At 70.7% G+C, this 57,671-nt stretch carries 46 protein-coding genes and 1 riboswitch (2 of these 47 cut by a window edge); of the genes, 16 read left to right on the top strand and 30 right to left on the bottom strand.

The window, feature by feature from the left end; genetic code table 11:
- Positions 1–285, bottom strand: partial view of an SDR family NAD(P)-dependent oxidoreductase gene (locus AQJ54_RS19555; protein ID WP_248845390.1) — the start only. It extends 537 nt beyond the left edge of the window; only the first 285 of its 822 coding nucleotides appear in the window; its start codon is at positions 283–285; its stop codon lies beyond the left edge, outside the window.
- On the bottom strand, positions 282–1,577 hold the full coding sequence (locus AQJ54_RS19550; RefSeq protein ID WP_062239010.1) for an aromatic ring-hydroxylating oxygenase subunit alpha: 1,296 nt from the start codon (positions 1,575–1,577) through the stop codon (positions 282–284). The genes AQJ54_RS19555 and AQJ54_RS19550 overlap by 4 nt, the downstream gene beginning before the upstream one ends.
- Before the next feature lie 155 nt (positions 1,578–1,732).
- On the opposite strand from AQJ54_RS19550, the gene AQJ54_RS19545 reads away from it, so the two are divergent.
- From AQJ54_RS19545 to AQJ54_RS19525, 5 genes are all read left to right on the top strand, one after another.
- Positions 1,733–2,188 (top strand): VOC family protein, encoded by a 456-nt coding sequence (locus AQJ54_RS19545; RefSeq protein ID WP_248845389.1) that lies wholly within the window; start codon positions 1,733–1,735, stop codon positions 2,186–2,188.
- 96 nt (positions 2,189–2,284) lie between these two features.
- Entirely contained in the window at positions 2,285–3,289 is a 1,005-nt protein-coding gene (locus AQJ54_RS19540; RefSeq protein ID WP_062239006.1) for a thiamine pyrophosphate-dependent dehydrogenase E1 component subunit alpha, read from the top strand.
- A gap of 5 nt (positions 3,290–3,294) precedes the next feature.
- A complete protein-coding gene (locus AQJ54_RS19535; RefSeq protein WP_062239003.1) occupies positions 3,295–4,320 on the top strand; it encodes an alpha-ketoacid dehydrogenase subunit beta in 1,026 nt (341 codons plus the stop codon).
- A 5-nt stretch (positions 4,321–4,325) separates the two neighbouring features.
- Complete coding sequence (locus AQJ54_RS19530; RefSeq protein WP_062240396.1) at positions 4,326–5,630, top strand: dihydrolipoamide acetyltransferase family protein; 1,305 nt, start codon at positions 4,326–4,328, stop codon at positions 5,628–5,630.
- A gap of 35 nt (positions 5,631–5,665) precedes the next feature.
- The gene (locus AQJ54_RS19525; protein ID WP_063806447.1) at positions 5,666–6,235 is read left to right on the top strand and encodes a hypothetical protein; all 570 of its coding nucleotides are present in this window, start codon (positions 5,666–5,668) and stop codon (positions 6,233–6,235) included.
- Position 6,236: 1 nt separating this feature from the next.
- On the opposite strand, the gene AQJ54_RS19520 is transcribed toward AQJ54_RS19525, so the two are convergent.
- Complete coding sequence (locus AQJ54_RS19520) at positions 6,237–6,839, bottom strand: TetR/AcrR family transcriptional regulator (protein ID WP_062238999.1); 603 nt, start codon at positions 6,837–6,839, stop codon at positions 6,237–6,239.
- A 143-nt stretch (positions 6,840–6,982) separates the two neighbouring features.
- Here AQJ54_RS19520 and AQJ54_RS19515 point away from each other — a divergent pair, with 143 nt between their 5' ends.
- Entirely contained in the window at positions 6,983–7,627 is a 645-nt protein-coding gene (locus AQJ54_RS19515) for a TetR/AcrR family transcriptional regulator (RefSeq protein ID WP_062019523.1), read from the top strand.
- Positions 7,628–7,658: 31 nt separating this feature from the next.
- Here AQJ54_RS19515 and AQJ54_RS19510 read toward each other — a convergent pair whose 3' ends face one another.
- Together AQJ54_RS19510 and AQJ54_RS19505 are read right to left on the bottom strand one after the other, a co-directional pair.
- A complete protein-coding gene (locus AQJ54_RS19510; protein WP_062238997.1) occupies positions 7,659–8,363 on the bottom strand; it encodes an SDR family NAD(P)-dependent oxidoreductase in 705 nt (234 codons plus the stop codon).
- A 12-nt stretch (positions 8,364–8,375) separates the two neighbouring features.
- The gene (locus AQJ54_RS19505; protein WP_062238996.1) at positions 8,376–9,530 is read right to left on the bottom strand and encodes a thiolase family protein; all 1,155 of its coding nucleotides are present in this window, start codon (positions 9,528–9,530) and stop codon (positions 8,376–8,378) included.
- 161 nt (positions 9,531–9,691) lie between these two features.
- Here AQJ54_RS19505 and AQJ54_RS19500 point away from each other — a divergent pair, with 161 nt between their 5' ends.
- Entirely contained in the window at positions 9,692–10,900 is a 1,209-nt protein-coding gene (locus tag AQJ54_RS19500) for an RNA-guided endonuclease InsQ/TnpB family protein (protein ID WP_062238994.1), read from the top strand.
- Positions 10,901–10,913: 13 nt separating this feature from the next.
- Here the strand turns inward: AQJ54_RS19500 and AQJ54_RS19495 are convergent, their stop codons facing one another.
- The 5 genes from AQJ54_RS19495 to AQJ54_RS19475 form a co-directional block, all read right to left on the bottom strand.
- On the bottom strand, positions 10,914–11,357 hold the full coding sequence (locus AQJ54_RS19495; RefSeq protein WP_062238992.1) for a Zn-ribbon domain-containing OB-fold protein: 444 nt from the start codon (positions 11,355–11,357) through the stop codon (positions 10,914–10,916).
- 18 nt (positions 11,358–11,375) lie between these two features.
- A complete protein-coding gene (locus AQJ54_RS19490) occupies positions 11,376–12,497 on the bottom strand; it encodes an acyl-CoA dehydrogenase family protein (RefSeq protein WP_062238990.1) in 1,122 nt (373 codons plus the stop codon).
- The gene (locus AQJ54_RS19485) at positions 12,494–15,163 is read right to left on the bottom strand and encodes a putative PEP-binding protein (RefSeq protein WP_282959634.1); all 2,670 of its coding nucleotides are present in this window, start codon (positions 15,161–15,163) and stop codon (positions 12,494–12,496) included. Before AQJ54_RS19485 ends, AQJ54_RS19490 begins: the two co-directional genes overlap by 4 nt.
- The gene (locus AQJ54_RS19480) at positions 15,160–15,792 is read right to left on the bottom strand and encodes a hypothetical protein (RefSeq protein WP_248845388.1); all 633 of its coding nucleotides are present in this window, start codon (positions 15,790–15,792) and stop codon (positions 15,160–15,162) included. The genes AQJ54_RS19485 and AQJ54_RS19480 overlap by 4 nt, the downstream gene beginning before the upstream one ends.
- A gap of 94 nt (positions 15,793–15,886) precedes the next feature.
- Positions 15,887–16,723 (bottom strand): enoyl-CoA hydratase/isomerase family protein, encoded by an 837-nt coding sequence (locus AQJ54_RS19475; protein ID WP_062238986.1) that lies wholly within the window; start codon positions 16,721–16,723, stop codon positions 15,887–15,889.
- A gap of 164 nt (positions 16,724–16,887) precedes the next feature.
- Between AQJ54_RS19475 and AQJ54_RS19470 the strand changes: the two genes are divergently transcribed.
- The gene (locus AQJ54_RS19470) at positions 16,888–18,108 is read left to right on the top strand and encodes an acyl-CoA dehydrogenase family protein (RefSeq protein WP_062238984.1); all 1,221 of its coding nucleotides are present in this window, start codon (positions 16,888–16,890) and stop codon (positions 18,106–18,108) included.
- Positions 18,109–18,590: 482 nt separating this feature from the next.
- A complete protein-coding gene (locus AQJ54_RS19465) occupies positions 18,591–19,628 on the top strand; it encodes a LacI family DNA-binding transcriptional regulator (RefSeq protein ID WP_079069933.1) in 1,038 nt (345 codons plus the stop codon).
- 51 nt (positions 19,629–19,679) lie between these two features.
- On the opposite strand, the gene AQJ54_RS19460 is transcribed toward AQJ54_RS19465, so the two are convergent.
- Both AQJ54_RS19460 and AQJ54_RS19455 read right to left on the bottom strand, forming a co-directional pair.
- The gene (locus AQJ54_RS19460; protein ID WP_062238981.1) at positions 19,680–20,627 is read right to left on the bottom strand and encodes a hypothetical protein; all 948 of its coding nucleotides are present in this window, start codon (positions 20,625–20,627) and stop codon (positions 19,680–19,682) included.
- Between the two features lie 70 nt (positions 20,628–20,697).
- Positions 20,698–21,120 carry a hypothetical protein gene (locus AQJ54_RS19455; protein ID WP_246090849.1) on the bottom strand — a complete coding sequence of 141 codons (423 nt, stop codon included), beginning with the start codon at positions 21,118–21,120 and terminating at the stop codon, positions 20,698–20,700.
- A gap of 223 nt (positions 21,121–21,343) precedes the next feature.
- Between AQJ54_RS19455 and AQJ54_RS19450 the strand changes: the two genes are divergently transcribed.
- Positions 21,344–22,330: a winged helix-turn-helix domain-containing protein gene (locus AQJ54_RS19450; RefSeq protein ID WP_062238980.1), complete on the top strand. Its 987-nt coding sequence runs from the start codon at positions 21,344–21,346 to the stop codon at positions 22,328–22,330.
- A 15-nt stretch (positions 22,331–22,345) separates the two neighbouring features.
- On the opposite strand, the gene AQJ54_RS19445 is transcribed toward AQJ54_RS19450, so the two are convergent.
- On the bottom strand, positions 22,346–23,299 hold the full coding sequence (locus tag AQJ54_RS19445; RefSeq protein ID WP_062240388.1) for an LLM class flavin-dependent oxidoreductase: 954 nt from the start codon (positions 23,297–23,299) through the stop codon (positions 22,346–22,348).
- An 86-nt stretch (positions 23,300–23,385) separates the two neighbouring features.
- Here AQJ54_RS19445 and AQJ54_RS19440 point away from each other — a divergent pair, with 86 nt between their 5' ends.
- A complete protein-coding gene (locus tag AQJ54_RS19440) occupies positions 23,386–24,156 on the top strand; it encodes a helix-turn-helix domain-containing protein (protein ID WP_062238978.1) in 771 nt (256 codons plus the stop codon).
- A gap of 135 nt (positions 24,157–24,291) precedes the next feature.
- On the opposite strand, the gene AQJ54_RS19435 is transcribed toward AQJ54_RS19440, so the two are convergent.
- Positions 24,292–26,514 (bottom strand): alpha-L-fucosidase, encoded by a 2,223-nt coding sequence (locus AQJ54_RS19435; protein WP_062238976.1) that lies wholly within the window; start codon positions 26,512–26,514, stop codon positions 24,292–24,294.
- Positions 26,515–27,316: 802 nt separating this feature from the next.
- Here AQJ54_RS19435 and AQJ54_RS19430 point away from each other — a divergent pair.
- Positions 27,317–30,481: an RICIN domain-containing protein gene (locus tag AQJ54_RS19430; RefSeq protein ID WP_062238974.1), complete on the top strand. Its 3,165-nt coding sequence runs from the start codon at positions 27,317–27,319 to the stop codon at positions 30,479–30,481.
- Positions 30,482–30,558: 77 nt separating this feature from the next.
- Positions 30,559–32,613, top strand: coding sequence for a family 43 glycosylhydrolase (locus AQJ54_RS19425; protein ID WP_062238971.1), 2,055 nt, complete (start codon positions 30,559–30,561; stop codon positions 32,611–32,613).
- 53 nt (positions 32,614–32,666) lie between these two features.
- On the opposite strand, the gene AQJ54_RS19420 is transcribed toward AQJ54_RS19425, so the two are convergent.
- The 3 genes from AQJ54_RS19420 to AQJ54_RS19410 all read right to left on the bottom strand — a co-directional run bounded on the left by AQJ54_RS19420 (position 32,667) and on the right by AQJ54_RS19410 (position 38,281).
- Entirely contained in the window at positions 32,667–34,676 is a 2,010-nt protein-coding gene (locus AQJ54_RS19420; protein WP_062238969.1) for an alpha/beta hydrolase family protein, read from the bottom strand.
- A 385-nt stretch (positions 34,677–35,061) separates the two neighbouring features.
- On the bottom strand, positions 35,062–37,497 hold the full coding sequence (locus tag AQJ54_RS19415) for a non-reducing end alpha-L-arabinofuranosidase family hydrolase (RefSeq protein ID WP_062238968.1): 2,436 nt from the start codon (positions 37,495–37,497) through the stop codon (positions 35,062–35,064).
- A gap of 244 nt (positions 37,498–37,741) precedes the next feature.
- Positions 37,742–38,281, bottom strand: a complete 540-nt coding sequence (locus AQJ54_RS19410) for a winged helix-turn-helix transcriptional regulator (protein ID WP_079069930.1) — start codon at positions 38,279–38,281, stop codon at positions 37,742–37,744.
- A gap of 140 nt (positions 38,282–38,421) precedes the next feature.
- Here AQJ54_RS19410 and AQJ54_RS19405 point away from each other — a divergent pair, with 140 nt between their 5' ends.
- Complete coding sequence (locus tag AQJ54_RS19405; protein ID WP_248845386.1) at positions 38,422–39,846, top strand: MFS transporter; 1,425 nt, start codon at positions 38,422–38,424, stop codon at positions 39,844–39,846.
- 349 nt (positions 39,847–40,195) lie between these two features.
- On the opposite strand, the gene AQJ54_RS19400 is transcribed toward AQJ54_RS19405, so the two are convergent.
- Positions 40,196–41,482, bottom strand: a complete 1,287-nt coding sequence (locus tag AQJ54_RS19400; protein ID WP_062238964.1) for an MFS transporter — start codon at positions 41,480–41,482, stop codon at positions 40,196–40,198.
- A 76-nt stretch (positions 41,483–41,558) separates the two neighbouring features.
- On the opposite strand from AQJ54_RS19400, the gene AQJ54_RS19395 reads away from it, so the two are divergent.
- A complete protein-coding gene (locus AQJ54_RS19395) occupies positions 41,559–42,125 on the top strand; it encodes a TetR-like C-terminal domain-containing protein (RefSeq protein ID WP_062019480.1) in 567 nt (188 codons plus the stop codon).
- Between the two features lie 665 nt (positions 42,126–42,790).
- The gene (locus tag AQJ54_RS19390; RefSeq protein ID WP_062238962.1) at positions 42,791–44,146 is read left to right on the top strand and encodes a beta-1,3-glucanase family protein; all 1,356 of its coding nucleotides are present in this window, start codon (positions 42,791–42,793) and stop codon (positions 44,144–44,146) included.
- A gap of 160 nt (positions 44,147–44,306) precedes the next feature.
- Here the strand turns inward: AQJ54_RS19390 and AQJ54_RS19385 are convergent, their stop codons facing one another.
- From AQJ54_RS19385 to AQJ54_RS19335, 12 genes are all read right to left on the bottom strand, one after another.
- Positions 44,307–45,341, bottom strand: coding sequence for an LLM class flavin-dependent oxidoreductase (locus tag AQJ54_RS19385; protein WP_062238960.1), 1,035 nt, complete (start codon positions 45,339–45,341; stop codon positions 44,307–44,309).
- A gap of 9 nt (positions 45,342–45,350) precedes the next feature.
- Positions 45,351–47,021, bottom strand: a complete 1,671-nt coding sequence (locus tag AQJ54_RS19380; RefSeq protein ID WP_062240385.1) for a dipeptide ABC transporter ATP-binding protein — start codon at positions 47,019–47,021, stop codon at positions 45,351–45,353.
- An 8-nt stretch (positions 47,022–47,029) separates the two neighbouring features.
- Complete coding sequence (locus AQJ54_RS19375; protein ID WP_248845385.1) at positions 47,030–47,980, bottom strand: ABC transporter permease; 951 nt, start codon at positions 47,978–47,980, stop codon at positions 47,030–47,032.
- A complete protein-coding gene (locus AQJ54_RS19370; RefSeq protein WP_062238956.1) occupies positions 47,977–48,936 on the bottom strand; it encodes an ABC transporter permease in 960 nt (319 codons plus the stop codon). Before AQJ54_RS19370 ends, AQJ54_RS19375 begins: the two co-directional genes overlap by 4 nt.
- A 3-nt stretch (positions 48,937–48,939) precedes the next feature.
- Complete coding sequence (locus tag AQJ54_RS19365) at positions 48,940–50,559, bottom strand: ABC transporter substrate-binding protein (RefSeq protein ID WP_062238954.1); 1,620 nt, start codon at positions 50,557–50,559, stop codon at positions 48,940–48,942.
- Between the two features lie 284 nt (positions 50,560–50,843).
- Positions 50,844–50,918, bottom strand: coding sequence for a putative leader peptide (locus tag AQJ54_RS47600; protein WP_342781970.1), 75 nt, complete (start codon positions 50,916–50,918; stop codon positions 50,844–50,846).
- A gap of 79 nt (positions 50,919–50,997) precedes the next feature.
- Positions 50,998–51,110, bottom strand: a riboswitch (SAM riboswitch).
- A gap of 67 nt (positions 51,111–51,177) precedes the next feature.
- Complete coding sequence (locus tag AQJ54_RS19360; protein WP_062019466.1) at positions 51,178–51,567, bottom strand: VOC family protein; 390 nt, start codon at positions 51,565–51,567, stop codon at positions 51,178–51,180.
- A gap of 91 nt (positions 51,568–51,658) precedes the next feature.
- Positions 51,659–52,483 carry a DUF1684 domain-containing protein gene (locus AQJ54_RS19355; protein ID WP_062238952.1) on the bottom strand — a complete coding sequence of 275 codons (825 nt, stop codon included), beginning with the start codon at positions 52,481–52,483 and terminating at the stop codon, positions 51,659–51,661.
- Between the two features lie 57 nt (positions 52,484–52,540).
- A complete protein-coding gene (locus tag AQJ54_RS19350; protein ID WP_062238950.1) occupies positions 52,541–53,464 on the bottom strand; it encodes a TIGR03564 family F420-dependent LLM class oxidoreductase in 924 nt (307 codons plus the stop codon).
- 74 nt (positions 53,465–53,538) lie between these two features.
- On the bottom strand, positions 53,539–54,939 hold the full coding sequence (locus tag AQJ54_RS19345; protein WP_062238947.1) for an NtaA/DmoA family FMN-dependent monooxygenase: 1,401 nt from the start codon (positions 54,937–54,939) through the stop codon (positions 53,539–53,541).
- Positions 54,936–56,090, bottom strand: a complete 1,155-nt coding sequence (locus AQJ54_RS19340) for an LLM class flavin-dependent oxidoreductase (protein WP_062238945.1) — start codon at positions 56,088–56,090, stop codon at positions 54,936–54,938. The genes AQJ54_RS19345 and AQJ54_RS19340 overlap by 4 nt, the downstream gene beginning before the upstream one ends.
- Positions 56,091–56,489: 399 nt before the next feature.
- On the bottom strand, positions 56,490–57,671 hold the 3' portion of the coding sequence (locus AQJ54_RS19335; RefSeq protein WP_062238944.1) for an acyl-CoA dehydrogenase family protein. Its footprint extends 45 nt past the window's final position; the window shows 1,182 of its 1,227 coding nt (coding positions 46–1,227); the start codon falls outside the window, past its right edge; it ends in the stop codon at positions 56,490–56,492.

Below are 57,671 nucleotides of genomic sequence, written 5' to 3'. Positions count from 1 at the left end.
CCGGCCGAAGCGCTCGGCGGCGAAGTCGGCGAGGGCCTCGATGTCCTCCTGGCGGCCCGCGTCGCAGGGGTGGAAGACGGCCCGGTCCCCGGCGTCCATCTCCTCCAGGGCCTGCTTGCCCTTGATCTCGCTGCGGCCGCTGACGACGACCGTGGCGCCGTCGGCCAGGAAGGCCTCGGCGATGGCGCGGCCGATGCTGCGCGTGCTGCCCGTGATCACCGCGACACGTCCGTCGAGGCTGCCCGTAGCCACCATGGTGTTCTCCGAGTGTGGTTGGTAGGTCACCTGGCGGCTCTGTGGGCTGTGTCCAGGTGCTGGTGAATGGTGCGGTGGAAGTGCTGGAGTCCGGGTTCGTTGCGTCCGAAGACGAAGTCGGTCCCGGCGAGGGCCTCGAGGCCCTGCTGGACTCCGTAGGTGGTCGCGTAGTCCTCGTCGCGGACCACCTCGTGGAACCACTCGCCGAACCGGTCGGCGGCCTGGCGTTCCTCGTCGGTGACGGCCGGGTCGCGCAGCAGGATGATCTGCTGGGTCACCGACTCGGTCGCCGTGCGGGGCAGGACCAGGGAGACCGCGATCTTCTGACGCCAGCCGCCGGCGATCGCGAGGCCCGGGAAGAGCCAGTAGATGGGCCCGACGCACTCCCCGGGATCGCGCTGCTCCGGCGGCAGTTCGACCGCCCGCGCGATGGGGCGCAGGGCCGGTGCGATGCGCTGGTGGGGGCCCCAGGTGTCGTGGGCCATCATGTTCGACAGGTTCGTCTCGAACACCGTCTTGGGGTGCAGCGAGGCGAAGTGGTAGGTCTCCAGGTACCCGTCGAGGGTGACCTTCCAGTTGGGGCTGGTCAGCTCGCTGGTGGAGTAGTGGTGGCACTCCGCGAGGCGCATGCCCGCAAGGAGGGGCTGGAGGTCCCCGAGCCAGGCGTCGAGGTCGGGTTCGGCCGCCGGGTCGAGGGAGACGAAGACGATTCCGGCGCGCTCCCCGGCCGGGAGCCGGACGAGACTGCGGCCCTCGCGGGGAACCTCGCCGAAGGTCTTCTCGGCGTACACCCCGCGCAACTGCCCGGCCAGGTCGTACGACCAGGAGTGGTAGGGGCAGGTGAGCCGCTTCTGCACCCCGCAGCCGGGTTCGAGGAGCTTGGCCCCGCGGTGCCGGCACGCGTTGATCATCGCGTGTATCGCGCCCTGCCGGTCACGGGTGATCAGCACGGGGATGCCGAGCACGTCGATCGCCTTGTAGGTGTTCGGGCCGGGAAGCTCGCTGGACATGGCGAGCGGCAGCGGGACGCTGCGGTGGACCGCGTCCGTCTCGCGCCGCCAGCGGTCGGCGTCGAGGTAGTTGGAGACCGGTTCCGTCCACTGCTCCTGGGCCTCGTGCGTGGTGTTGTCGCGGTAGTGCGCCATCACCCGCTCGACGAGTTCGGCCGCCTCCCGGCGCATCGTCACGGCGGCCGGGTCGGTGGACCGGTCCTGGCTGATCCACGACGCGTATTCGGGGGTCGGGGGAGCCGGCGGGGCCGAGGCCGGGGAGCCGCGCCCTTCGGCTGTCTCCCGGATCTCCGGCGAACTGGTCTGGACCACGATGTCCTCACAATCCTCCCAGCCGCGAGCCGGTGACCGGCCTCGTGACGCAACAGCTGGGCTGTGTCCGAAACTGCAACAGGACTTAGTGTGGTCTGTCAATAGAAAGTGTCGAAGTTGCCGCTCGGTGTCCCGTGGGGGTGGGTGGGATGGTCATGACCCTGCCGTTCGAGGTGGGTGTGGTGGTGCGCGACCTCGCGTCGATGGAGCGCTTCTACTGCGAGGTGATCGGCTGTCGCCCCGAGCGCCGCTCGCGTGTGCCGGAGTCCGTGGGCGGCCCCGCGGGGCTCGGCGGCGAGCTGGAGGTGGTCTGGCTCGGGGTGCCTTCCGGAGGGCGCGTCAAGTTGATCCGTCCCCGGTCGGCGCCGGTGGAGGTGCCTGCGGCGGCCTGGTCGGCGGGGCGTCCGGGACTGTCGTATCTCACCTTCCATGTCGACGACACGGACCCGGTGGTGGCACGGCTGACGGCCGCTGGCGCCCGGCCCCTCTCGGACCCCGTCGTGGTACCCGCGCACGGCCGCCGGATCAGCTTCTGGGCCGATCCGGAGGGCAACGTCGTGGAGTTGGTGGACCGGCGGGGAGGCCGACCGCGGCAGGGGCATAGTAATTAGAGACCCTCTTCAGTAAGGTGCCCCCAGCCGGTTACTGTAGACCGGCACAAGTAAGTCCGATCGCTTGGCAACCTCCCTCGGACGAAGGGGCGGACGATGGCTCAACGAGCGTCGACGGCATCGAAGAAATCCGCGCAGGTCAGTGCACAGGTCGTCAAAGACCTGCACGAACGCATGGTGCGTATCCGGCTGTTCGAGACCGTGGCGGGAAAGCTCATGGAGGCGGGCAAGCTGCCCGGCTTCCTGCACCTGTACGTCGGCCAGGAAGCCGTCGCCGCCGGCGTCATGGCGGCCCTGCGCGACGACGACCAGATCACCTCCACCCACCGCGGCCACGGACACGCCGTGGCCAAGGGCGTCGGCTTCCGCGAGATGTACGCCGAGCTGTACGGCAGGGTCACCGGCGCCTGCCTCGGCCGCGGCGGCAGCATGCACATCAACGACCTCAGCCGCGGCATGCTCGGCGCCAACGGCATCGTCGGAGCCGGTGTCCCGATCGCCGTGGGCGCCGCCTTCGCCGCCCGCTACAAGGGCCGGGACAGCGTCGCCGTCACCTTCTTCGGCGACGGCGCCACCAACATCGGCGCCTTCCACGAGGGCGCCAACATGGCCGCGATCCTCGGCCTGCCGGTCGTCTTCATCTGCGAGAACAACGGCTACGCGGAGTTCACCCCGCAGTCCGGGCACATGCTGCTCACCGACGTCGCCGACCGGGCCACCGCCTACGGCATGCCCAGCGTGATCGTCGACGGCATGGACGCGGTCGCCGTCCATCGTGCCGCAGCCGAGGCCGTCGCCCGGGCCCGGGCCGGCGCGGGCCCCATGATGATCGAGGCCAAGACCTACCGCTTCTTCGACCACCAGGGCGTCAAGGGCCTGCGCCACCCCTACCGCTCGGACGAGGAGGTCGCCGAGTGGAAGTCCCGCGACCCCATCGACCTCATCGAGACCCGGGCCCTCGCCGACGGCACCGCGACCCGCGCCGACCTCGACGACGTATGGCAGCGCACCCGCGAGGAGATCGCCGAGGCCATCGCGTACGCCGAGGCGAGCCCGCTGCCCGACCCGGCCGACCTGCTGCTGAACGTCTACTCGGGATGAGCGCCATGACCACGATCACCGAAGCACCGGCCGTCGCCCCGAACGCCGGGGCCCGCAAGCTCACCTACGTCAAGGCCTTCAACGAAGGACTCGCACAGGCCATGCGCGAGGACGAGAACGTCTTCGTCGCCGGCGAGGACGTGGCCGGATACGGCGGCGTCTTCCGCATGTTCGACAACCTGCTCGACGAGTTCGGGCCCCGCCGCATGATCGACACCCCGATCTCCGAGGCCGCCCTGGTCGGCCTCGGCGTGGGAGCCGCCGCCCAGGGACTGCGCCCGGTCGTCGACCTGATGTTCATGGACTTCATCGGCGTCTGCCTCGACCAGATCGTCAACCAGGCCGCGAAGATGAAGTACATGTTCGGCGGCGCCCTGTCGGTGCCGCTCACCATCACCACCGCCTCCGGAGCGGGCCTCGGCGCCGCCGCCCAGCACAGCCAGAGCCTGGAGGCGTGGCTCGCCCACGTGCCCGGCCTCAAGGTGGTCATGCCGTGCGACGCCTACACCGCCAAGGGCCTGACCGTCTCGGCCATCCGGGACGACAACCCGGTCGTCGTCATGCTCAACAAGGTCCTGCTCGGCAGCACCGGCGAGGTGCCCGAGGAGATCTACGGCATCCCGCTGGGCCAGGCGCACACCGCACGCCATGGCTCCGACGTCACCGTCATCGCACTGGGCCGCATGGTCGGCGAGGCGCTCGCGGCGGCCGACGAACTCGCCGCCGAGGGCGTGGAGATCGAGGTCATCGACCCACGCACCGTGCAACCGCTGGACACCGAGACCATGTTCGCGTCCGTGCGCCGCACCAACCGGGTGCTCGTGGTGCACGAGGCCGTCACCTTCGGCGGGCTCGGCGCGGAGATCGCCGCCCAGATCCAGGACGTCGTCTTCGACTACCTGGACGCGCCGGTCCTGCGGATCGGCGCCCCCTTCTCACCCGTGCCCTTCTCGCCGGTCCTGGAGAAGGCGTACGTGCCCGATCGCGCCCGGATCGCCCAGGGCTGCCGGCGCCTGCTCGAAAGGTCGTGACCGACGTGGCGGTCGAGGTTCTGCTGCCGAAGATCGGCCTGACCATGCAGGAAGGCACGATCGACGAATGGCTGGTGCCCACGGGCGCCGTTGTCACGGAAGGCGAGGCGCTGCTGCGGCTGGCCACCGACAAGGTCGACGTGGACGTCGAGGCGGAGGCCGGGGGGCTGTTCCATCCGGTGGTCCCGGCGGGCACGACCGTCCCCGCCGGGGCCCTGATCGGATGGCTGCTGGCGGAGGGTGAGCGGCCACCGGAAGGCGCGGGCGAGCCTGCGGGTGCCGTCACCAGCACGACCACCGTTGCCCCGCCGGTCGACCGTGTCGGGGACCGCCTGCTGTCCTCCCCGAACGCCCGGCGGGTCGCCGCGGCAGCCGACGTCGACCTCACCGTCATGCGCGGCACCGGGCCCGGCGGCCGGATCGTCTCCGAGGACGTGGAGGACCACATCGCGGCACTCGCCGCCCCGGCCGGCCGCGCCTCCTCGCCACTGGTCCGCAAGCTCGCCAAGGAACGGGGCATCGACCTCTCCGAGGTGAACGGCACGGGGCCGGGCGGCCGTATCCGCAGGGCGGACCTCGACGCAGCCCTGCCGGTACCCGAGACCACCGCTCCCGCGCGCTCCACCGAGGTCATCCCCCTAACCGGGATGCGCGGCACCATCGCCCGCCGGATGCACGCCAGCCTCCAGGAGATGGCCCAGCTGACCCACGGCTACGAGGTGCGGATGGACGCCGTGGTGTCCCTGCGGGACCGGCTCAAGGAGGAGTGGGCCGGCAGCGACCTGCCGGTGCCCAGCATCAACGACTTCCTCCTGAAGGCAGCCGCTCTGGCCCTGCGCGAGCACCCGCTGCTCAACGCCACGGTCCGCGAGGACGGCATCCACCTGCTCGACGACATCCACCTGGGCTTCGCGGTGGCCGTACCGGGCGGCCTCATGGTTCCCGTGATCGAGGACGCGGCGGAGCTGTCGCTGACCGGGATCGCTGAGCGGACGAGGGCCCTGGCCGAGGCCGCGCGCGAGGGGCGGATCTCCCCGGCGCAACTGGAGGGGGCTACATTCACCGTCACCTCGCTCGGCGGGTACGGCGTCGACTTCTTCACGCCCGTGATCAACCCCGGCAATGTGGCGATCCTCGGGGTGGGCAGACTCAGGGACGGCGTCGAGTGGACCGACGACAGACCGCTGCGAACACGTGTCCTCACCCTGAGCCTCACCTTCGACCACCGTGCCGTCGACGGCGCCCCGGCCGCCGAATACCTGCGCACGCTGAGCGAGTTGCTGAGCAGGCCGCTTCGTCTGCTGGTGTGAGCCTGTGCATCCGGTGCACGTCCTACGCTTCCGGGATGAGCAACTCCGCTGCCGCTGCTGTCCTCACCACCGCCGACCTACCGGAAGCGATACGTGCCGTACGAACCTTGCTGGACATTGCGGACACCGACCCCGCAGAGGTCGACTTCGAAGCCGTGATCAGATCCCAGGAGGTCCTGGAACGTGTACGCCACGCACTGCCCGACCTCGTATGGTGGGCGTCGGCCGGCGAGGAAGAGGGTTCGTCAAAAGCCGGCGACGACCCAGCCGGGTGTCTGCCTATCCAGGTGTTCGACTGGTCCCGCCCGCTGGACCGCGCCGAACCCTTCATCGCGGCTCTGGGCCCGGATCCCGCCGCTGTTCGGTGGGATCTGTATGCATGGCCCGCGGTTCCCGAAGCGGGACTGGAAGCGATCTCGCAGAAGTACGCGTATCTCACGTTGACGGTGAATTCCCGGGACCTCTACCAGGAGGAGCGGTCGCAGGACCACACGATCTACGTGCACGTCCCCAACCCGCCCGGCGACCGGATCGATCGGATCCATTGGCTTGCCGATCAGGTAGGTGGCCGATTCACCGGGAGGGTGGAGGTGGCGCCTCTCTAGCTCAGCGACCGGACGTGATCCGCTCCGCGAGTTCGCCGACCTCGCGGACGAAGGAGCGGTGGCCCAGTGAGCGGTACACGTCGTCGCCCCGGACCTGCGAGATCGCCGCGGTCTCCAGCAGCGCCAGCAGGCCGAGGCCGATCACCGCCGCCTCGGCGTCGGAGACGGACCCCCGCGCCTTGCGGATCAATCGCACCAGCTCGTCCAGGACCTCCGTACGGCTCTCCTGGCGCAGTGCCTCCGCGTCCTGGCTCATGCCGGCCGACGACACGAAGAACACGGTGGCTGCGGAGCGGTGCTCGCCCATCCAGGCCAGCAGGGCGGTCACCGACGCGCCGATGTCCGAGCCGGGATCATGGGCCTCGGTGATCTCCCGCAACTGCTCGCGCAGCGCCGCGGCGAACGCCCGCATGGTCTCCGCCAGGACCTGGTCCTTGGAGGAGAAGTGGTAGTACACCGCCGCCGACGTCATCTCGGCCCGAGCGGCGATGTCGGCCACCGTCACCTCGTCCGGCGGCTGGGTGGCGAACAGCTCCGTGGCCGCCTCGATCACCCACTGCTTGCGCGAGGGTCGGTGAGCGGCGCGGGTTCCGGATGTCGTCATGATGTCAAGTATGCCGGGCGGCGGGTGTCCCGGAGGCCTACGCGCAGCAGGAATTCCGCAGACCGGGGATCGGAGTTACTGGATACACTGGTCAGTACGGACGGACCCGGGACGCGGGTTCACGGCGGCGGGCAGGGAGCATGATGGCGGCCACGACGAAGAACGGCAAGCAGCCCGCCCACCGACCCTCGCGGCGGCAGCACATCATCACCGCGGCCGTGCGGGTGTTCGGCCGCAACGGCTTCGCCGAGACCAGCGTCCAGGACATCGCCGACGAGGCCCAGGTGGTCCCGACCGCCGTCTACTACCACTTCGACGGCAAGGAGGAGCTGCTCGAACTCGCCATGCGCCGGGTCTTCGACCAGCTGAACGCCGTCGTGGAGGCGGCCCGGCCGGAGTCCGAGCCGGGTGACGCGGAAGGCCTGGTGCGGGTCATCGACGCCGTGTGGGAGTGGGTGGAGAAGAACCCGGACGAGGCCCGCCTCTACCAGGTCCAGGTCGCCTCGGCCAACGGCAGCGTGAAGGTGCTGCGGGACGAGTTCGAGCAGCGGCACATCCAGCGCGGCTACGACTATCTGCCCGAGGGCACCACCCGCAGCCCCCGCGCAGCCAAGGCCCGGCACGCGGCACAGGCCCTCGCCGTCCGCACCCTGATCAGCACGACCATGCTCGTCACCGCGCTCCGTGCGGAGGGCGGACCACTGTCCCAGCTCCCCTCCCGGTCCGTGCTGGAGGCGGTGCGGGCCCTGGCATTGCGCATCGTCGCCGCTGAGCAGAAGGCGGAGTGACCGGCGCACTGGGCCACTGACCCGAGGCCGTTCACCAGGGCAGCGGCCTGCGGTCGGCGAACAGGCCGCCCGTCGTCCCGTCGCCTTCGGGAAGCGTCGCCAGCCAGACCGGTGTGTCCGCGCCCTCCGCCGGGCCGCGCGGGGCTGACGGGCCACCCATTCCGCTGCGGGTCCAGCCGGGGTCGGCGGCGTTGACCAGGACCCCCGTACCCGCCAGTTCGGCCGCGAGCATACGGGTCAGGGCGTTGAGCGCCGTTTTGGAGACGCGGTAGGCAGGGTGCCGGCCGGAGTCCATCAGCGACAGGGAGCCGTACGAACTGGTGAGGTTCACGACCCGTCCGTAACCGGCCTCCACCATCCCCGGAACGACGGCCTCCGCCACCCGCCAGGCGCCGGCGAGGTTCGTGTCCAGCGTCTCGCGCAGAACGTCCTCGTCGAAGTACGGCGGCCGCAGTGGCCCGTCCAGGGAAACCCCCGCGTTGTTCACCAGGACGTCGATCCCGCCGGTCAGCTCGCGCGCCGACCCGACCGCTTCGCGGACACTCGCCGCCGAGGTCACATCCAGAGCCAGGGGCAGTGCCGCCGGGCCGAGGGCACGGCACGCTTCCTCGGCTGCGGCCGCTCCACGCGCCCCGACCAGGACCCGCAGCCCCCGGTCCGCGAGCTGTCGGGCGATCTCCAGGCCGATGCCGCGGGCCCCTCCGGTCACCAGCGCCGTTCTGTCACCGTGGCGCACGGCTGCCTCCTCTCACACCGTCAGGACCGAGCACGCGCTGATCCCGGGCGCCCCGTACACATGGGTGAAGCCCACCCGTGGCGACCCCGGCACCTGCGGACCGGGCGCACGGCCCTGCAACTGCCGTACGACCTCATGGAACTGGCGGAGCCCGGAGGCGCCCACGGGCTCACCGCCGGCCAGACAGCCGCCGTCGGTGTTGACCGGTATGCGGCCCGTGGGATCGGTGGCCCCGCCGACCAGCAGCTCCTCCTGCTCGCCATGGCCGCACAGCCCCGTCTCGGCCAGGTGGATCAGCTCCGAACCGCTGTCGGTGTCCTGGAGCTGGGCCACCTGCACGTCCGCGGGCCGTACCCCCGCCGTACGGAAGGCCGCCTCCGCGGCGTCGACGCTGGGGCTGCGGTGCGGTCCCGGTGGCAGCCAGGGCGAGAACACCTCGAACGAACCGAAGCGCCGGGTCCGGAAGGCCAGCGAGGCCAGCTTGACCGGCCGTTCGCACAGATCGAAGGCGCGGTCGCCGCGTGCCAGGACCAGCGCGGCGGCACCCTGGCCGGGGGAGCAGAACATGTACTGGGTGAGCGGGGGGCTGACCTCGGCCGAGTCGAGGATCTCGCGTTCCGTGAGCGGTTTGCGCCGCCAGGCCAGGGGATGGTGCGAGCCGTTGCGGAAGGCCCGTTCGGCGACCAGCGCCAGCGCCCGCTCCGAGATCCCGTGCTCGTACAGGTACCGCTGGGTCTTCAGCGCGAAGAACTGGGTGGTGAGCATCATGCCGGTCTCGGCGTACCAGTCGCCCAGGCCGTAGCGGGCGGGGGAGACGTGGAACGCGCCGCGCTCGTGCTTGTCGAAGCCCACCGCCAACCCCAGCGGGGCCTCGCCCGCGCGCAGCGCGTCGGCGACCGCGAGCACGGTGGAGGCGCCGGTCGCGCAGCCGTTCTGCACGTTGACGAACGGCACTCCGGTCAGGCCCAGTCGGCCCACCAGTGTGTCGGGCTTGCCGGACACGTCGGAGCCGCCGGCCGCGAGGCCGATGTCGTGCCAGGCGACACCTGCGTCGGCGAGCGCCTCACGCACGGCACGCTCGGCCATCTCCATCGCGCTGACACTCTCGTCGCGGCCGAAGGGGGTCATCCCGCATCCGACCACGTACACCTCGTCGCGTGGGCTCATCGGGGCCTTCCTTCGTGGGTACCCCGGCCTTCAGGCCGGGGAGGAAATGAAGCCCCCGCGGAGCGGGGCAGGAGGAGTCGGTTCGCCGCGAGGGCGGACCAGCGTCCACCGCCCACCGACCGACGCCCCCCGCTCACACGGGAATTGATAAGGTGTGAGGTATGGCGGAGCGGGTCAAGCGGGCGTTCAGGTACCGCTTTTACCCCACGGACGAGCAGGCGGCTGAGCTGTCGCGCACGTTCGGCTGCGTTCGCCTGGTGTACAACAAGGCGTTGGAGGAGCGGACCCGGGCCTGGTATAGCGAGCAGCGCCGCATCTCCTACGTGCAGTCCTCCGCTGCGCTGACGGGGTGGAAGAAGACCGAGGAACTCGCCTTCCTGACCGAGGTGTCCTCGGTTCCGCTGCAGCAGGCGCTGCGCCACCTTCAGGCGGCGTTCGCCCACTTCTTCGCCAAGCGCGCCCAGTATCCGCGCTACAAGTCGCGGAAGAAGTCCCGGGCGTCGGCCGAGTACACCCGTAGCGCCTTCACCTGGCGCGAGGGGAAGCTGACTCTGGCCAAGATGGCGGAGCCTTTGGACATCCGCTGGTCGCGTCTGCTGCCTGAGGGTGCGGAGCCGACCACGGTGACGGTGTCCCGTGACGCGGCGGGACGCTGGTTCGTGTCCCTGCTGTGCGAGGACGGCATCGCCCCGGCCCCCGCCACGAATATGGCGGTCGGCCTGGACGCCGGGATCACCTCCCTGGTGACCCTGTCCACCGGGGAGAAGATCGCCAACCCCCGGCACGAACGCCGCGACCGTGCCCGTCTCGCCAGGGCGCAGCGGGAGCTGTCCCGCAAGGCGAAGGGCTCCGCGAACCGGGCCAAAGCCCGTCGTCGTGTCGCCAAGGTGCATGCGCGGATCGCCGACCGGCGCCGCGACTTCCTGCATAAACTGTCGACTCGACTCGTCCGTGAGAACCAAACGGTCGTGATCGAGGACCTCACCGTCCGCAATCTGCTGAAGAACGGGCGCCTGGCGCGCGCCATCTCGGATGCGGCCTGGACGGACCTGCGGTCCATGCTGGAGTACAAGTGTGCCTGGTATGGGCGCGAACTCGTGGTTATCGACCGCTTTTTCCCCAGCTCGAAGCTGTGCGGAAGCTGCGGCACGGTCGCCGTGAAGCTGCCGCTGCACGTTCGTGAGTGGACGTGTGCCTGTGGCGTGGTGCATGACCGCGACGTGAACGCGGCGCGCAACATTCTGGCCGCCGGGCTGGCGGCAGCAGCCTGTGGAGACGGTGTAAGACCTCAACGGGAGTCCTCCCGGACGGGGCGGTCGTCGGTGAAGCAGGAACCCCAGCGGGCGACCGCTGGAATCCCCCGCCTTTAGGCGGGGGAGGTAGTCAACGCTCCTCGTCCCGCTCCGGACGGAACGCGAAGGTCATGACCTCGGTGCCGTCGTCGTCCTGGTACGCGCTCACGGTGGTGAGCCGGACCGGCAGACCGATCCGGATCTCCTCGCGGGGTACCGCCAGGCGTGCCTCGACCAGGACCTCGCCGAGGTCCACATAACCCAGGTGGTAGGGATGATGGCCGCCGGCCGGCGGCCGGTAGGGCGGCTTGGGCGGGAACGCCTGGAGCGTCCACGACCAGACCCGCCCGCTCACCGGCAGCACGTGCGCGGCCATCGTCCCGTCCGGACAGCGGGGGCACGAGTCCTGCCGGGGGAAGACGACGGTGGCGCACTCGGAGCAGCGGGCGCCCACGAGCCGCCGTGGGCTCCCGTCGTCGTCCTTCCGGTCCTCCGGTCTCTCGAACAACGACTCGTCGATGAGTCTGGTGGTCATGCCGTCCCGCCTTCCGTGTCACCAGCCCAGCAGACCGGCCAGCCGTTCCCGGTGGTGCGCGGCGCCGCCCAGCAGGGCCGCGTCGGACTGGGCGCGCCGGAAGTACAGGTGTGCGTCGTGCTCCCAGGTGAAGCCCATCCCGCCGTGCAGTTGCACGCACTGGGCGGTGACCGCGGTGAATGCCTCGCCGCACCAGGCCTGTGCCACCGCCGCCGCCTCGGCCAGCGCCTCGGGCGTGCCGTCCGAGCGGACCGCGCGCACCACGGCCGACCGGGCGGCCTCGACCTGGAGCAGCATGTCGGCGCAGGCGTGCTTGACCGCCTGGAAGCCGCCGATGGGCCGCCCGAACTGGGTGCGTTCGCGCACATGGGCCACCGTCATGTCCAACGCGGCCTGCGCCCCGCCGAGTTGCTCGGCCGCCAGTGCCACCAGGGCCACGTCCAGGGCGCGGGAGACGACGTCCGCCCCCTCGCCGCCGGCGGTCAGCGCCCGGGCCCGGCAGCCGGTGAAGGCGACCACGGCCTGGCCCCGGCTGAGGTCCAGGGTGGGCACCCGGCGCACGGTGACCCCCGGCTCGCGCGGGTCGACGAGGAAGAGGTCCACGCCGTCGGCCCCGGCCGCGGCCACCACCAGCGCCTCGGCGTCGGCGCCGTCCAGGACGAACGGCGCGGTGCCGTTCAGCAGCGGCACACTGCCCTGCCAGGAGACGGCCACCGGCACGGCGTCCGGCCGCCAGGCCCCGTCGGGCGCGGCCACCGCCAGGGCGTGTACGGCGCCCTCGGCCAGCGCTGCCAGCGCTGTGTCGGCCGTACCGCAGCCGGCCAGCACCTGCCCGGCCAGCACGGTCGAGGACAGCAGCGGCACCGGAGCCAGGGTCCGGCCCAACTCCTCGCAGACGGCGGTGATCTCGGCGAGGCCGCCGATGCCGCCCACCGACTCGGGCAGGCCGAGAGCGGCGAGGCCGACCTGCCGGCCGAGCACGTCCCACAGGCCGGCGTCGATGCCGGGAGCCTCCTCGGACAGCCGGCGGACCGCCGCGGTGCCGCCGGCGTCCGCGCACACGGACCGCACGGTCTCGCGCAGGTCCTCCAGCTCGGTGTCCGACAGGGCCGCGCCCTCGGTCACGGTGCTCGTCGTCATCGTGTGCTCCCGCTGTTCTCGCCCGGTTCCCGCAGGGCGCTGTGCGCGGCGGCCATCCGGGCCACCGGGACGCGATGCGCGGAACAGGAGACGTAGTCGAGGCCGAGGCCGTCGCAGAACGCGATCGACTCGGGGTCACCGCCGTGCTCTCCGCACACGCCGAGCTTGATGCCGGGCCGCACCTCCCGGGCCCGCTCGGTGGCGAGGGCGATGAGGGCGCCGACGCCGCGCGGGTCGAGCCGGGCGAAGGGGCTGGCGGTCAGGAACCCGCGTTCCCTGTAGGAGGCGAGCACCTGGCGCTCGACGTCGTCCCGGGAGAAGCCGTAGGTGAGCTGGGTGAGGTCGTTGGTGCCGAAGGAGAAGAACTCGGCGTGCTCGGCGAGTTCACCGGCCAGCAGCGCGGCCCTCGGCGTCTCGATCATCGTGCCGAGCCGGTAGGGCACCTCCACCCCGGTGCGGGCGGCGACCGCGTCGGCGGCACCGCGGACGTAGGCGGCCGCTGCGGCGAGTTCCTCCGGCAGGCTGACGAGCGGGATCATCACTTCCAGCTGCGGCCGTACTCCGGTGGCGGAGACATCGGCCCAGGCGGTGAAGAGCGCCTCGGCCTGGGCCGGGTAGAGCCTCTCGTGCAGCAGCGCAAGGCGCACCCCGCGCAGTCCGAGCATCGGGTTGGCCTCCCGCAGGGCGGCGGCCCGCTGCTCCTCGGCCGCGTCCAGGGCCTCGCCGGGGGCGGGCAGGAACTCGTGCAGCGGGGCGTCCAGCAGGCGAACGGTCACCGGACGGTTCCCCAGGGCGGTCAGCAGCGCCCGGAAGTCCTCGTGCTGGGCACGTTCCAGCGCCACCAGCGCCTCGTCGCGGGCGGACGGATCGGCGGCCAGCAGCACCCGGCGGATCAGCGGCAGCCGTGCGCCGAGGAACTGGTGCTCGGTACGGCACAGCCCGACGCCCTCCGCCCCCAGGGCGAGGGCGGTGTCCACCTCGGCGGCCGTGTCGGCGTTGACCCGCACACCCAGCCGGCGCACGTCGTCCGCCCACTCCAGCAGGGTGGTCAGCTCGGGCGGCGGTCCGGCGACACTGACGCTCAGCGTCCCGGCGTAGACGGCTCCGGTACGGCCGTCCAGCGAGACCGGGTCGCCCTCGCGCAGCACGCGCTCGCCGAAACGCACCGTCCCGGCGGCCCGGTCCACACGCAGTCCCTCCGCGCCGCACACCGCGGGCTTGCCGGCACCCCGGGCCACGACGGCGGCGTGGGAGGCGATGCCGCCGGTGGCGGTCAGCACCGCTGCGGAGGCCAGCATCCCGGGGACGTCCGCCGGGTTGGTCTCGGCGGCCACGAGGACGACCCGCGTGCCGTCCGCTGCCAGTTCGAGGGCGCGTTCGCTGGAGAGCACGACCGCTCCGGTCGCCGCTCCCGGGGACGCGGGCAGTCCCCTCACCAGGAGCTCTTCCCCACCGGTCAACCGCAGCTGGGGGTGCAGGAGTTCCTGCACCTGCGCGGGGCTGATCCGGCGTACGGCCTCCTCGTGGCCGAGGGCCCCGTCCCGGGCCAGGTCCGCGGCCAGACAGACGGCGGCCCTGAGCGGCGGGCGCGGTTGCGGGGCGGCGGCCAGGAGGGAGATCTCGTCGTCGCGCACCTCGAAGTCGACCGTCACCGGGGTGCGCAGATGGCGTTCCAGGGTGAGCAGGGAGTGTTCGAGCAACGCGGTGCCGCCCGCGAGCCGTTCCAGCGGTTCCCCGGTGTGGGGTGGCGGGGCGCTGCGGCGCACTCCGGGGAAGAAGGCGCCCCGGGGCGAGAAGCGGCCGCTCTCGGGATCGCGGCTGACCGCGGTGCCGTAGCCCGAGTGGTCGGCGGGGCCGATGCGCAGGGCCTGCACATGCAGGGCGACGGCCAGCTCGGCGGGGAGCTTCTGGGCGCGGCGGGACCTTCGCGCACGGGGGGAGTCCCACCGGTTGAGGAGGGCGCGCGCGGCCAGCGCGAGCTGCTGTGCCGGATCGTCCGGGAAGGGACGGGAGCCGTGCTCCGCCGCCAGGGAGAGCAGCAGTTCCACGCGTTCTCTCGGCTCGGGTGTGTCCAGGAGGGCGTCGTCGAGCACGGCGGCGGGCACGTCCAGGGCGTACTCGGCGATCATGCGCACGGTGCCGGCCCACACCTCGTACAGGGCGTCGGCCCGTCCGATGACGGCGGTCAGGTCGTCCGCCCGGGCGGGGGAGAGGCCGAGACAGGGCAGGTCCGGCGGCAGTCCGGCGACCTCGGTGGGTGCGCTCGCCGACAGGCGTATCAGCAGCGGCCGGACCGGGTCGCCCATGCGCCGCCCCGAGAGCTGTTCGACCAGTTCCACGGCGGCCTCGGCGGTGTCGGTCGCGCACAGCGAGGCGGCGGCGCCGGCGGGCACGGTGAGCCCCGGAACGACCGGCAGGCCGAGGGCGAGGAGCCCGTCCACGGCCGCGCCGTGGGAGCCCAGTTCGGCGGCGTCGAGACCGCGGATCCGCCCCTGCCCGTAGGGCACCAGGACCCGGCCGGGGCCAGCCGTCGCGGAGGGTGCGGACGGGCCCGCCTCGCGGTCGGCGACGGGCACCCCCGGCTCCTGGTGGTCGGCGACGGGCACCCCCGGCTCCTGGTGGTCGGCGACGCGTACCCCCGGCTCCTGGTGGTCGGTGACGCTCACCCCCGGCTCCTGGTGACCAGTTCCTCTTCGCGGGCCGCGTCCTCGGCCCGGCTGATGCCCAGGACGAGCAGCAGTTCCTGGTGCAGCCGCATCCACACCGTGTGGTACGAGTCGCACAGCGGCGAGGCCAGCCATTCGGACGCGCCGTCGTCGAAGCGGTCGAGGGCGTCCTCCAGGGCCGTCAGATACCGTCCGCTGCCCGCGAGCACCTGCTCCAGCCTGCGCAGCACGGGCTGGATGGCCTCGTGCACGTCCTCCAGCGACTCGCGCACCCCGGCGTCGTAGACGTCGTCCGAGTGGTCGTTGGGGGCGCCGTCGGGGCGGCACTGCCAGGCGGTGCACACATCGCGGATCTGCCGGTTGACCGGCAGGAACGCCTCGTAGGCCGCGGTGATGCGCTGTTCCTGCTCGGAACCGGCGGGAACCCGCAGGGTCTGCGCGACGGTGGCCTTGGCACGCTCGGTCGGCAGCACCACGGGCCCCTTGGCCATCGCCAGCCCGGCGTCGACGAGCGGACGGTGCTCGGACTCCGGCCGGCCGCGCCACATACCGCGCAGAACGAGATCGACGACTGCCTCGGTGAGGGGGTCGTCGGACGCGTCCGGAAGGCCCACGGCAGCAGATTGCATCGCCACACCATTTCCCCGGTTCTGTGGTGACCGGTTCCTCGGTTCTGTGTTGCCCGGAGGTTACGCCTCGACGGGCGGGTTAGTGAAGAGTGACTCAAGAAACACTTTCCGGTGCGAGGGTCCCGGTGCGGTCGCCGCCGGCCTTCGGGCGCCCCCGCGCGGCGAGGAACTCCGCCATGAGCCGCTGCGCCTGCGGGCCGTCCGCCAGGGCGGCGATCGACCGTGCTTCCTCGGTCAGGTGCCGCCGCAGTCCGTCGCCGTCCCCGGCACGCAGCAGCGACTTGGCGGCCCGCAGCGCGTCGCCGGCGCCGGCGGCCAGGGCGGACGCGGTTTCGTGTGCCGCTGCGTCGAGGCGGCCGTCGTCCACGGACCGGGAGACCAGGCCCCATCGTTCGGCGTCGTCGCCGGTCAGGACCCGGTCGGTCAGGATCAGCTCCGCCGCCCTGCGGGGACCGACCAGGCGCGGCAGGAACCACGAGGCCCCGCAGTCCGGCGTCAGCCCGATCGCCGTGTACGCCAGCCGGAACCGCGCCGAGCGGGCCGCCAGGACGACGTCACCCACCAGGGCGAGACCGACCCCGCCGCCCGCGGTCGCGCCGGGAACCGCCGTCACCAGCGGCACCGGCAGGTCGTACAGGGCCTGTATCGCGGCGTGCGCGGCGTCCGCCACGGCCCGCACATAGGTGCCCGTCTCCGCGCCCCGGCCTGCGAACGCGCGCAGGTCACCCCCTACGCAGAAGCTGCCGCCGGCGGACCGCAGCAGGACCGCGCCACCCGGGTCCGCGGCTGCCTCACGGGACGCGTCCCGCAGTGCCTCGGCCGTCCTCAAGTCCAGGGCGTTGCCCCGCCCGGGATCGTCCAGTCGCAGTTCGACGACCCGGTCGGGATGGCGGACGATCCGGACCGGCTCGGTGCTCACGGGCAGGGTCATGGGCGGTGCTCCTCGCGTCTTCCCGTCGCCGTGCGGCGTGCTTCCCGTCGCCGGGTGCGGTGTCTTCCCGTCGTCGGGTGCTTCCCGGCAAGATACTGAAGACGCTATACAGTTTCTAGGACGCGGCGGGCCGGATGCCCGTACGCCCGTCGGCGGGAGGACCCGTGCCCATCCAGTTCGATGTCGATCCGGCAGTCGCCCAACTCGCCGCGTCCACCGCGGAGTTCGTACGCGAGGTGGTCGTCCCGGCCGAGCGCGAGTGCGGCGGGTCCGTGCACGACGCCCCCGAGGCCCTGCGCGAGACCCTGCACAAGGCGGCTCGTGAAGCGGGCGTCTTCGCTCCGCACGTGCCCGAGCGCTGGGGCGGGCACGGACTCGACCTGCGCGGACAGGCGGCCGTCTTCGAAGCCGCGGGCTACTCCCTGCTCGGTCCGCTCGCCCTGAACTGCGCGGCCCCAGACGAGGGCAACATGCACCTTCTGGAGAAGGTGGCGACCGAGGAACAGAAGCAGGCCTATCTGCGTCCCCTCGCCGCGGGGGAGACCCGGTCCTGCTTCGCGATGACCGAACCGGCGCCCGGGGCCGGGGCCGACCCCCGCTCCCTGCGCACCACCGCGACACGGGTCCCCGGCGGCTGGCGCCTGGACGGTCGTAAGTGGTTCATCACCGGTGCCCACGGAGCCGGCTTCGCCATCGTCATGGCCCGCAGCTCGGGCAGCCCCGGCGACCCGGGCGGAGCCACCATGTTCCTGGTCGACGCCGGCACGCCCGGCATGCGTCTGGTCCGCAACATCGAGACCCTCGACGAGTCGTTGTTCGCCGGACACGCCGAGATCGTCTTCGAGAACTGCGTGGTGGGGGAGCGGCAGGTCCTCGGCGAGGTGGACCGCGGCTTCGAGGGCGCCCAGGTCAGGCTCGGACCCGCCCGGCTGACCCACTGCATGCGCTGGCTGGGAGCCGCTCGCCGCGCCCAGGACGTCGCGCTGGAACGGGCGGGGAGCCGGATGGCGTTCGGCTCGGCGCTCGCGGACCTCGGCATGGTCCAGCAGATGCTGGCCGACTCGGAGATCGACATCGAGGCGAGCCGCGCCCTGATCCTGCGCACCGCCTGGGAGTTGGACACCGCGTCACCGGCCGCCTCCCAACTGACCTCGGTGTCCAAGACGTTCGTGGCGGAGGCGGTCAACCGCGTGGTCGACCGGGCGGTGCAGATCTGCGGAGCCCTCGGCATCACGGCCGCCGACGCGCCGCTGGCCCGCCTGTTCCGGGAGGTACGGCCGTTCCGGATCTACGACGGCCCCTCGGAGACACACCGCTTCGCCATCGCGCGGCGCGCGGTACGGCCGTACCGGCAACCCCGCGAGGAAGCCGCCGGAGGCCGCTGACGGGAAGCCGCCAGGGCCGCTGGTGGCGACGCGACCTGGCCCTGTAGCTCCCGGCGTCAGCCCTGACCGTCCGCACTGGGAGCAGGGCAGCCCCGTGGGCGCGTGACAGCAGCGCGACGGAGCGAAGACGCGCCGCTGCCCCGCTCCCACAGCCGAGCGCGCAGCCGGAGCCACCAAGGCCGCGGATCGTCCGGCTGTACGGGTGCGTCCGGCAGCGCCGAGAAGACGCCGGCCTGCGCCTGCCACCCGCTGAACAGGCTGTGGAAGGTCGGGTGAGGTGCGTGCGGTAGAGGGCCTTTCGGAGAAGGCACTGCGATCCCCTTCGCTTGGTCCGTGACCGCTAACGTGACCGTTAACGTTACCGTTAACGGGATTCTCGCCCAGCGGTGCGGCTTCCGTCAATGCCCGGCGCCGGACGGCCCACGGCACGGCAGGACGGTGAACCTGATTGACTTGCACCGGGCGACACAGGACAGAAGTGAGTGGGCGACGTGGCCGGACAGCGCAAAACGGAAGACCAGAAGGCGCGGGGTGTGAGAACCGCCAAGCGCGTCACCCTCCGCGATGTGGCCGAAGCGGCGGGCGTGTCCCATCAGACCGTCTCCCGGGCGATCAACGGCAAGGGGGAGATCGACCCGGCGACCCAGCAACGCGTCCTCGACGTCGCGAAGCGGATGCGGTACCGGCCCAGCCGCTTCGGCCGGGGGCTCAGCCGCCCGGATGTCGTGTCCGTCGGGCTCATCGTCCCCGACGTGGTCAACCCGTTCTTCCCGGAGTTCGTGGCCGGCGTCATCGCGGCCGCGGACGCACGCGACTGGCAGGTACTCGTCGCCAGCACCGAGAACGACCGCTCCCGGGAGCTGGCCCTGCTCCGGTCACTCGGCCAGCAGGTCGACGCGCTCGTCGGCTACGTCACCCACACCGATGCGGAGATCGAGCCGTACGTGGGCACCATGCCGCTGGTCGTGGTCGACCGCGGGATGGAGTCGGCGAACCACGCGGTGGTCCAGATAGACACCGCGCCCGCGATCCGGGCCGGGATGCAGCACCTCATCGACCGGGGGCACCGCAGGATCGGCATGATCGACTGCGAGTGCCGCAGCGCCCCGATGGTCCGGCACCGCACCTTCCTCGACGTCGTGGGTGAACACGACCTGCCCGTCGACGAGGGCTGGATCGTCCTGGGCGAGCAGTCCCCGGACGGCGGCGCCGCCGCGTTCGAGGCGCTGCATGCCGCGCACCCGGATCTCACCGCCGTGATCGCCTTCAACGACCTGGTCGCGATCGGCGCGCTCAGGGGTGCCCGCCGTGCGGGGGTCCACGTACCGGACGACTGCGCGCTGGTGGGCTACGACGGACTGAGCGTCGTCGACCTGGTCGACCCCCCGCTGACCACGCTCCACATCGACAAGCGGAGGCTGGGCGAACTGGCCATCCACCAGGTCGACCAACTCCTGGCAGGGGAACTGCCGCCCCCTATCGTGCTGACACCGACGTTGAAGGTCCGAGGCACGACCTGAGCCGTTCGGCGGGGCGGGTCGTCGGCACCCCACCCGCGAGGCGCTCGCGTGCTACTTCCCCAGCACACGGTCCGCGTTGGTCACCTGCGTGCGGATGTCCCGCCTGACAGCGGCGAGTTCCCGTGCCTTCTCCTCCATCGCCCGGCGTTGGCAGGCCGCGTCGACGGAGGACCAGACCCCGACGACGTTCGTCCTGCGCTTGCACTCCACGTCCCGGCGGGCCACGGCGATCTCGGCTTCGGTGGCCTTCGGTCCGGTGAACTCGGCGGCCTTGCCGGGGGCCCGGGTCGGATCCGCGTACGTGTAGCCGTACTGCCGCATGCACTGTGACCAGGTGCGGAAGACCCGTATCACCCGCGGGTCCTGCTGGGAGTCGCGGTAGCTGCCGATGTTGATCGCACCGACGAGCTCTCGGTTGCCGATCTTCCGCGGATCGCCCGAGAGCGCCTTCGTGGCCTCCCCCTGACATCCGTCCACCGGAACGGGCCGACCGCGCTCGTCCTTCGAGGCTCGTGTGCCGTCCTCGTGCTGACCTGTCAGGAGCAGCATCTCCTCCGGTCCTGGGTTGGGCCCCTTGCTCTTCCCCTCGGTTCGGCTCGGCACCGTGCCCGGAGCGGCGTGATATCCGTGGCGGGCGGCGAGCCGGGCGTCCGTGATCCCGTATCGATGGGCGGTGTTGGCGGGATTCAGCGTGCCGGTGTCCGCTGCGGGTTCCGTGGGGGCGGGCCAGTGCAGGCCGAAGCGCTCCATGCAGGACGCGGTCAGCACGGCGCGCGCCCGGAACAGACGCGCCACCTGACGGTCGGTGAACAGATAGGGCTCGATGGGCAGGACCAGCGACCCGACGTCGAGCCTCACGGGTACGTCGGCCACCGGGGGCGGCGCCGATACCGTCGGTCGCGGCTCGGCGGCCTGACCTTCCGCGCAGCCCGCGACGACGGCCGACAGGACAGCCAGGGCTCCGATCCGCCCTGCCAGTTGCGTGGTGCGTGTCCGCATGTGGTCTCCCCCGTGTGTGCGGCTGGACGAGGGGCCCGCCCCCGTGGCCGGGAGCGGGCCCGAACCGTCGTCAGCCGACCCTCCACCAGCTCATCGAGGCGTTGTTGTTCCGGACGCCGCTGTTGAGCTGCCGGGACTCGCCGGGGTAGAAGTCGTCGTACGGGGCGTTGCCGCTCGCGTTCTGGTTCTCGTTGTAGTAGATCCGCGCGGCGTAGTTCCCGTCGTTGTTCCAGGCGCGGTTGACGTTGTTCTTCACCCGCAGACCGTGGCCTTCGCCGCCCGCCGCGAAGGTGTGGCCGGCGAAGTCGTTCACCCAGCCGGCGTACTTGCTCCATGAGCTGTTGCTGGACGCGCTGTAGTAGAGGTAGATGTTCCCGTCCCAGTCGGCGCGCTGGGTCTGCGCGGACGCCTGGGCGGTGGCCAGGACGGTGGTCCCGGCGACGAGAGCCGCCGCGACCGCGAGCGAACCGACCATTCGACGTGCAGATGTCACGTGTGTCCTCCGTTTGTCTACGGGCGGCGGACTGAGCCGTCGGCAGCCTTCGTCGCCGTACCCCCGTGGTGACTGGTCCCGAAGCTAGGCCCGGGCCGACGCGATGCGGGAGCAGTTTCGGTGCTCGCCGAAAGACCGCGACTGGCGGGATCGGAGCTACCGCGCCCTGCGTTCATGGGGGAGAGTGGGACACCTGGGGTAGCAGCCTTTCGGGGGGAAGCTGATGCTGCGTATCCATTTCAGTGCGGAGGACCTCGGTCGGATTCGTCTGGCGACAGGACCGGATCCCACCTGGGAGGCCCTGCTCAGTCTGCATGTCCTCGGCAGCTCCGCGATCGATCCCGAACTGCGGAGCTGGACCACCCGAGTCCGGGCGACCTTGCACGCGGCTTCCCGGCCGCTGTTCCATCTCGTTCCGTCCCGTGGCTACTCGCCCGATTTCCTGACGCCTGCCGAAGCGGTGACCGATCCGGAGGCCGCCGTCGACACGATCATGTCCACTTCACAGGCGCGCCTGCGGGCGGACATGGCGCTGCTCGGCCGGGAGCGGAAACTGCCGTCGTGGGCGCCCGCTCTCGCCTCGGGGGTTCCCGCGGCCAGACGCGGTCTGGGCCGTGCCCTCCGCCACTACCACCGACAGGCGCTCGATCCGTACTGGACGCAGATCAGTGCCTCGGTCGACGCCGAACGGGCCCTGCGCGCCAAGGCGTTCCTGGCCGGCGGCACGGAGCGGCTGCTGAGCGGGCTGCACCCTGCGGTGCGATGGCGGGCTCCGGTTCTCGAGATCGCCTATCCCCGGGACGGGGACCTGCACCTGCGGGGGCGTGGGCTGCGGCTCGTACCCTCGTACTTCTGCCGGGGAACGCCCATCACCCTGCGGGACGGCTCCCTCGCACCGGTGCTGGTGTATCCGGTGAGTCAGGACGTCGGCGTCCTGCGGCCGCACAGCATCGCCGCGAGGGCCGGTGCGCTCGACCGGCTCCTCGGCCGTACCAGGGCGGCGACCCTCCTGGCCATAGGGGAGGGGGAGAGCGTCACCGGCGGTGAGACGGCCCGGCGGTTGGGCATTTCGTCCGCGTCGGTCAGCGAGCATGCGACGGTGCTGCGTGACGCGGGTCTGATCCAGAGCCTGCGCGTGCGCAACACGGTCCGCCACACCCTCACACCGCTGGGGGCGGAGCTTCTGGACGGCCGCGTACAGCGAAGCTGAAGTGTCCCGTGATCGTCACTTCGTGCCGGCCGACCCCCGGATGGCGGGGATCAGGTCTGCGAGCCGTTCGAGCTGGTCGCGCTGGGAGTGCAGGTCCAGGGCACCGAGGCGGGCGACGACGTGCCGGGCACCGGCGGTGGCGTACCGTCCCAGGTGCTCCGACACCTGGTCCGCGGAGCCGGTGACCACCGCCTGGATCTTCTCCAGCTCCTCCAGGGGCATTCCGTATGTGGCCCGCGCGTAGTCGTCCAGTGCCCTACGGCCGCTGTCGATGTCGTCGTCGATCCGTACCGAGACGAACAGTGCGGGGGTGATGTCCTCGGTCGCGCGCCCGGCGTCGGCCGCCGCCTTGTGGATGGTGCGGAGGCCGGACGCGTAGTCGGCGGGGTCGGGTGGGTAGGGCAGCCATCCGTCGTACAGTCGGCCGGTGCGGGCCAGCGCTGCGGGTGTCGCGCCGCCGAGCCACACCGGAGGGCCGCCGGCTCGGAACGGCCTGGTCGTGGGCGGGACGTCGTCGAACCGGAGGATCTCGCCGTGGAAGGAGTCGGCGCCGTCCCACAGGGCCCGCCACAGCGCGACCGTCTCGTCCAGGCGGGCGAAGCGCCGTTCCCACGGCAGCTCGGACAGCGCGTAGAGGGGCCGCCCGAACCGGCCGGGGAAGCCGGCACCGACGGTCACGGTGAGCCGGCCGCCGGACAGCAGGTCGATCGACGCCAGCGACTGCGCGGCCTGGATCGGCCGGCGCAGGAACGGCAGGAGTGCGGCCGTGCCCAGCGTCACGGCCTCGGTCACCGGGGCGAGCGCGGCCAGCATCGTGAGCGCCTCGATGCGCGGGCTGATCAGGGAGTCGTTGACGAACAGCGAGGAGAAGCCCGAGCGTTCGGCGTGCCGACCGAAGGCGATCAGTTCGCGAGGGTCGGCAGCGCCCCACTGGGCGGTTCCGGTCGGAAGCAGTACACCGATGTCCATGCCGGCCATGTTCACGAGGGGTACGAGTAGCGACAATTCCCTGGAGGGAATGGCGGAGGACCCTTCGCCGCCGTTAGAACAGGTCCGTGGACTTCCCCAGCGCGCTGCGTGAACGTCGTACCCGCGGTCATCTGAGCCAGCTCGACCTGGCGTTGCGAGCGGGCACTACCCAGCGCCACCTCAGCTTCATCGAGTCCGGCAGGTCCGCCCCGGGCCGCGACATGGTCGTACGGCTGGCCGAGGCACTGGAACTGCCGCTGCGGGAGCGGAACGAGCTGCTGCTGGCCGCCGGGTACGCGCCCGCCTACCCCGAGAGCTCGCTGGACGACCCGGTGCTGGCCCCGGCGCGCGCGGCGATCGACCACATCCTCCGGGGGCATCTGCCGTATCCGGCACTGGTCGTGGACCGGTGCGGTGACCTGATCGCCGCGAACGCCGCATTCGACCTGATCACCGAGGGTGCGGCTGCCGAGCTGGTGGGACCGGGCACGAACGTCTACCGCCTGGCGCTGCATCCCGACGGCCTGGCCTCCCGCATCCGCAACCTCGCCGAATGGGCACGGCACATCCTGGTACGCCTCGGCCCCCTGGAGGAGTTGCGCGCCGAACTCACCGGTTACGTTCCCGAGTTGGAGCCGACCGCCGGGCTACTTGGTTTCGCCGTTCCGCTGCGTCTGTCGTCCTCCTTCGGTGAGCTGTGCCTGATGACGACGGTGACGACCTTCGCCACCGCCGTCGATGTGACGCTCGCAGAACTGAAGCTGGAGGCGTTCCTGCCGGCCGACCCGGCGACGGCCGAGGCGCTCTCGGCGGCCGCAGGGACAGTGGCTCGCCCGCAGGAGTGTGGACAGAGTTGAGTCCCACGATCAGCCGACCACGTCGCTCTCCGGGAGCGAGCCGCCCAGGAGGACCTTCCGGTGAACGCGGCTCGCCCGCCGCTTCTCCTCGTCGGCGGCCGGAGCTGCTGCAACGGCTTCGTTCGTCCCGCCGGTTCAGACCGCGGTGAAGGTCCACTGCACGTTGGTGCTGCTGTTCCCTGACCACTGCTTGGTCACGGAGCCCGAGGGCACGTTGCCGCCGCCGTCGAGGACGAGGCCGGTGGCGCGGTTGGTGATCCAGTATCTGCCGCCACCCTGGTACCTGAGCTGCCACTGCTGCTTGGTGCTGCCGTCCCAGGTGGCTTCCAGGGCGGGGGAGCCGTTCGTGGTGGCGCCGCCGCCGTCGGCGACCATGCCGTTGGCGCGGTTGACCAGCTTGTAGTAGCCGGTGCCGAGCTCGACGGCCTGCCACTGGAGGTTGGTGCTGCCGTTCCACGTCCACTGCTTGAGGTTGGAGCCGCTGGGGACGTTTCCGCCGCTGTCCAGGACGAGTCCGTCGGTGACGTTGGTGATCCTGAACCATGCCGAGGGGTTGAGCTGCACCTTCATCGACACGACGGCGTCGTTGGTGCCGCTGGGCCGCAGGTCGGCGGTGTCGGCGGTGAAGGTCCAGGCGGTGCCGGTGAAGTTGTCACCGGAGTAGCCGATGATCTGGTGGCCGGGGGCCAGTTTCAGCGAGGACAGCGTGCGGCTGGGCAGGCCGGCGAGCGACAACTGGTCGGCGGTGTAGGTGCCGATCTGGAGCACGGCTGAGCCGCCCAGGTAGTTGACGTCCTGGTAGGCGACGGCCCCGGACTGTGGCTTCAGGGTCGGGATCTGACCGGAGAAGGTCAGCTTCACGACGTAGGCGAGGGCGGAGAACGGCGCCGACGACGACGGCAGCGTCACATGCAGCCCGGCCGAGTCTTGCGTCGGCGTGGGCAGGCTCGTGTACGTGCCGGCGGTGGGGTTCAGCAGCTGCGCCGAGGTCAGGGAACCGACGTTGATCCGGGCCGAGTTGAGTGTCGATATGTTCAGGGCGCTGCCCGGCCAGCCGAGGACCGTGGCGTACAGGACGGTGTTGTTCTTGCTCCGGGTGAAGCGGATGTCCTGCGCGGTACCGACCTTCGGGGCGGTGAAGGCGCCACCGCCCATGTGCGTGGGACCCTCGCCGTACGTGGTCCAGGCCCGGGTTGAGTAGACCGACTCGCCGAAGCGCTTCAGGTAGTCGCCGATGCCGAGGAGGATGTCCTTCTGGGCCTGGGGGATCGTACCGTCCGCCATCGGGGCGATGTTGAGCAGCATGTTGCCGTTCTTGCTGACCCGGTCGATCAGCGAGTGCAGCATCTGCTGGGTGCTGTAGTAGCCGATCCCGTTCGTGTAGCACCAGCTGGAGCTGGAGATGCTGTCGTCGGTGAGCCAGTAGGGGGCGGTGATGTCGCCGGGGCCGCCGCGCTCGTAGTCGAAGACCTCGCCGTGTCCGTTGAAGCCGTCCTTGTAGGTGGCGACGACTTCGCGACCCCACGCCTCGGCCTGGTTGTAGTAGTACGACAGGAAGTTCAGCTGCTGCGTCTGGTTGACCTTGTTCAGGTCGAAGTCCTGCCAGATGATGTCGGGCTTGGCGAGGTCGATGACCTCCTTGAGCTTGTCGTACCACAGCTGGTTCTCGGCAGTGGTGCCCAACTGCCCGTACAGCTTCTGGAGGCTCGGGTCGGACTGTGCGGGCGCGTGGTCGTAGAAGCCGTTGAAGTTGAACGCGTGGTGCATGGCCACCAGGAGCTTCAGCCCCTTGGCGCGGATGGAGTCGGTGAACAACTGCAGCAGGTTGAGCTGGGGGCCCTTCGCGACGGAGTTCCACTCGTTGACCGAGCTGTTCCACATGGAGAATCCGTCGTGGTGCTCGGCGACCGGGCCGGCGAACCGGGCACCGGCGTCGGCGAACAGCTGCGCCCACTCGTCCGGGTCGAAGTTTCCGCCCGCGGACTTCAGCTTCGGGGCGAACTTGTTGAAGTTGCCGTTCAGGTCGTTCGCGCCGTTGATGAAGTTGTGGTACGGCCACGCCGACGGGTCGCCGTACGTGGCGATGTGGTGGGTGTTGGCCTTGCTCCCGCTGATGTACATGTTGCGCGGGTACCACTCGCTGTCGTAGGCGGGGACGCTGAACACGCCCCAGTGGTAGTAGATGCCGAACTTGGCGTCTTTGAACCACTCGGGAGATGCGGTGTGTTGGTCGACCGAGGCCCACGTGGGCGTGTAGGTGGTCGCGGCGCGGGCGGTGCCTGCGGTGAGGACGTTCCCCACGGCCGCCGCTGCCGCGACACCCGTGGCGCTGGCCAGGAACTGGCGTCTGCTGATCATGGTGGTACCTCCGTCGGAGCTGTGGTGAGAGACCGGGCCGGTGGTCGGTGGCACTTCTGTCGGCGCGAAGGGCATCACCGGCTGCGAATTGACTCTTTCGGCGCCCGGAGCCTCTCGGGAACCTTGCGCAGCGTGGGCGTGATGTCACGCATGAAGCTGCGGCACGCGCCGGGTCCCTGTCAACGGGCGTGCAGGGATGAAAGCTTGCTCCTCCTTGTAACTTTCCACCGTTATGTGCAGCTATTTGCCCGTTACTTCCCTGGTAGACATGGCATGTCTTCGGGCTGTGCGTCGGTGAACTGATGGTGTTGCGGCGCCTGGGTGTCAACGAGCGGCTGGAAACGATAAGTAGTACTCATTTTGGCGCGACCCGCAACGAGGGCTCTGGATCCTCATGCCGTCAAATGCCTTATAGCGGACGAGATTACGCGTCAGTTCCTCGCGATTGCGCCTGGGATCGAACGAACGCCGTACGCACCCTTGACGAACCCCTTGATAAGACGGCTAATTTCTTCCACGTCGGTGACGCTCAAGCCGCCTTAAGCGGCCGACGCCTTCCAGGGACGGTCGGCGTCGGCCTGTCCAAGCCGTCGCCCCCGACTTGCTCGGGGGTATCTGTGAACCCCAGTGGAGTCCGTCACTCATGACCGTCAACATGCCTTCGTTCGGCCCAAAGAGAGCGTTCGGCTCCGGACCTGCGGCCGGGCACGGCCGACCGCCCCACTGAGGCCGCCGGACGCTCAGGGATTGCGCTACGAGGAAGTTCCGCTCCCCAGCCCGACAACTCCGCAGGAGCCGACGCATGAACGCTCAACCGACCGTCCGAACCAACTGGAGGGGCAGACCCCCGGCCGCCGCCACCGCCGCCACCGCCGCCACCTCCTCCGTCTTCCGCCGCCTGGCGGCAGCGCTCCCGGCCGCGGTCTCCGCTGTCGTGCTGGGCTCCCTCGCAACGCCGACGCCGGCCTCGGCCGCGACCCAGGCCACCTACTACGTGGCCCCCGACGGCAGCGACTCCAACTCCGGGACCATTTCCGCACCGTTCAAGACCCTCCAGCACGCCCGGGACGTCGTGCGCACGGTCAACGGCAACATGACCGGGGACATCAACGTCTATCTCCGGGGCGGCACTTACCCGGTCGGCAGCACGATCGACTTCACCTCGGCCGACTCCGGAACGAACGGCCACCATGTCGTGTACTCCGCCTACCCGGGCGAGAAGCCGGTGCTGGACGCAGGCGTTCAGGTGTCCGGCTGGACCCAGCACAGCGGGAACATCTGGAAGGCCACCCTCAACCGCGACGACAAGCTCCGCGCCCTCTACGTCAACGGCAAGCGCGCCCAGATGGCCTCCAAGACGATCAACTCGGCCGGATGCTACGGGACTTACACCGTGACGGCCGGCCAGGCTCCCTGGGCGTGGGAGTCGGGTTCCCAGTGCGACGGAGCCAAGTACAGCCTCTCCGACCTGCCGGCCATCGCGTCCCACCAGGACGACGTCGAGATCGTGTCGGCGACGACCTGGACCACTGCCATCGTGGGCGTCCGTCAGATCACCACCAGCTCGGACGGCGCCAACCGCGTCGCCCTGTTCCAGCAGCCGGGTGCGGCCATCGCCCAGGCACCGCCGTACGGCCCCTTCAGAGCCGGCGGCAGCCATACGTTCATGAACGCGTACGAGTTCCTGGACCAGCCGGGCGAGTTCTACTTCGACAAGAGCACGCACACGGTCTACTACTACAAGTCCAGCTCCGAGGACATGACGTCGGCGCAGGTCTTCGCGCCGAACAACGTGTCCACCCTCCTCAAGATCGCCGGCACGTCGAGGACCGACCACGCGCGGAACCTCACGTTCTCCGGGCTCACGGTCGAGCACTCCGACTGGAACCTGACCAATGTCGCGGGCTCCGTCTTCCGGCAGGGAACGCAGGGCAACGCCGGCTCGAACGTGTACGCGCGGCAGAACTTCCACGCGTACACCTACCGCAACGTCGACCTGCCGCCCGCGGCCGTCCAGATCGAGAACGCCGACGGAATCGTCCTGCAGGGCAACACCGTGCAGCACGCCGGCGCCGACGGCATCACCCTGGCCAACGACGTGACGGACTCTCAGCTGACCGGCAACGTCACGAACGACATCGCCGGGTCCGCCCTCACCGTGGGACACCCCCAGCACGTGTACATCGGGGACTACACCCCGACCAACCACGAGAAGTACCCCGTGAACGTCGAGGGCGTCTGCAAGAACATCACCGTCAGGGACAACTACCTCTACGACAGCGCGGTGCTGTTCCAGGGCTCCAGCCCGGTCTCGGCGTACTTCGTCGACACGCTGGACGTCGAGCACAACCGGATCGAGAAGTCCCCGTGGGCGGGTATCACGCTCGGCTGGGGGTGGTGGAACTTCGACGGCTCGACGAACTCGATCAATCCCGGGAACCCGACCACCACGGCGAAGAACAACACCGTCAAGTACAACGAGCTGATCGACACCATGCAGGTGCTCGGCGACTCCGCTCCCATCTACACGCTGGGCAGCCAGCCGGGCACCGAGATCAGCAACAACTACATCAAGGGCGTCCCGGCCGGTCACAAGTACGGCCTGCACCCCGATGAAGGCTCAGCCTTCATCAGCTACCACGACAACGTGTTCGACGTCGATCCCGGCCTGGCGTACACCGTCAACTCCGGCACCTGGGGCCGCCAGCACGACCTGACCATCACCAACAACTACGGCACCCTGAACAAGATCTTCGACAGGAACGTCCCGAACAGCACGATCCAGGACGTGCGGGGCTACGGGGACAACGTGTGGCCGGCCCAGGCCTACGGCATCGCCCTGAACGCGGGTCTGGAGGAGGCGTACAAGAACCTGCTGCCCGCCGCGGTCACGGCCCCGCAGGACTACGCGCTGCCCGCGAGCACCTTCGCCGGCACCGGCGTGATGACCGTTCCGGTGCGCAGCCCCAAGGACGCGACCAAGACGCTGTGGCTGGCACCCGCCGGCACGACGACGTTCGCCGCCGGTCCCACCATGACCAGCGCGAGCGGCACCGCGACCAGCGTCCGCGTCCCGCAGACGGCCGGTGACTATCGCCTCTATGTCGTGGACGCCCAGGGCAACGCGTCCCCCGCGTCGAAGGCCCTGGTGCGGCAGCGCTGGAACCACGTCGACGACAAGGCGGCCGGGGTGACCTACTCCGGGACCTGGTCGAACTGGAACGACACCAAGGACATGAACGGGTCCGAGATGTTCACGAACACCGCCGGCAACTACGCCGAGTTCTCGTTCACCGGCACGGGCGTCCGCTACCTGAGCATGACGCAGCCCAACATGGGCAAGGTCGACGTCTACCTCGACGGCACCCTCGCCCAGGCAGCCATCGACGCCTACGCCGCGACGGTGACGAAACAGGTGCCACTGTTCGAGAGGACGAACCTGGCCGCGGGCCCGCACACGATCAAGGTGGTCTGCACGGGGACGAAGAACTCCGCCGCCTCCAACACCGTCTGCGCGCTGGACGCGTTCGCCGCCATCCAGTTCCCCGCGAAGAACGCCAACTACAAGGTCGTCAACAAGGGCAGCAACAAGGCCATCGACGTGTCAGGTGGATCGCTGTCCGCCGGAGCCAACATCATCCAGTGGACCGACTCCGGGGCGGGGAACCAGAACTGGCGCTTCGTGCCGGTGGGTGACGGCAGCTACGAGATCGTCACCCGGAACAGTGCCCTGCTCATGGACGTCAGCGGTGCTGCCACCGCGGACGGCGCGACCATCGTCCAGTCGTCCGACACCAACGTCGCGAACCAGCACTGGACCCTGACCGCCTCCGGGAACGGCTACTACAAGATCAAGAACGTGAACAGCGGCAAGGTGCTCGACGTGTCCTCGAGCGGCACTCAGCTCGTCCAGTCCACGGACACGAACGCCGACAGCCAGCTCTGGAAGGTCGTCAGCGTCGACTGAACCGCCCGGCATCACCACGCATTCGAATCGCGCAGCACCCCCTCACATGTGATGACGCCTACCTAGGGACAGGGCCTGTGGACATCACCAGACGACAACTCGGCCGACTCGCCGCGGTCGGCACCGGCGCACTCCTGCTGCCGGGCCTGCTGTCACCGGGCAGAGCAGCGGCAGCCGCACTGTCGGCCGGAAAGTGGGGCGACCAGGGCGACGGCACCTACGTCAACCCCGTCCTCCCGGGCGACTTCAGCGACTGGGACTGCATCCGCGTCGGCACCGACTACTACGGCATCACCAGCACGTTCGGCTACTCGCCGGGTGTCGCCGTGCTGCACTCGAAGGACCTGGTCAACTGGCGCACGCTCGGCGGCGCGGTCGGTGACGTGACCCAGATCGGGTCGGAACTCAACTGGGACCGGATGAACCGCTACGGCCGCGGCGTGTGGGCGGGGGCCATCCGCTTCCACGCGGGCCGGTACTGGGTGTACTTCAACACCCCCGACGAAGGCTTCTTCATGACCTCGGCCGCGTCACCGGAAGGGCCCTGGGATCCGCTGACGGCGGTGTGGCGGACCTCCGGCTGGGATGACCCGTGCCCGTTCTGGGACGACGACGGGCAGGGCTACCTGGTCACCTCGCACTACTCGGACGGCTACAAGATCAACCTGTTCAGGCTGTCCGCGGACGGCAAGTCGCTGGTCGGCTCACCCACGGTCATCCACCAGTCTTCGGGCAGCGAGGCCAACAAGCTGTACAAGATCAACGGCCTCTACTACCACCTGTACAGCGAGGTGAAGTCCGAGGGCCGGGTGCTGATGATGAACCGCAGCTCCAACCTCTACGGCCCCTACGAGACCAAGCAGTTGTTGCACGTCAACACCTCGGCGGACCGCGAGCCCAACCAGGGCGGGCTCGTGCAGACCCCGGACGGTGCCTGGTACTTCGTGACCCACCACGGCCACGGTGACTGGGAGGGGCGCGTGCTGTCCCTGCTGCCCGTGACCTGGATCGACGGCTGGCCCATCCTGGGCCAGGTCGGCACCGACGGCATCGGCACCATGGCGTGGACCGGCCAGGTCCCCGCCGGCGGCACACCCGGACTGCCGGTCGACGCGCTTCCCTCCGTGGTGACCAGCGACCTGTTCACCGACACCCGCCTCAAGCCCCAGTGGGAGTGGTACTACCAACCCCGCGCGGATCACTGGTCGTTGACCGAACGCCCCGGCTACCTCCGGCTGAAGGCGTTCGCCCCACTGGCTGGCGACAACCTGACCAAGGTCGGCAACACCCTCACCCAACGGGTGCTGCGCACCGCGGGCGGGGGGACCGTGACGGTCCGCCTGGAACTGGCCGGCCTCGCCGACGGCCAGCACGCCGGACTGTGCCACTACGCCGCCACCTACGCCGGGTTGGGCGTCCGCCGCTCCGGTAGCACCACCGCGCTCGCGTACAACGCCGGCGGCACCCTCACCAACGGCCCGGTCGTCACGCAGAACGCCGTGTGGCTGCGCACCACGTGGGACGTCAACGGCGTCAGCCAGTTCTCCTACAGCCTCGACGGCAGTGCGTTCACCTCCGTCGGCGGGACCTATCAACTCACCTGGGGCGGATACCGCGGCGACCGGATCGGCCTGTACACCTACAACCCCACCAACACCGGCTACGTCGACGTCGACTCCGTGCAGTACACCATCGCCCCCGCCAGGGCCTACACGTGTGTCAGTGTGCGCAGCGGCAAGGTCGCCGACGTCTCCGGTGGCTCGACCGCGGACGGCGCCGGCCTGATCCAGTGGCCCGACAGAGCCGCAGCGAACCAGCAGTGGACCTTCCAGTCCACCGCGGACGGCTATCACACCATCACCTGCGTCCGCAGCGGCAAGGTCCTCGACGTATCGGGCTCCTCGACCGCGGACGGCGCGCGGATCGTACAGTCGACCGCGGACGGCCGCGCCAGCCAGCAATGGCAACTGCGCCCGCTGACCGGAGGCGCGTTCACCGTGGTCAACCGCAACAGCGGCAAGGTGCTGGATGTCACCGGTGGCAGCACGGCCGACGGCGCCGCGCTCATCCAGTACACCGACAGGGGCAGCACCAACCAGCAGTGGACCTTCAAACGCGTCCCCGGGCAGTAGGACGGTCACCGAGCGGTGTGCATGGTGAAGGTGCACACCGCTCGTCCGTCCGGTCAGAGCAGCCCGGGCTGCTGCCACGCCGTGCCGAGAACCTGGTGGTCCAGGAAGTTGAGGAACGTCTCGTACCACACGCGCGCGTGGTTCGGCTTCAGGATCCAGTGGTTCTCGTCGGGGAAGTAGAGGTACTTCGCCGGGACTTGGTGCCGTTGGAGTTCCTGGAAGAGCGTGGCGCCCTGCCCGACGGGCACGCGGTAGTCCTTCGCCCCGTGGATGATCAGCATCGGGGTGCGGATCTTCGCGATGTCGAGGTGCGGCGAGTCGGCCTCGTACCGGTCGGGGCGGGTGAGCGGATCGCCGAAGATCCGCTGGAAGTACCAGGGCACATCGGTGTCGCCCTGGAACATCCGCAGGTCCCACAGCCCCGCATGGCTGACGATCGCCTTGAACCGGTCCGTGCGGGTGGCGACGCGGTTCGCCATGTATCCGCCGTACGAGCCGCCGGCGAGCGCGGTGCGTGAGGCATCGATGTCGTCGCGGGCCTCGGCGGCGTCGGTCAGCGCGATCACGTCCGTGTAGGGGCGCCCGCCCCACTGCCCCCAGCCACGCCGGTGGTTGAGCTGCCCGTAGCCCGTCGACAGGGCCGGATCCGGCAGCAGCACCGCGTACCCGCGCGCGGCGAACGGCCAGGGGTTCCAGCGCCAGGTCCAGCCGTTCCAGCTGGAGTGCGGTCCTCCGTGGACGGCGACCAGCAGGGGAGCGGGCCGTTCGGCGGACGCGCCCTCGGGCAGGACGAGCCAGCCGCGCAGCAGGAACCCGTCGTCCGCCTCCACGTGCACCTCGGTGAGGGTTCCGGGCAACTCCCCGACGCCACCCGGCGCAGGCAGCTGTGCCGGAGTCTGGTCAGCGGCGTCTGCGTCGATCCGCACCGGCGTCGGCGGCGCGTCGACCGCATGGCGCAGGGCGTAGAGCGTGCGCCCGTCGGGGGACACGGTCAGCGAAGCGTACGCACCCGACGCGGTGAGGCGGGTGACGCCGCCGTCCGGGTCGCGCCGGAAGACGGGGGCGTGCCCCTGCTCGTCGGACGTGAAGAAGAGCGTGTCGTCCACCGGCGAACAGACCACGCCACCGGGCCAGTTGTCGAAACCTGGCAGCAGGTCCTGCACCGTGCCGTCGGCCAGGTCGATCCGGACCAGAGTCGCGTCCCAGGGCTCTTCGTACGTCGCGTAGCGCATCCGGCAGCACACCACGGCCGATCCGTCGTGGGTGAATCGCGGCCCCTCGTAGAGGTGCTCCAGATCACCGACGACGTGGACCTCCTCACCGCTCACCGCGTCGGCCACCACCACGGCGGTGCGATGCCGGTCCGGGACCTGCCCGGGTATGAACCGGCGGTACGCGACCCGAGTGCCGTCCGGCGACAGCACCGCGTCCCCGGGATCCTCCAGACCGATGCCCTGCCCGCCGGCCACGACGGGCTCGGCGTCCACCGAGGCCCGGACGAAGATGTGCGGCTCCGCCGGGCCGAGGTCGTGGTCCCAGGCGCGGGTCGGCCCGCCCTCGTACAGGATCGCGGTGACCTTCGCGTCCTTGCGTGCCGCGCGCAGCTTGCCGTGCGCCTCGGCGTCGGCGGCACCGGGCAGCAGCCCCGCGGTGAGGCACAGTGCGCCGGAGTCCCGGGCGACGGTCGCCGCGGTGATTCCGCCCGCGTGCCGGGCCACGACGACGGCCTCCCCGCGCGGTGGCAGCGCCCACAGCGCGGGGCCCTCGTCCTCATCTCCCTCCGCTGCGGCGCGTTCCGACAGGAAGTACAGCGTGCCGTCCGGGCCGAACACCGGTGCCGACTCGCCCTTGTCGGACTGGGTCAGCCGTAGCGCGTCGCGTTCACCGGTCTGATCGATCTCCCACAGGCCGGACACGAACCGCGTCCCGTCCCCGGACAGCGACTGCACGGAGGCGACCAGCCGAGTGCCGTCGACCGACAGGGCAAGGGAGTTGACGCGAGAACAGGCGACGAAGGCGGACAGGTCACGGAAGGTGGACGGACCACCGGAGGACTCCATCATGCGGACGATTGTCACCCGCGCACCACGATCACCACCACGCGCCGACCGACTTCGACGGGGATCGCCGGCCCGCGGGAACTCAGGCGCCGTCGCCACCGGGGCGGTGTTCCACCCAGGCCGGCACCGTCCGGGCGAACTCCTCCGGCACCTGCTCCGGTGCCACAGTGCGCCCGTCGGACAGCACACGGGTCTCGCTGCCGAGTGCGGCCGCGAACCTGGGGAGGGAGGGGGGCGAGTAATGAGCACGGGAATGCCGTTTCGTCGAAAGGGCCGGTGTCGAGGCAACGCGGACCGCCGGTGCCGCACAGACGTGGGTGGAGATACAGAGGAACCCCAGCCGACGCACGACCGGGGTTCCTCGAGGAGTGAGTGCGGGCCGGGCGGCTCAGTGCCGCAAGGTGAGGATGCCGGGCCGATACGGCAGGTTGTCGTAGGAGGTGTTCTGCGGTGTGTCAGGGGACTTGCCCTGGTACAGGAACTGAAGGTTGCAGGGGTCGATGGTCATGGTCTGGTCGGGGTTGTTGCGGACCAGGTCACCGTGACTTATGTCGTTGGTCCAGGTGGCGCCGCTGTTGGCCTTGCCGGCGAAGGGGTTGGACTCGGTGGCGGCCTGCGGGGTCCACGGACCGTTCAGGCTGGCGGCGGTGAAGGAGCGGAAGTAGCGCTGCTCACTCGCGCCCCGCGCTTCGACGATCATGAGGTACTGGTTCTGGCCCTGGACCTTGTACACCTGCGGCGCCTCGAACAGGTTCTTCGTCGTGTCGCTCATGACCGTCGTGTACGACGAGCCGAAGCTGCCCGGGAAGTCGCCGATCGGCATGCTCGACTTGTAGATCTTGCCGTTGTCACCGGCGAAGAACAGGTACATGTTCTTGTCGTCGGCGATCAGGGTCTGGTCGATCGGGCCCGTGGCGGACTCCGAGCGGGGGATGCTGCCGGTGAACAGCGGCTGCGGCGCGGACCAGCTGTTCGGGTCGGTGGGGTCGCTGGAGGTGCGGTAGTTGAAGGCCCAGCCGCCGCTCCACTGGGACGCCAGCACCCAGATCTTCTTGGGCGCGAAGTAGAACAGCGTCGGTGCCACCGCGTTCTGGCGCATGCCGGTCTGGCGGGCGGATGCCATGTCCGACCAGTTCGTGAAGGGGCTGAACGCCATCGAGCCGTAGGCCGAGCCCGAGAAGTCGGACCCGTAGACCAGGTGCTTGCCGTTGTAGGTGACGGTGGTGAAGTCCTTCAGCGAGGCCCACCCGTTGGCTGGCAGCGCCAGCGCGCCCGTCGAGGTCCACCGGTACGTCGACGGAAGAGCACACGTGTGGCTCGTCGGCGCCGCGGTCGTCTCGCTCTTCGGCGCCGCGGTCGCCTGGAAGGTCCAGCGCTGGTTGCCGCCGCCGTTGGTGTCCCAGATCTGGACGGGAGTGCCGTTGGCGGTCTTGCCTCCGGGGATCTCCAGCGCCCGGCCGCTGGCGACGTTGGTCAGCGTGTAGGTGCCGTCACTGTTCCGCTGGGCCTTCCAGTGCTGGTGGGCGCCGCCGTTGGCGTCCCACACCGTCGGCCTGGTCCCATTTGCCGTCCGGCCCGCCGGTTCGTCCAGTACGCGGCCGCTGGCGACGTTCGTGAGCGTGTAGGAGCCGTCGCTGTTCCGTACGACCTTCCACTGCTGGTTGGAGGCCCCGCCGGCGTCCCACACCTGAAGAGCGGTGCCGTTGCCGTTCTGTCCCGCGGGCTCGTCGAGCACGCGTCCGGCGGCTGCGTTGGCGAGCGTGTAGACGGTGCCGGAAGCGATCTCCCCAGCCTGTGTGCCGCCGCTGCCGGAGCTGCCCGCACTGCCGACACTGTTCAGCGTGGCGAGCACCGCGCTGTAAGCGGGCTTCTTGGTGCCACCCGCGTCGAACAGCAGCGCGTTCTCACCGGTGCGCCAGGAGTCGCTGTCCCGGATGCCCCACACCGTGATGCCCGTGCAGCGTGCGACCTCGAGGCAGTCCCGGACGGCGTCGGTGTACGCGGTGGCGGACGCCTGGGCGATGTCGAGCTCGGTGATCTGCACGTCCACGCCGAGCGCGGCGAAGTTGGACAGGGTGGTCCGGAAGCCGGCGGGCGGGCCGCCGGCGCCGAAGTGGCTCTGGAAGCCGACGCAGTCGATGGGCACACCGCGGGACTTGAAGTCCTTGACCATCTTGTAGACGCCCTGGGTCTTGGCGTCGGACCAGTTCTCGATGTTGTAGTCGTTGTAGCAGAGCTTGGCGGAGGGGTCGGCGGTCCGGGCGGTGCGGAAGGCCTCCTCGATGAAGCCGTTGCCGAGCACGTCCTGGAAGACCGAGCTGCGGTGCCGGCCGCTGCCGCCGTCGGCGAAGGCCTCGTTGACCACATCCCAGGCGTAGATCTTGCCCTTGAAGTGGGCCATCTCGGTGGTGATGTGGTTCTTCATCACACTGCGCAGGGTGTTGGCGTCGGTGATGGACTTGACCCAGCCGGGCAACTGGGAGTGCCAGACCAGGGTGTGGCCGCGCAGGCGCTGGCCGTGCGTGGAGGCGTGGCTGACGATCGAGTCGGCGGCGGCGAAGCTGAACGATCCGCGGGAGGGTTCGACGGCGTCCCACTTCATCTCGTTCTCCGGGGTGATCATGTCGAATTCCCGGTCGAGGATGGCGGAGTACGTGGAGTCGCCGAGCCTGCCCGCGGCCACTGCCGTCCCGAAGTAACGGCCGCTGCCGCCGGCCGCGTCGGCGACCGTGGTCGGCGTGCGGTCCTCCGGCGTGCGTGCGGCCAGTGCGACCAGCGGTACGGCGGCCCCCGCGGCGGCGAGGACCGCGGCGGCGGCGATCACGCGGCGGATTGCCGGACGGCGGCGATGAGAGCGGTTCTGATCTGGCAACGGCCTGTCTTTCTTGCACGGTGGGCCTTGCTCTGGGACCCAGTTGCCTGCCAGTTGCCGTAAGGGGCACAAAGGTTGCCGTGATCGGGGAGGAATGTGGCCCGCAGGCCAAGGAAGGCGCCGCACTTCACTGACCTCGACGCTGCCGGCCGGTGACCCGAGGGCCGGTTGTGTCGCGGGTTGGGCGCACCCAGCCTCACCCACGCCGTCGTCGCGTGGCACCTCCAGGCCGTTCATGGGCGGCGTGCACGCCGTCGGGGGCCACGACCGGCCCCGCCAGTGTCCAGCCCTCCGCGGTCACCTCGGCGTGCACCTCGCCCGGGGTGACCTGCTCGCCGCAGTGGGCGCAGGTCGGCCGGGGGGTGAAGTCGTGGTCGTGGTGGCGCAGTTGCATGGGTGGGGAGGTGGTCAGCCAGCGGTCTCCCCAGCGCAGCAGTTCGCGGATGACGCCGAGCAGGTCGCGGCCGGCCTCGGTGAGGTAGTAGCCGTCGTGGCGCGGCTCGTCGGGCAGCGGGCGGCGCTCCAGGACGCCGTCGGCGACCAGGCTCTTGAGCCGGGCGGACAGCCGGTCGGTGGGGGCGCCGGTGTTCTTGGCGATCTGGCGGAAGCGGTGGTTGCCGAAGGAAACCTCGCGGACGGCGAGCAGCGACCACCGGTCGCCCACCACCTGAAGGGCGGCCGCGATCGAACAGGGGCGGCCGGGGACCTCGTACGGGTCGATGCGTGGTGTGGTCACGCTCCCAGTATCCCGCGCGAGCTTTGAATATCAAAGCTTGGGCAATGTCGGGACCCGCGACCCTGCTGTGGTTTGAATCTCAAAACGCGTCGTGCTTCGCTGGATCCATGAGCCCATTGGTTTGGTTTTCAAAGCAACGTGTGGCGTCGACCGTCATCCTTCTGGCGGTCTTCATGACCAACCTCGATCTGTGGATCGTCAACGTGGCGCTGCCCGCCATGGGTTCGTCCTTCGCCTCCTCCTCCGGCCGGGTGGCCACGCTGGGCTCCTTGTCCTGGGTGCTCAACGCCTACGCCATCGTCCTGGCGGCCCTCCTGGTCGTCGCGGGTCGTATGGGGGACCGGATCGGGCAGCGGCCGGTGTTCCTCGCCGGTGTCAGCGTCTTCACGCTCGCCTCGCTGGCCTGCGCCCTGGCGCCGGACCTGGGGACACTGGTGGCCGCCCGAGCCCTGCAAGCGGCAGGCGCCGCCGCCCAGCTGCCCACCTCCCTGGCGCTCCTGCTGGCCTCCGTGCCGGCGGAGCACCGCACGCGCGCCACCCGCAACTGGGCGGCCGTCGGCGGGCTCGCCGCCGCCGCGGGCCCCGTCGCCGGCGGACTGCTGGTCCAGGTCGACTGGCGCTGGGTCTTCGTGATCAACGTCCCCCTCGGCATCGCCACCGTCGTGGCCGGGCTGCGGGTCCTGCCCTCGACCACGCGCCGGGAGCAGGGCCGCCTGCCCGACCTGATGGGCGCCCTGCTGATCACCCTGGCGATCGCCGCCCTGTCCGGCGGACTGGTCCAGGCGCCGGACTGGGGCTGGCTGGACGCCAGGAGTGTCACGTTGTTCGCCCTCGCGCTGGTCAGTGCCGCCGTGTTCGTCCGCCGCTCGCTCCAGCACGCTCACCCGCTGTTCGAGCTGCCCCTGCTGCGCCTTCCGCAGTTCGGCGCCGCGAGCGCCGGCACGTTCGTGTTCGGCGTCGCCTTCGCCATCATGCTGTTGTCGAACGTCCTGTGGTGCCAGGAGATCTGGCACTGGAGCGCCCTGCGCACCGGCGTGGCCATGGTGCCCGGCCCCGCCCTGGTCCCCGTCGTCACCCTGCTCACCGCGCGCGCCGCACAACGCCTGGGCCACGGGCCGCTGGTGACGACGGGCGGACTGCTCTTCGCCGCCGGGATGCTCTGGCGCACCTGCTTCGCCTCCCTGAAAGCCGACTACTGGCTCGACCTGCTGCCCAGCCAGGTCCTGGGCGGCGTGGGCGTCGGCCTGACCCTCGGCACCCTGGTCGCCGCCGGTGTCAGCTCCTTGCCCGGCCACCGCGCGGCCACCGGATCGGCCCTGGTCAACTCCGTACGCCAGATATCCGCCACCGTGGGAGTCGCGCTCCTCGTCGCCATCGTCGGCACCCACGTCGGTCCCGCGCAGCGGCAGGACTTCCGTGCCGCATGGCTGGTGGCGGCGGCGCTGAGCGTGGCCGCGGCCGTCGTCGGTGTGCGGATCACCCGCACTGCCGCCCGCACCCGCGAGGCCGCCGCCTCGGCTCCCGCTCCGGTCGCCTCCCTGACCGACCCGCGCCGCACTGCGTGATCGCTGCCTCCGCGCCGGGCGCGAGCCCAGTGATCGACGCACTGGATGGCGGGCGTACGGGCCGTTCGGGCGCTGTTGCCGTTGCCGTTGCCGTTGCCGTTGTCGCTGAGGCGCGGGCTGCCGCCGCGCTGGACGTCGTCCGCTTCGACGTCGAGGTCTCCGAGCGCATCTTCAGGTCGTGTCGGCGGAAGGCGGTTGTCATCGCCACGACCACCCCATCACCTGCGTGCCGTGAACTCAGGGGCGGCACCTCGCGAAGGCTTCCCGGCCCGCTTGAGACCGTTCGTCCTGCGCACCACGGTCGCCGCGGCCTTGCGCGAGCCGCGGCGACCGGTCTCGGGGCTTCTCCCTACGCCTGGGGAACGCCCGCGGGGGCGGGGGTTCGGGTGGCGCGCAGGCGCTGGGCGAGCAGGGCGAGGGCGCAGAGGGCGGCGACCGTTGCCGCGTAGGTGACGAACGTGTCCTTCAGGCCGGCGTGGGTGGCGGCGATGCCGGCGATCACGGCCGGGATGCTGAAGGCGAGGTAGGAGATGACGAAGGCGACGGACAGCAGCTCGCTGCGTTCGGCGGGCCGGGCTATGCGGGCCAGGGTGCCGAAGCTCGCGAGGGCGGAGCCGCCGAAGCCGACGCCTGCGATCGCGGTTCCGGCCGCGGCCGAGGCGAGGGAGTGCTCCTCCACACCGGTCAGGGCGACGGCCGTGCCGACCAGTAGCAGGGTCGCGCTCACGGCGAGGGTCCGTCCGACGGGCCAGCCGCGCAGGGCGAGAGCGGTGAGGAAGGCGGGGCCGGTGAGCAGGGTGACCACGAGTCCGCCGACGACGTGGCTGGAGAGGCCGAACAGGCCGACGGCGACGGACGGGCCCAGGGAGAGGTAGAGCCCGCCGAGCGCCCAGCTCGCGATGAGGATCGGGACCAGGCTCAGCAGGTCGGCCCGCAGGTGGGGGGCGATGCGCAGGCGGGGCTGAAGGGAGCGGGCGGCGCCGGGGCGGCGCAGCGAGGTCTCGGGCAGGGCCGACAGCAGGGCGCCCGCGACGACGAGGGCGACGAGCAGCAGGACGTAGACGAGGCGGGTGGGGTGCGGGCCGTACTCGATCAGGAGCCCGCATCCGAGCGAGCCCAGTCCGAGTCCGAAGGTGGGCGCGGTGCCGGTGACCAGACCCGCCCGGTGCGGGGCGTGCGCGGGGTTGAGGTCGGACAGGGCCGCGCCGATCGTGGTCATGGCGGCCCCGGTGGCGATGCCCTGGATGAAGCGGGCCGTCAGGAGCAGGCCGACGTTGCCCGCGGTGAGGAACAGGACCATCGAGACGGCTTCGAGGGTGATCGCGGCCAGCAGGACCGGGCGGCGGCCGAGGTGGTCGGAGAGAGCGCCCAGGACGAGCAGCGCCCCGATCATGCCGAGCACGTAGACGGCGAACACCGTGGTGAGGGTGGTGGCGGAGAAGTGCCATTCCTGCTGGTAGACGACGTAGAGGGGGGAGGGCGCGCTGGAGGCGGCCATGAACAGCACGAAGACGACCGCGAGGGAGGCGAAGGCGACGGGACGGCTCAGCCGTCGTCGCCTCTCCTCCGGTGGCGCCGGGCGGTCGGTGGTCGGCGGGGTGGTGGGCTGGAGCTGGGACGGGGCGGGACCGGACACGACGCGACTCCAAATGCAGTGATCGATGCGTTTAGGACGCTACCACTAACGCAACGATCAGTGCGATAATTTCCCCATGGCTGAATCGTCGACCCAGGTACGTCCCGGCGGCCGCTCCGCGAAGGTGCGGGCGGCGGTCCACCGCGCCGTCGCGGAACTCCTCGCCGAGGAGGAGGCGGAGACCCTGACCCTGCCCGCGGTGGCCGCACGCGCCGGCGTCCACCCCACCACCCTGTACCGGCGCTGGGGGTCCACCGCCCAGCTCCTCAACGACGTCGCCACCAGCCGCTTCACCGACGACCTGGTCGTCCCCGACTCCGGCTCCCTCGAAGGCGACCTCCAGCGCTGGCTCGCCGACGTGGCCACCGACGTCGCCGACCCGGACACGCTCGCCCTCATGCGGGCGACCATCGGGTCCGGTCCGGCGGGCGGCTGCGCCTGCGTCGAGGACCGCCACCGCCAGCTCGGCGCGATCATCCGGCGCGAACAGGAACGCGGGGGAGCGGCACTCGACGTGGAGAGCGCGGCGGACTTCCTTCTCGGCCCGCTCTACTACCGCGCCGTCTTCACCGCCGAGCCCGCCTCCGCCGACTGGGCCCGCACTCTGGTGTCCACGTACCTGGCGACGCTTCGGACGTCGTGAGCCGCCCCTGAAGCGCGAGGGCCGGCGAGGCGGATGCCAATGAGAGGCCGCGCCGCCCGGCCAGTGCTCAACACGCGGTAGGCGCTTGTGCGATGGTCGGTTTCGCCCTTGGGGCAAGCCGCGCTCGGCCGATGAAGCTCAGCGAGTCGAAACAGGCTGGGCCTTGAGCGGGGGGAGGCGAGTCGGGATCCGGAGGCGGGTGCTGCGACCGAGGGGCCTCTGAGCAGCCGCCCCGCCTGGAAGGCCGCGACGGGCCTGACGTCCCGCGGCCGTGCGAGCCGTACCTGCTACCGGCTTCACACCGGGCGGACGGTCGGGCGGCGGTGTGCGCGGGATCGTCGGCCGGCGCCGACCACGCTCGCCGGATGGCGCGGACGGGTGCGCTGACCAGGCAGTCGTCCACACTCTGGTCCAGACCGGAAGCGTCAAAAAATGTAAAGACCGACCAGCTGCACCAGCTGATTCCATCGGAAGGCAAAGACGCCGGGGACTCCGAACCAGACACCAGTGCTGCCGTCAGCAGTTTCTCGCCCGGGCATCTCGACTCGACTGATTTCAGCTTCAGTTGTTGACGACTGACACGGATGGGACTACAACCCGAGAGAGCGCTCTCACGTCTGCTGTTGCTCCACCCGCACACACGCCGAACCGGCCAGGAGACCCGCATGCAGAGTTCCGTCAGCGCACCCCTCCACAGACCACCCAGCGACGTCCCGCGCACCCGCTTGGCCCTGGGCCTGGTCGTCGTCCTGATCGCCGCCTTCTTCACGGCCCTGGCACCGTCACCCGCTCACGCCGCCGACCAGCTGCTGTCCCAGGGCAGGCCCGCCACCGCCTCCTCGACCGAGAACGGCACCTTCCCCGCGAGCGCCGCGGTCGACGGCAACACCGGCACCCGCTGGTCCTCCGCCTTCGCCGACCCGCAGTGGATACGCGTCGACCTCGGGTCCGTCCAACAGCTCAGCCGCGTCAACCTCGTCTGGGAAGCCGCCTACGCGACGGCCTTCCAGATCCAGACCTCCACCGACGCCACCACCTGGACCACCGTCTACTCCACCACCACCGCCACCGGCGGCACCCAGAACGTCACCGTCTCCGGCAGCGGCCGCTACGTCCGCCTCTACGGCACCGCGCGGAGCACTCCGTACGGCTACTCCCTGTGGGAGTTCCAGGTCTACGGCCCCGGCGGCACCACACCGCCGGACGACTTCTGGGGCAGCACCGGCGACATACCCCCGGCGAGCAACGCCGTCGAGGTCAAGATCCTCAACCGGACCAACGGCAAGTACCCCGACAGCCAGGTGTACTGGAGCTTCAACGGCCAGACGCACTCCATCGCCGAGCAGCCCTACCTCGACATGCCGGCCAACTCCGCGGGCCGCATGTACTTCTACCTCGGCTCACCCAACGGCCCCTACTACGACTTCATCGAGTTCACGGTCGGCAACAACGTCTTCAACGGCAACACCACCCGCGTCGACGCCTTCGGCCTGAAGCTGGCGATGCGCCTGCACACCAAGGACGGCTACGACGTCGAGGTCGGCGAGAACCGGCAGACCTTCGCCGAGGACCGCGCCACCACCTTCCAGCGCTTCACCGACGCCGTGCCGAACGAGTTCAAGGTGCTGGCCCGTACCCAGGCCCCGTACCGCATCATCGCCCCCGGCAGCGACCCCAGCTTCCGAGCCGGGGGAGTCAACGCCGCCTACTTCACCTCCTACGCCCAGTCCGTCGGCGTCAACGCCGCCACCTCCGACATCTTCGGTTGCGCCGCCTCCCTCGCGGGCAACCCCGACATGTGCGCCGCCCTCAACCGCCACGTGGCCACGCTGCCGGCGTCCCAGCAGTCCGACCCGGCCCAGTTCTACAAGGCGGCACCGGCCAACTACTACGCGAAGTTCTGGCACGACAACGCCATCAATCACCTCGCCTACGGCTTCCCCTACGACGACGTGGCCGGCCAGTCCTCGTTCGTCTCCCATGCCAACCCGCAGTGGCTCCTGGTCGCGGTCGGCTGGTAGCCGCCGTGTCGGTGCGAGCGCCTGACACGTCGTTCCGATGACCGACGCGTCCGGCCGGGCCCCGCCGGCCCGGCCGGACGCACGAGGTGGGAACCACCCCCTTCCGCGAACGGCACGCGGCAGTGCACCTCCAGTCGCACGCCCGGTTCCGGAAGCGGAGTCATCGGACCGCCGCCGCCCGGGACGCGGGCCGCCAGCCCAACTCCGGTGCGATCAGGTGGCGTACGTCGTGCAGGATCTGCTCGTACTCCTCGCGGTGGAACTCGTACGGCAGCTCCAGACGCAGCTCCGACACCTGGGCGAGGACGGGATCGGAGGCCAGTTGCTCCAGGATCTGCTCGGCGGTTCCGACCAAGTCCGAGGCGAACAGCGTGCGTTTGGGACCCTGAGGGGCCAGGGTCCGTTCGTGGCGGCTCGCCGCGTAGGCGCGGTAGCGGGCCCGGCCGGCCGCGTCGGCGCTGTCGAAGGGCACGATGACCCGGCCCAGCGCGACCCGGGACACGGTGCCCGCGGGGAGCGTGCGACGGTACTCGGCCAGCAGGTTCAGCTGGGCCGTGGCGAAGTCGTCGGTGCCCTCACCCGTGACGATGTTGCCGGACAGCAGGCTCAGCCCGTTCTCGCCGGCCCAGCGGACCGAACGCAGACTGCCGCCGCCGTACCAAATACGGTGCGCAAGTGCGGGGTTGTGCGGTTGCAGACGCGGGCGCTGGATGTTTCCGGGGGAGTGGATGACCGTGTCCGGGCCGCCGAGGTAGTCGCCGCGCAGGTGGTCGAGGACGCGGGCGATCCGGCCGTACGACAGGTCGAAGCCGCGCCAGTCCCCGTCGTGCACGAGGTCGCCCAGCAGCTCGGCATGAGGCATCCCGGTGCTGAAGCCGATCTGGAGGCGCCCCCGGGACAGGACGTCGGCCAGGGCGAGGTCCTCGGCGAGCCGGAAGGGGTTCTCGTAGCCGATCGGGATGACCGCGGTCCCCAGCTCGATCCGCTCGGTGCGCTGGCCGGCCGCGGCGAGGAACACGGCCGCCGAGCCGACCCCGTGTTCCAGGTGGCGTTGCCGGATCCAGGCACCGTCGAAGCCCAACCGCTCTCCGTACTCGAAGAGTTGGAGCGTCTCCTCCAGGCCCGTGTACGGATCGTCGTCGGCGAAGTTGCCCGGGGTGAGAAGAGCCAGTGACGTGATGGTGGGAGTGGGCATGCGGGGACCTCAGCTCGTGGTGGACGCGGGGGAGGACACGCGTTGGCCGGGTATCGCCGCGAGCAACTCGCGGGTGTACGCGTGGCGTGGGCGGGTGAACAGCTCCTCCGGCGGGCCCGTCTCGACGATCCGCCCGGCCCGCATGACGGCGACCTCGTGCGCGATCTGCCGTACGACGGCCAGATCGTGCGAGATGAAGAGGTACGCCACGCCCGTGTCGGCCTGCAACTCGGCCAGCAGGTCGAGGACTTGGGCCTGCACGGACACGTCCAGCGCGGAGACCGGCTCGTCGCACACCACCAGGTCGGGGGAGAGGGCGAGCGCGCGGGCGATCGCCACCCGCTGACGCTGTCCTCCGGACAGTTCAGCCGGACGGCGCTCCAGCGTGGCGGCCGGGAGCGCCACCCGGTCGAGCAGGTCGCGTGCGCGGGTGAGCCGGGAGGCGCGGTCACCGACCTTGAAGGCCCGCAGCGGCTCGGTGATCACCTCGCCGATGGAGAAGCGGGGATCGAGTGAGGCGTACGGGTTCTGGTAGACGAGCTGGGCGCGGCGGCGCAGCTCTCTGACCCGGGCGCCGCGTGCGGCGGTGACGTCGGTGCCGTCGAACAGGATCTGTCCGGCGCTCGTGTCGGTGAGACGGAGCAGCAGGCGGGCGGTGGTGGACTTGCCCGAGCCCGACTCGCCGACCAGGGCGAGGGTGTGGCCGCGGTGCAGGGTGAAGCTGACGTCGTCGACGGCGCGTAGGGTGCGGGGGCCGTCCCCGGCGCGGGGCAGCCTGAACTCCTTGACGAGGTTGCGCACTTCGACAAGGGGCGCCGTCTCCGGCGCGGGCTGTGCGGCAGGAGTTCGGGACCGGGTGGTGGTCAGGCTGGGGGCGCTGGCGAGCAAGTGGCGGGTGTACTCGTCCTGCGGGTCGGCGAGGATGTCACGGGTGGGGCCCGCCTCCACGACCTTGCCCTGTGACATCACGACCAGCCGCTGCGCCCGGTCGGCGGCGACCCCGAGGTCGTGGGTGACGAGCAGGACCGCGGTGCCCGACTCCTCGGTCAGGCGCTGGAGATGGTCGAGGATGACCCGCTGCACGGTGACATCGAGCGCGCTGGTGGGCTCGTCGGCGATGATCAGCTCCGGCTTCGCCGCGATGGCGATGGCGATCAGGGCGCGTTGGCGCATACCGCCGGAGAGTTCGTGCGGGTACTGCCGTGCCCGGACGGCCGCGTCGGGCAGCCCGGCCCGGTCCAGGACGGCGATCGCCTCGGCCGGGGCCGAGCGGCGGGTCGCGAGTCCGTGGATGCGCAGCACCTCGGCGACCTGTTCACCGATCCGCTTGACCGGGTTGAGGGAGACCGTCGGGTCCTGGGGGACGAGTCCGATCCGTGCGCCCCGCACGGTGCGCAGCTCCGCCTCGGACAGGCTGGCCAGGTCGTGGCGGCCGAAGCGGATCGTGCCCGCGTCGATCTGCCCGTTGGCGGCCAGCAGGCGGGTGACCGCGTGGGCGGTCGTGCTCTTGCCGGAGCCGGACTCGCCCACCACGGCGGTCACTTGTCCCGGCAGGACGTCGAGGTCCACGCCCCGGACGGCCGGGACCGTGCCGCCGCGGGTGCGGTACGACACGGACAGGCCGCGTATCTCCAGCAGTGGTGTGGTCACGTCCTCACCGTTCTCGTGTTCGTCGGTCATCGCTGCCATTAGCCGTCCAGGGCGCGGGCGATGCGGTTGGTGGCCAGGACGGTCGCGGCGATCGCCAGTCCGGGCAGTGCGGTCAACCACCATGCGTTGGCGAGGTAGTTGCGGCCGTCGGAGATCAACGTCCCCCATTCCGGGGCGGGTGGCGGCGCGCCGTAGCCGAGGAAGCTCAGCGCGGACACGGCCAGGATGGAGGCGCCAAAGTCCAGCGTGGCCAGGACGATCACGGGGCCCGCGGCGTTGGGCAGCACATGCCGGCCCAGCACCGCGTACCAGCGGGTCCCGCACGAGCGGGACGCCTCGACGAACACCGCCTGCCGCACCCGCAGCACCTCCGCGCGTGCCACCCGGGCGAACGAGGCGACGCTGGCGATGCCGACCGCGACCGCCACCTTCACCGTCCCGTAGCCGAGCGCGGTGACCAGGGCCAGCGACAGGAACAGCGCCGGGATGGACAGCAGCACGTCCACGAAGCGCATCAGGACGTCGTCCACCCAGCGGCCCACGAACCCGGCGACCACACCGAGCAGTCCACCGACCACGAACGAGACCAGGACCGCGATGATCGTCGCCTTGAGGGACAGCTGGGCGCCGTGCACCACGCGGGAGAACACATCGCGCCCCAGCTCGTCCGTGCCGAACCAGTGCGCACCGCTCGGGCCGCGGAAGTTCTGCGACGGCACCCCCTTGAGTGGATCCTGCGAGGTGAAAAGGTCCGGCCAGAACGAGGCCAGCACCACCAGGACGACCGTGAGGGCGGACAGCAGCAGACCGGGCCGGCGCAGCAGGAACCGCAGCACCTGCCGCACCTGGACCCGGCGCCCCGCCCGGGCTCCGGTCCCGGTGCCGTCGGCTGTCGTGCTGAGCGGTCGGCCGAGGCCGAGAGCGGCCTCGGCGGGGGCGTCGACGTCGTCGGCGTCGTCGACAAGGCTCTGGCTCTGCATCCGGCTCATGCGAAGCTCGCCCTTCCGCCCGAGGCCACCACGATCCGCGGGTCCAGGAGCGGATAGACCAGGTCGACGACGAGGTTCGTCGCCACGAAGATCAGCGCCCCGAACACCACCACCCCCTGGACCACCGGCAGGTCCTGGACCGTGACCGCGGCCGCCGTCACACGGCCGAGTCCGTCGCGGGAGAACACCGTCTCGACGACCACCGAACCGGCGACCAGCTGTCCCACCAGCAGACCGACGACCGTCAGCGCGGGCAGGGACGCGTTGCGCAGCGCATGCCGCACATGCACTCGCCACCGGCCGGCGCCCTTGGCGCGCGCGGTCTCCACGTACGCCTGGTCCAGCGCGGTGAGCAGGCTCTTGGCCAGCACCTGGGCGACCAGCGCGCCGGTCGGGATCGCCAGCGTCAGGGCGGGCAGCACCAGATCTCGCAGACCGTCGTTGCCGAACGCCGGGAACCAGTGCAGCCGGAAGGAGAACGCCTCGACGAGCAGCAGCCCCACCCAGAACGTCGGTACCGACACCCCCAGCGGGGGCAGCGACAGCAGGAGCTGCCGCAACCACCGCAGGGAGGTGTACGTCGCCACCACGGCGAGACCCCCACCGAGCAGCACCGCTAACAGCAGGGCGGCACCCGTCAGTTGAAGGGTCTGGGGCAGCGCGTCGGCCAAGGTGGAGGTCACCGGGCGGCCCGTGGAGACCGCGTCGCCGAAGTCGCCGCGCACCGCCCGGCCGAGGTAGTCGGCGTACTGCACCAGGATCGGCTTGTCGAAGCCGTACTCGTGCCGCAGCGCGGCCAGCCGGGCCGGGTGGACGTCCCCCGAGTCCATCCCGGCGCCGGCCATCGCGGTGACCGGGTCACCGGGCAGGAAGTCCAGCACCAGGAAGGACACGGTGTACGCCGCCCACAGCACCCCGACCGCCTGCGCCAGCCGTTTGATCACATAGCGGCGCATGCGTCAGCCGATCCAGGTGTCGTGCAGCTGGATGCGGCTGCCCGAGTCGAAGGCGAGACCGTGCACCCTCTTCGTCACGGCCAGCTGGGTCTGGAGCTCCACCACCGGCACGTTGTAGGCGTTCTGCACGATCAGCTTCTGCGCCTCGTCCACCAGCTGCTTGCGCTTGGCCGTGTCCGTGGTCGCGGCCTGTCCGGAGAGCGCCGTGTCGAGGGAACTGGCGGGCAGCCGGTAGAAGTTGGCCAGCTTGCTGGAGAAGGAGCTGCGCAGGATGTCGGGGTCGGCGCGGGTCACGTTGCCCCACACCAGGTCGAAGTCGCCGCCCTGGAGCGTGGTGGCGAACTGGCTGACCTGGTTCTGCTTGAGCGTCACGTCGATCCCGACGGCCTTCAGTTGCTGCTGGACGAGTTCCAGTGCGGGCTGGTTGGTGGCCGCGTTGGGGAACCAGCTGATGACCAGGCTGAGCTTCTTGCCGCCCTTGGCGCGGATGCCGTCACTGCCGGCCTTCCAACCGGCGTCGTCCAGCAGGGACTTGGCCTTGGCCGCGTCGAAGGCGAGGTCCGCGGAAAGGTCGGTGTAGTCGGGCGTGGTGTGCGCCAGGACGCTGGTCGCCGGCTGGGTGCCGGTCGGGAACACGGTGTCGGCGATCTGCTTGCGGTCGACGGCGGCGAGGATCGCCTGCCGCACCTTCACGTCCTTCAGGACGGGCCGGGAGTTGTTGATCCCCAGCCCGAACACCACACCCGGGTTGGCCCGGCGCAGGAGAGTGACCTGACCGCCCTTGAGGGCCGCCTCGTTGGCCTTGCCTACGCTGCTGATCGCGTCCACCTGCCCGGACTGGAGACTGCCGGCCCGCACCCCCGGCTCGGGCACCACCTTGAACACCAGCTTGTCCAGGTAGGCCTCACCCTTCTTGGTCCACAGGGAGGAGCCCCAGTCGTACCCGGTGCGCTTGGCCAGGGTGATCGACTGGTTCTGCACGTACTGCTTCAGCACGAACGGCCCGGTCCCGACGACGCCGTCGCTGCACTTCTGCTGCGGCGTCTTCTGCACGCTCGCCGACGACTCGATGCCCAGCGAGTGGGTCGAAGTCGCCTGGAGGAACTGCGCGTTGGGCTCCTTGAACGTTACCTTGACGGTGAGCGGGTCCACCGCGACGGTGCTCTTGACGCTGCTCAGATAGCCCTGGGCGAGGGTGCCGAGCGCGCCGAGCTGCGGCACCGCGTCGAAGTTGTCCTTGACGACCTGTGAGGTCAGCTTGGAGCCGTCGCTGAAGGTGACACCCGGGCGCAGATGGAACGTGAACTGGGTGGCGTCGGAGTTGATGTCCCAGCTCTTGGCCAGCCACGGCACGATCTTGCCGGTCTCGGGGTCCTGGTCGGTCAGGGAGTCCACGATCTGGCGCACCGAGTAGATGCTCTCGTTGCTGCCGACCTGCTGCGGGTCCACGCAGCCGGCGTCCGAACCCACCGCGAAGGTCAGGGTGCCGCCTGACGTCGGCTTGCCGCTGTCGTCGCCGGAGCCGCCGGCGCCCGAACCGCAGGCGGTCAGCAGCACGCCGGTGGTGAGAAGGGCGCTCAGCGCCGCCCATCGAGGGGATCTGAAATCCGGAAATGCAGTCACGGGGTGGTTCTCCTACTCATGTCACCAGGCACGGGGTGCCTGCAAGGCACGGGCGCGCACGGGCGTGCGACCCCGGCCGGCACGGTGCCGGTGGCGGGGGAGCGCTGTGCAGACAGGGATCAGGGGGAAACGGGGATCCGGCGGAGCAGCGGGATCAGCGGAGACCGGGACCCGGCGGAGCAGCAGGATCAGCGGGGACCGAGACCCGGCAGAGGAGCGGGATCAGGTGGAGAGGGGTACGGCGACGACCGGTGCCGGACGTCGGCCGGCGCTGGGAACGCGCGTCAGGCCCGACAGAGACAGCTGGTCGAGCGCTTCAGATCGATGTGCCGACGGCGCGAGAGCCGGGAGAACACCATGGCCCCGGCGAAGGAGGCACTGGAGTCATCACTGTGACGAGACATGCCGGTCCTTCCTGTCCCCGGCCCCGCTCAAGGGGCCACGCGCTTGCGGGATCATCGATGATTCCGCCGGGCTTTCACCTGGAGCACCCCACCGCGTCGGAGGGTTGCCGGTCAGCCAGCCAGGGCTTGACGCTGACACTCAATGCCGTTCGTGATCGTACGGAGCGGACTTGTCGTAGGTCAATGCCGCAACCGTGACGAGCCACGCCTGAACTCAGCCGTGTTCCTGCACGAACTTCACCCGGTGGCCCTCGGGATCGTGCAGCCAGGCGAACCGAAGCCGCCCGTCCGGAGAGTCGGTTGGCCCCTTCAGGGGCTTGCCGCCTGCTTCGAGGGCCCTGCGGTGCATGCCGTCGACGTCGTCGCACCACAACACGACCTCGGTGTTCTCACCCGGTGTCGTGGCGATGCCGAAGAGTTCGCCGCCCACGCGGGCCGAGCTGAGCCCGATCCGCACACCGGCCACCTCCACCTCGACCTGGTGCGGCTCGCCCTGCGACGGGAAGCGGAAACGCTCGGGCATGCCGAGGCGACGGAAGAACGCGGCGCAGCGCTCCACGTCGTCACACCACAGGTTCACCTGGAACGCCTCGAACTCCGCCATCCTGACACGCTACTCCGCGCCGGATCGCCGAACTGCCGCCCCCACAGGGACGGTCCGCCACAGTCGCCGCGCGATACCGAGCAAGCCCCGCTCAGGACCCGCCACGCTCACGGGGGATCTTCTGACCGGCCTCGATCGCCACCGGCAGCCGGTTCTCGGCCGGGGGCAGCGGGCAAGTTGCCAGGTCCGTGTAGGCGCAGGGCAGGTTCGCGGCGCGGTTGAAGTCCAGGACGACCGTGCCGTCCGCGGCAGGCGGTTCCAGGGCCAGGGCCCGGTTGGCGGCGTAGGTGGTGACCCCTGAGGTGGCGTCGGTGAACAGCACCAGCAGCCGGCCCGCACCATGGCCGGGGAACGCAGTCAGGGACAGCTGACGTCCGCCGAGCTCGAACTCGACCCTGCCCGGAGCGTCGTACACGTGCTCGAGGCCCTCGACCGCGGCGCCCACGGTGGTCGGACGGGGCTCGTCGAAGGGGACGTAGCGGCCGGTGACGGCCCACGAGGGGTCGGGCGCGTAGGCCGGGGTCCCGGTGAACGCCGTGCGCAGCGGCGCGTCCGGGTGCCGGGGGCGCACGATGTCGCTGCCGCCGCGCTTGGCGACCTCGATGACCGCGTCGCCCCAGACCGCGTCGACGCCGCCGCGCTCGGGAAGGACGCCGAAGCGGTACTCGCCGCGCACCGGCGTCCCGTCGACGACCAGTTCCTCGCCCTCGTCGAGGTCCACGACGACACCGTCGGCCCCGGTGCGCCACGCGCCGGGCGCGTCCGGGAAGCGCTGGGGTTGCTCGTCGAGCCAGTGCAGGCCGGTGATCGCGAGGAACCCGTGCGGGGCGGCGAGCCGGGCCTCCTGGGCTTGGTACCACTCCTGCCAGTTCTCGGTGAAGGCCTGGCGATCCGTTGCGGTGGCCTCGATGGTCATGCGTTCTCCTTCAAAGGGTGGAGGGTGTGGGCCGGGCCGATGGCCCGGCAGGTCTGTTCAGGCGGCCAGTTGGCCGAGCAGTGCCCAGGTACGTCGGCGGTCCGCTTCTCCGGCGATCTCGGTGAGCGAGAACACCACTTCGGTGGCTCCGGCGTCGCGGTAGCGCCGTACCTCGGCCTCCACCGCCTTCTCGTCGCCGATCACGGCCAGGTCGGCGGCGCGTCGGGCTCCGGAGAGCTCGATGACACGGGCGTAGGACGGGATCTGCTCGTAGAACGCGAGGGTCTCGGTGGCCTTCGCCCGTACCGCGTCCGCGTCGTCCGTGACCACGCCGGGCACGAGGGCCACGATCCGGGGCGCGGGCCGTCCGGCGGCCTCGGCCGCGGCGGTCACGGCCGGAACGATGTGCTCCGCCAGGGCACGCGGTCCCGCCAGATAGGGCAGGATCCCGTCCGCGAGCTCACCGCTCACCCGCAGCGCCTGCGGCCCCATCGCGGCGACCAGCACCGGGACGCCGCCCTCGGCGCCCGGTACACGCGCCGGAACCGGGGTGCGGGCGGTGAGCAGCTCACCCTGGAAGTCGGCCGTCCCTGTCTCGGTCAACTGCCGCAGTGCGGTGAGGAATTCACGCAGGCGGGCGATGGGGCGCTCGAAGGGCAGGCCGAAGCCGGTCTCCGTCAGCAGCTTCGTGCCCAGGGCCAGACCGAGGTGGTAGCGCCCGTGGGTCGCGGCCTGGGCGGTCTGCGCCTGACCGGCGACGAGCAGCGGGTGCCTGCCGAAGACGGGGATCGCGGAGGTGCCGACCTGGAGTCCGGGAACCTCGCGCCCGACGATCGCCGCGAGCTGGGGTGAGTCCGCGCCGAAGGTCTGCCCGAACCAGGCCGACCGCAGACCCGCCGCGGCGGCCTCCTGGGCCAACTGCACGGTGGCGTCGACCTGGTTGGGTGCGTCGGACGCGTTGAGAGCTACTCCCACAGTCATGTCAGCAAGAACGGGCGCTCGGCGAACCCGCATTCCGGTTCGTGTGTGACAGCTTCATGTCGGTCATGTGGCACTCAGCCCGCCTGTCGGTGGTCGGGGGCGGACCGGTGGGTGAGGGGTTCGCGCAGGCCGAGATGGTCGCGGAGGGTGGTGCCGGTGTAGTCGGTGCGGTAGAGACCCCGTTCCTGCAGTTCCGGGACGAGCAGGTCGACGATGTCGTCGAGGCCGTCGGGGATGAGGTAGGGCGTGACGTTGAAGCCGTCGATCGCTCCGTGTCGTACGAAGTGGGCGAACTTGTCTGCGAGACCGGACCGGGTGCCGACGTGGCCGCGCTGAGGGCCGAGAGCGATCACGGTCTCGCGCAGCGACCAGCCGTGCGCCTCCGCCTTGGCCCGCCACTCGGCCACGACCGCGCGCGGGTCGGCGATGCGCCGGGCGCCGAAGGAGCCGTCGTTCTCGGCGACGACCGGATCCTCCTCGGGCAGGGGCCCGTCGGCGTCACGGTCGGACAGGTCGATGCCCCACAGCAGCCCGGCGATCCCCAACGCCGTTGCGGGGGTCACCTGTTGGAGTCTGATCCAGCGCTTCTTCTCCTGGGCCTCCTCTTCGGTGGCGCCGATGATGATCTCGGTGCCGGGCAGGATCCTCAGGTCGTCGTCGGGACGGCCGACGGCACGCAGCCGGGTGCGCAGGTCCTCGGCGAAGGCCAGCGCGTCGTCGAAGTCGTTGCCGTGCGCGGAGAAGATGACATCGGCGTTGCGGGCCGCGAAGTCGCGTCCCTCGCCCGAGTCACCGGCCTGGAAGATCACGGGGTGGCCCTGGGCGCTGCGCGGCAGGGTCGGGGCGAGGGCGACGTCGAACTGCGTTCCACGGTGCCGCACTTGACGTACGGCACCGGGCGTCGACCACTCCCGTGCACCCGGGGAGTCGGAGATCGCTCCGTCCTCCCAGCCGTCCCAGAGCGCGCGGGCCACGGTGAGGAACTCCTCGGCACGCCGGTAGCGGTCGGCGTGGTCGAGGTAGCCGCCGCGACGGAAGTTCGCGCCGGTCCAGGCGTTGTCCGTGGTCACCACGTTCCAGCCGGCGCGGCCCTCGGAGAGCAGGTCGAGTCCGGAGAGGCGACGGGCGAGATCGGCGGGTTCGTTGAAGGTGGAGTTGGACGTGGAGACCAGGCCGATCCGGCGGGTGACCGCGGCGAGTGCCGAGAGCTGGGTGATGGCGTCCGGGCGCCCGGCCACGTCGAGGTCGTGGATCCTGCCGTCGACCTCGCGCAGTCGCAGCCCCTCACCGAGGAAGAACGCGTCGAACAGGCCCCGTTCGGCGGTCTGGGCGACCCTGCGGAAGGAGGCGGGGTCGATCTGGGAACCGCTGTCGGGGGCGGACCAGATGGTCCAGTGGTTGACGCCCTGGAAGAACACTCCGAAGTGCAGCTGGGCGTGCGGCCGGGGGACGTCGAGGGGATCGGTGCGGGTCATCGGACGTCCTCCTGGGTGGTCGCGGCTGTGGCCGTGGCAGTGGCCGTACCCGTGGCAGCAGGGGCAGCGGCGGTGAAGCGGTTGGCGGGGCGGGCCAGCCCCAGGGTCGAGCGAAGGGACGTGCCGGGAAGCGGGCGGGCGACGAGGCGTCGCGCGGACAGGGTCGGCACGACGAGGCCGGAGAGGACGGACAGGTCCTCGTCGAGCACCAGCGGGTGCAGCCGTACGCCGTCGACGTGGTAGCTCAACTCGGCGAGAAGGGAAACTAGTTGGTCCGCGGAACCGATGTGCCGCAGTCTTCCCCGGTCACGCCAGGGCGCGTGCCGTTCCAGGTCGGCGACGCGTTCGGTGGCCGTGGCGTCCGGGGTGTCGAGGGCCACCTCGACCTCGGCGAACACGCGAGGCGTACCGGCAGCAGCTGCGGCAGCGGCGGCCGCGCTGACCGACCCTAGGTCGCGGCCCCCGACGAGCGCCACGTCGAGCTGCGCGGCGGGCACCTGGTCCGGCCGGCCCAGGACGACGAGCTGTCCCTGAGGCGGGCGCGGGACGATCGCCGGGCCCTTGACGGCGTAGGTGTCCCCGGTGAAGTCGATGTAGTGGAGCCGTTCGCGGTCGAGGTAGCGGCTGGTGGCCACGGACCGGATGACGGCGTCGTCCTCCCACGAGTCCCACAGGGCGCGCGCCACCTCCACGCCGTCCCGGGACTCCCGGGCCCGCGCGTCGGCGCCGTCCACCGGCGGCCGTCCCCAGGCCCGGGCCGCCTCGGGACGCTCCTCCTCCGTCACCACCCACCCCGCACGACCGGCCGAGATGTGGTCCAGGGACGCCAGCTGGCTGGAGACATGGAAGGGTTCGGCATAGGTGACCGGGACGACGGGCGCGATCCCGATGGTGCTCGTGGACGCCGCGACGAAGGCCGCCCGCTCCACCGCGCCGATACGACCCACAGGGTTCGGCGCGGCACCGGGCGGCAGCACGCCGTCGTCCAGAGTGATCAGGGTGAACCCGGCGTTCTCGGCCACGGCGGCGACCCGGGAGACGCGGCGCGGAGTGAGCAACTCGTCGGGTGAGTGGGCGGCGCGGCGCCAGGCCGCGAGGTGGGCGCCGTCACCGTCGATCTCGACGGCGAGGTGCAGGGCAGGGCTGGACAAGGGGGTGTTCCTTCCGAGGTGCACGCGAACTCGTGACCGTGCGGCGCAGGGCGGCGGGCAGCGCAGGGTGTGAGGCGCAAGGCGCAGGGCGCGGGGACACGAGGAGACGGCCGGCAGGAGGGGCCGGCAGAGGTCAGACGTGTACGGAAGTACAGACGGCGGAGGAGGTGCGGCAGTAGTCGACATGCCGCCGGGTGATGAGCCGCGCACCCGTGCACGCACCCTTGGGTGCCGCGCCAGGTACGTGCATCGAAGGCCTCCCCTGTCAGGAACTTGCACGTTCAACGTACGTCGTTGGCCCCTGCGCGTGTCAAGGGTGTTCGTGCGGAGCGTCATGGTCCCGGGGCGGCGTGCCGCCTGCACCGGGGCGCGGAGCAGCACCAACCTTGTGTCTGAACCTCAGGCCGGCAGGACGAACGGAGGGTGGGCGCCGTTGAGGAAGTAGTCGCCGACGTCGCGGAACTGGTGGGCGACGGGCCGGTGCAGGGTCTGGGTGCGCGCGTTGCGCCAGAAGCGGTCGAGGCCCAGCCGGGCGGAGGCGGAGCGGGAGCCGACGACGTCGAGGGCACGGCTGGTGGATTCCTGCGCGGCCCTGGAAGCGGCGGCCTCGGCCATCGTGACCTGCACCGAGATGTCCGCGTGCTCGTCGTAGGTGAGGTCCTCGCCGCGTACCAGTCCGCCGTGGACGGCCGCCTGTGCCTGATCGGTGAGGGCGGCGGCGGAGCGGGTGAGGACGGTGAGTTCCCCGTAGGTGGCCAGCACATGGGGATCCTGGGGAGAGCCGTCCGGCCAGGACAGGCTCCAGGAGGAGTGGGCGGCCCGGCAGTACTCGCGTGCCTCGGCCAGTACGCCCTCCGCGAGGCCGAGCAGGAGCTGGACGGAGAGGAGGCGCCCGATCGGTGAGGCGAGAGCGGTCGACGGCGACAGCACGTCGTCGTCGGCGGCCAGGGAGCCGAGGACGTCCTGGGCGGCGACCGGTACGGCGTCGAACTCCACACTGCCTCCCGCCGCGAGCCGTTGACCGAAGGTGTCCGCGTCGTCGATCCGCACACCGCGACGGGTGGGATCGACGACGACGGCGACCGGCTCGCCGCTGCCGGCCCGCACGGCCCGCACCGCCAGGCGGTCGGCGACGAGAACTCCGGCGGCATAGCTCTGCCGCCCCTCGAGGACGTAGCCCTTCCCTTTCCTGGTCAGGGTCAGCGGGACGTCCTGAGGGGCGAAACCGCCGCCCCAACACCACTGCTCCATGGCGGATCGCTGTTCGATCCGAGCGGCGAGCTCGGGCTCGGTGAAGCACCGTGCGCTCCAGGACAGGAAGCAGTGGGAGCCCAGTAGCTGGGCGATCGCGGCGTCGGTGCCGGCGATCGCCCGGACGACCGCGAACGCGGTGGGCCAGTCCGCGCCGCCTCCGCCGAGTTCGGCCGGTATGAGCAGCGTCAGCAGGCCCGACTCACGGAGTCTGGACACCTCGTCGAAGGGGAGCTTGCCCGCGTGCTCCCTGGCCGCCGCGTCTGTGGCCAGATCGTCCGCCAGCTCGTGGGCCACGTGCAACCAGTGGGCGCGGCCGGGCCCGATCGG

The organism is Streptomyces griseorubiginosus (genome assembly GCF_001514195.1).
GTDB classification, from domain to species: domain Bacteria; phylum Actinomycetota; class Actinomycetes; order Streptomycetales; family Streptomycetaceae; genus Streptomyces; species Streptomyces griseorubiginosus.
The sequence above is the reverse complement of the archived record's forward strand: the minus strand, read 5'-3'. Positions and strand labels throughout refer to the sequence as shown.

What these genes read in the sequence shown, in the direction of transcription:
- AQJ54_RS19370 (WP_062238956.1), bottom strand. Translation starts at nt 48,936, where the DNA reads ATGCGCCGCTATGTGATCAAACGGCTGGCGCAGGCGGTCGGGGTGCTG.
- AQJ54_RS19545 (WP_248845389.1), top strand. Translation starts at nt 1,733, where the DNA reads ATGACCCTGCCGTTCGAGGTGGGTGTGGTGGTGCGCGACCTCGCGTCG.
- AQJ54_RS19525 (WP_063806447.1), top strand. Translation starts at nt 5,666, where the DNA reads ATGAGCAACTCCGCTGCCGCTGCTGTCCTCACCACCGCCGACCTACCG.
- AQJ54_RS19345 (WP_062238947.1), bottom strand. Translation starts at nt 54,939, where the DNA reads ATGACCCGCACCGATCCCCTCGACGTCCCCCGGCCGCACGCCCAGCTG.
- AQJ54_RS19390 (WP_062238962.1), top strand. Translation starts at nt 42,791, where the DNA reads ATGCAGAGTTCCGTCAGCGCACCCCTCCACAGACCACCCAGCGACGTC.
- AQJ54_RS19435 (WP_062238976.1), bottom strand. Translation starts at nt 26,514, where the DNA reads ATGATCAGCAGACGCCAGTTCCTGGCCAGCGCCACGGGTGTCGCGGCA.
- AQJ54_RS19360 (WP_062019466.1), bottom strand. Translation starts at nt 51,567, where the DNA reads ATGGCGGAGTTCGAGGCGTTCCAGGTGAACCTGTGGTGTGACGACGTG.
- AQJ54_RS19535 (WP_062239003.1), top strand. Translation starts at nt 3,295, where the DNA reads ATGACCACGATCACCGAAGCACCGGCCGTCGCCCCGAACGCCGGGGCC.
- AQJ54_RS19515 (WP_062019523.1), top strand. Translation starts at nt 6,983, where the DNA reads ATGGCGGCCACGACGAAGAACGGCAAGCAGCCCGCCCACCGACCCTCG.
- AQJ54_RS19350 (WP_062238950.1), bottom strand. Translation starts at nt 53,464, where the DNA reads ATGACTGTGGGAGTAGCTCTCAACGCGTCCGACGCACCCAACCAGGTC.
- AQJ54_RS19355 (WP_062238952.1), bottom strand. Translation starts at nt 52,483, where the DNA reads ATGACCATCGAGGCCACCGCAACGGATCGCCAGGCCTTCACCGAGAAC.
- AQJ54_RS19540 (WP_062239006.1), top strand. Translation starts at nt 2,285, where the DNA reads ATGGCTCAACGAGCGTCGACGGCATCGAAGAAATCCGCGCAGGTCAGT.
- AQJ54_RS19450 (WP_062238980.1), top strand. Translation starts at nt 21,344, where the DNA reads ATGCTGCGTATCCATTTCAGTGCGGAGGACCTCGGTCGGATTCGTCTG.
- AQJ54_RS19385 (WP_062238960.1), bottom strand. Translation starts at nt 45,341, where the DNA reads ATGCCCACTCCCACCATCACGTCACTGGCTCTTCTCACCCCGGGCAAC.
- AQJ54_RS19490 (WP_062238990.1), bottom strand. Translation starts at nt 12,497, where the DNA reads ATGACGACGAGCACCGTGACCGAGGGCGCGGCCCTGTCGGACACCGAG.
- AQJ54_RS19500 (WP_062238994.1), top strand. Translation starts at nt 9,692, where the DNA reads ATGGCGGAGCGGGTCAAGCGGGCGTTCAGGTACCGCTTTTACCCCACG.
- AQJ54_RS19505 (WP_062238996.1), bottom strand. Translation starts at nt 9,530, where the DNA reads ATGAGCCCACGCGACGAGGTGTACGTGGTCGGATGCGGGATGACCCCC.
- AQJ54_RS19460 (WP_062238981.1), bottom strand. Translation starts at nt 20,627, where the DNA reads ATGCGGACACGCACCACGCAACTGGCAGGGCGGATCGGAGCCCTGGCT.
- AQJ54_RS19480 (WP_248845388.1), bottom strand. Translation starts at nt 15,792, where the DNA reads ATGCAATCTGCTGCCGTGGGCCTTCCGGACGCGTCCGACGACCCCCTC.
- AQJ54_RS19430 (WP_062238974.1), top strand. Translation starts at nt 27,317, where the DNA reads ATGAACGCTCAACCGACCGTCCGAACCAACTGGAGGGGCAGACCCCCG.
- AQJ54_RS19375 (WP_248845385.1), bottom strand. Translation starts at nt 47,980, where the DNA reads ATGAGCCGGATGCAGAGCCAGAGCCTTGTCGACGACGCCGACGACGTC.
- AQJ54_RS19520 (WP_062238999.1), bottom strand. Translation starts at nt 6,839, where the DNA reads ATGACGACATCCGGAACCCGCGCCGCTCACCGACCCTCGCGCAAGCAG.
- AQJ54_RS19495 (WP_062238992.1), bottom strand. Translation starts at nt 11,357, where the DNA reads ATGACCACCAGACTCATCGACGAGTCGTTGTTCGAGAGACCGGAGGAC.
- AQJ54_RS19420 (WP_062238969.1), bottom strand. Translation starts at nt 34,676, where the DNA reads ATGATGGAGTCCTCCGGTGGTCCGTCCACCTTCCGTGACCTGTCCGCC.
- AQJ54_RS19380 (WP_062240385.1), bottom strand. Translation starts at nt 47,021, where the DNA reads ATGACCGACGAACACGAGAACGGTGAGGACGTGACCACACCACTGCTG.
- AQJ54_RS19475 (WP_062238986.1), bottom strand. Translation starts at nt 16,723, where the DNA reads ATGACCCTGCCCGTGAGCACCGAGCCGGTCCGGATCGTCCGCCATCCC.
- AQJ54_RS19395 (WP_062019480.1), top strand. Translation starts at nt 41,559, where the DNA reads ATGGCTGAATCGTCGACCCAGGTACGTCCCGGCGGCCGCTCCGCGAAG.
- AQJ54_RS19445 (WP_062240388.1), bottom strand. Translation starts at nt 23,299, where the DNA reads ATGGACATCGGTGTACTGCTTCCGACCGGAACCGCCCAGTGGGGCGCT.